This is a genomic window from Pseudomonas brassicacearum subsp. neoaurantiaca (assembly GCF_013608025.1).
Taxonomy (GTDB): Bacteria; Pseudomonadota; Gammaproteobacteria; order Pseudomonadales; family Pseudomonadaceae; genus Aquipseudomonas.
In genome coordinates, this window is the sequence record NZ_VDLV01000033.1 from 1 (window position 1) to 57,671 (window position 57,671).

The 57,671-nt window shown below is 61.5% G+C and carries 51 protein-coding genes (1 of these 51 running past the window's edge); 32 read left to right on the forward strand and 19 right to left on the reverse strand.

The genetic code is table 11. The annotated features are described in order from the left end of the window. Positions 1-150: 150 nt before the first annotated feature. From cmoB to FHK92_RS17230, 7 genes are all read right to left on the reverse strand, one after another. Positions 151-1,107 carry a tRNA 5-methoxyuridine(34)/uridine 5-oxyacetic acid(34) synthase CmoB gene (cmoB, locus tag FHK92_RS17200; RefSeq protein ID WP_181289109.1) on the reverse strand — a complete coding sequence of 319 codons (957 nt, stop codon included), beginning with the start codon at positions 1,105-1,107 and terminating at the stop codon, positions 151-153. Continuing rightward, a complete protein-coding gene (cmoA, locus tag FHK92_RS17205; RefSeq protein WP_181289110.1) occupies positions 1,104-1,847 on the reverse strand; it encodes a carboxy-S-adenosyl-L-methionine synthase CmoA in 744 nt (247 codons plus the stop codon). Before cmoA ends, cmoB begins: the two co-directional genes overlap by 4 nt. A gap of 102 nt (positions 1,848-1,949) precedes the next feature. Continuing rightward, positions 1,950-2,342, reverse strand: a complete 393-nt coding sequence (locus FHK92_RS17210; protein ID WP_181289111.1) for a protease inhibitor I42 family protein — start codon at positions 2,340-2,342, stop codon at positions 1,950-1,952. A gap of 208 nt (positions 2,343-2,550) precedes the next feature. Beyond that, positions 2,551-4,965 carry an endopeptidase La gene (lon, locus tag FHK92_RS17215; RefSeq protein WP_258232678.1) on the reverse strand — a complete coding sequence of 805 codons (2,415 nt, stop codon included), beginning with the start codon at positions 4,963-4,965 and terminating at the stop codon, positions 2,551-2,553. Between the two features lie 241 nt (positions 4,966-5,206). Beyond that, the gene (locus FHK92_RS17220) at positions 5,207-6,520 is read right to left on the reverse strand and encodes an MFS transporter (protein WP_181289112.1); all 1,314 of its coding nucleotides are present in this window, start codon (positions 6,518-6,520) and stop codon (positions 5,207-5,209) included. A gap of 444 nt (positions 6,521-6,964) precedes the next feature. Continuing rightward, positions 6,965-8,206: a CNNM domain-containing protein gene (locus FHK92_RS17225; protein WP_181289113.1), complete on the reverse strand. Its 1,242-nt coding sequence runs from the start codon at positions 8,204-8,206 to the stop codon at positions 6,965-6,967. Positions 8,207-8,218: 12 nt separating this feature from the next. Beyond that, complete coding sequence (locus tag FHK92_RS17230) at positions 8,219-9,031, reverse strand: cytochrome C assembly family protein (RefSeq protein ID WP_181289114.1); 813 nt, start codon at positions 9,029-9,031, stop codon at positions 8,219-8,221. 196 nt (positions 9,032-9,227) lie between these two features. Between FHK92_RS17230 and ffh the strand changes: the two genes are divergently transcribed. The 10 genes from ffh (at position 9,228) to FHK92_RS17280 (ending at position 18,428) form a co-directional block, all read left to right on the forward strand. Next, positions 9,228-10,604 carry a signal recognition particle protein gene (gene ffh / locus FHK92_RS17235; RefSeq protein WP_030139561.1) on the forward strand — a complete coding sequence of 459 codons (1,377 nt, stop codon included), beginning with the start codon at positions 9,228-9,230 and terminating at the stop codon, positions 10,602-10,604. A gap of 251 nt (positions 10,605-10,855) precedes the next feature. After that, the gene (gene rpsP, locus FHK92_RS17240) at positions 10,856-11,107 is read left to right on the forward strand and encodes a 30S ribosomal protein S16 (RefSeq protein WP_003198088.1); all 252 of its coding nucleotides are present in this window, start codon (positions 10,856-10,858) and stop codon (positions 11,105-11,107) included. Between the two features lie 5 nt (positions 11,108-11,112). Next, on the forward strand, positions 11,113-11,649 hold the full coding sequence (gene rimM / locus FHK92_RS17245) for a ribosome maturation factor RimM (protein WP_030139560.1): 537 nt from the start codon (positions 11,113-11,115) through the stop codon (positions 11,647-11,649). Further along, a complete protein-coding gene (trmD, locus tag FHK92_RS17250) occupies positions 11,631-12,404 on the forward strand; it encodes a tRNA (guanosine(37)-N1)-methyltransferase TrmD (RefSeq protein ID WP_181289115.1) in 774 nt (257 codons plus the stop codon). The genes rimM and trmD overlap by 19 nt, the downstream gene beginning before the upstream one ends. A 45-nt stretch (positions 12,405-12,449) precedes the next feature. Further along, positions 12,450-12,800 carry a 50S ribosomal protein L19 gene (gene rplS / locus FHK92_RS17255; protein WP_030139558.1) on the forward strand — a complete coding sequence of 117 codons (351 nt, stop codon included), beginning with the start codon at positions 12,450-12,452 and terminating at the stop codon, positions 12,798-12,800. A gap of 132 nt (positions 12,801-12,932) precedes the next feature. Continuing rightward, positions 12,933-13,829 (forward strand): site-specific tyrosine recombinase XerD, encoded by an 897-nt coding sequence (gene xerD, locus FHK92_RS17260; protein WP_181289116.1) that lies wholly within the window; start codon positions 12,933-12,935, stop codon positions 13,827-13,829. 296 nt (positions 13,830-14,125) lie between these two features. Continuing rightward, the gene (locus FHK92_RS17265; RefSeq protein WP_030139556.1) at positions 14,126-14,857 is read left to right on the forward strand and encodes a DsbC family protein; all 732 of its coding nucleotides are present in this window, start codon (positions 14,126-14,128) and stop codon (positions 14,855-14,857) included. A gap of 132 nt (positions 14,858-14,989) precedes the next feature. Next, positions 14,990-16,294, forward strand: a complete 1,305-nt coding sequence (locus tag FHK92_RS17270; RefSeq protein WP_030139555.1) for a homoserine dehydrogenase — start codon at positions 14,990-14,992, stop codon at positions 16,292-16,294. Between the two features lie 104 nt (positions 16,295-16,398). After that, on the forward strand, positions 16,399-17,808 hold the full coding sequence (gene thrC / locus FHK92_RS17275) for a threonine synthase (protein ID WP_181289117.1): 1,410 nt from the start codon (positions 16,399-16,401) through the stop codon (positions 17,806-17,808). A gap of 332 nt (positions 17,809-18,140) precedes the next feature. Continuing rightward, positions 18,141-18,428: a DUF3509 domain-containing protein gene (locus tag FHK92_RS17280; protein WP_181289118.1), complete on the forward strand. Its 288-nt coding sequence runs from the start codon at positions 18,141-18,143 to the stop codon at positions 18,426-18,428. Between the two features lie 332 nt (positions 18,429-18,760). Here the strand turns inward: FHK92_RS17280 and FHK92_RS17285 are convergent, their stop codons facing one another. Continuing rightward, positions 18,761-19,960, reverse strand: coding sequence for a CaiB/BaiF CoA transferase family protein (locus tag FHK92_RS17285; RefSeq protein ID WP_181289119.1), 1,200 nt, complete (start codon positions 19,958-19,960; stop codon positions 18,761-18,763). A 148-nt stretch (positions 19,961-20,108) separates the two neighbouring features. Here FHK92_RS17285 and FHK92_RS17290 point away from each other — a divergent pair, with 148 nt between their 5' ends. The 3 genes from FHK92_RS17290 to FHK92_RS17300 all read left to right on the forward strand — a co-directional run bounded on the left by FHK92_RS17290 (position 20,109) and on the right by FHK92_RS17300 (position 23,999). Next, positions 20,109-20,651 (forward strand): YaeQ family protein, encoded by a 543-nt coding sequence (locus tag FHK92_RS17290; RefSeq protein ID WP_181289120.1) that lies wholly within the window; start codon positions 20,109-20,111, stop codon positions 20,649-20,651. A 167-nt stretch (positions 20,652-20,818) separates the two neighbouring features. Then, the gene (gene recJ / locus FHK92_RS17295; RefSeq protein WP_181289121.1) at positions 20,819-22,528 is read left to right on the forward strand and encodes a single-stranded-DNA-specific exonuclease RecJ; all 1,710 of its coding nucleotides are present in this window, start codon (positions 20,819-20,821) and stop codon (positions 22,526-22,528) included. Positions 22,529-22,892: 364 nt separating this feature from the next. Further along, positions 22,893-23,999 carry an NADH:flavin oxidoreductase/NADH oxidase gene (locus FHK92_RS17300; RefSeq protein WP_181289122.1) on the forward strand — a complete coding sequence of 369 codons (1,107 nt, stop codon included), beginning with the start codon at positions 22,893-22,895 and terminating at the stop codon, positions 23,997-23,999. A 203-nt stretch (positions 24,000-24,202) separates the two neighbouring features. Here the strand turns inward: FHK92_RS17300 and FHK92_RS17305 are convergent, their stop codons facing one another. Beyond that, positions 24,203-25,828, reverse strand: coding sequence for a glucan biosynthesis protein D (locus tag FHK92_RS17305; RefSeq protein ID WP_181289123.1), 1,626 nt, complete (start codon positions 25,826-25,828; stop codon positions 24,203-24,205). Between the two features lie 357 nt (positions 25,829-26,185). Between FHK92_RS17305 and FHK92_RS17310 the strand changes: the two genes are divergently transcribed. Together FHK92_RS17310 and FHK92_RS17315 are read left to right on the forward strand one after the other, a co-directional pair. After that, positions 26,186-26,371, forward strand: coding sequence for a hypothetical protein (locus tag FHK92_RS17310; protein ID WP_181289124.1), 186 nt, complete (start codon positions 26,186-26,188; stop codon positions 26,369-26,371). 25 nt (positions 26,372-26,396) lie between these two features. Next, positions 26,397-26,645: an AbrB/MazE/SpoVT family DNA-binding domain-containing protein gene (locus FHK92_RS17315; RefSeq protein ID WP_181289125.1), complete on the forward strand. Its 249-nt coding sequence runs from the start codon at positions 26,397-26,399 to the stop codon at positions 26,643-26,645. A 77-nt stretch (positions 26,646-26,722) separates the two neighbouring features. Here the strand turns inward: FHK92_RS17315 and FHK92_RS17320 are convergent, their stop codons facing one another. The 7 genes from FHK92_RS17320 to FHK92_RS17350 form a co-directional block, all read right to left on the reverse strand. Further along, positions 26,723-28,147, reverse strand: a complete 1,425-nt coding sequence (locus FHK92_RS17320) for a gamma-aminobutyraldehyde dehydrogenase (RefSeq protein WP_181289126.1) — start codon at positions 28,145-28,147, stop codon at positions 26,723-26,725. A 157-nt stretch (positions 28,148-28,304) separates the two neighbouring features. Then, on the reverse strand, positions 28,305-29,117 hold the full coding sequence (locus FHK92_RS17325; protein ID WP_030139543.1) for an ABC transporter permease: 813 nt from the start codon (positions 29,115-29,117) through the stop codon (positions 28,305-28,307). Next, positions 29,107-30,054, reverse strand: a complete 948-nt coding sequence (locus tag FHK92_RS17330; RefSeq protein ID WP_181289127.1) for an ABC transporter permease — start codon at positions 30,052-30,054, stop codon at positions 29,107-29,109. Before FHK92_RS17330 ends, FHK92_RS17325 begins: the two co-directional genes overlap by 11 nt. Before the next feature lies 1 nt (position 30,055). Further along, positions 30,056-31,090 (reverse strand): ABC transporter ATP-binding protein, encoded by a 1,035-nt coding sequence (locus FHK92_RS17335; RefSeq protein ID WP_181289128.1) that lies wholly within the window; start codon positions 31,088-31,090, stop codon positions 30,056-30,058. A gap of 212 nt (positions 31,091-31,302) precedes the next feature. After that, positions 31,303-32,454 (reverse strand): putative ABC transporter substrate-binding protein YdcS, encoded by a 1,152-nt coding sequence (ydcS, locus tag FHK92_RS17340; protein ID WP_181289129.1) that lies wholly within the window; start codon positions 32,452-32,454, stop codon positions 31,303-31,305. An 88-nt stretch (positions 32,455-32,542) separates the two neighbouring features. Beyond that, positions 32,543-34,000 (reverse strand): gamma-aminobutyraldehyde dehydrogenase, encoded by a 1,458-nt coding sequence (locus tag FHK92_RS17345; protein ID WP_181289130.1) that lies wholly within the window; start codon positions 33,998-34,000, stop codon positions 32,543-32,545. A gap of 208 nt (positions 34,001-34,208) precedes the next feature. Continuing rightward, positions 34,209-35,123, reverse strand: a complete 915-nt coding sequence (locus tag FHK92_RS17350) for a LysR family transcriptional regulator (RefSeq protein WP_181289131.1) — start codon at positions 35,121-35,123, stop codon at positions 34,209-34,211. A 183-nt stretch (positions 35,124-35,306) separates the two neighbouring features. Here FHK92_RS17350 and FHK92_RS17355 point away from each other — a divergent pair, with 183 nt between their 5' ends. The 15 genes from FHK92_RS17355 to FHK92_RS17425 all read left to right on the forward strand — a co-directional run bounded on the left by FHK92_RS17355 (position 35,307) and on the right by FHK92_RS17425 (position 51,979). Then, positions 35,307-36,017, forward strand: a complete 711-nt coding sequence (locus FHK92_RS17355; protein WP_181289132.1) for a tellurite resistance TerB family protein — start codon at positions 35,307-35,309, stop codon at positions 36,015-36,017. A gap of 317 nt (positions 36,018-36,334) precedes the next feature. Further along, positions 36,335-37,957 (forward strand): methyl-accepting chemotaxis protein, encoded by a 1,623-nt coding sequence (locus FHK92_RS17360; RefSeq protein WP_181289133.1) that lies wholly within the window; start codon positions 36,335-36,337, stop codon positions 37,955-37,957. Beyond that, a complete protein-coding gene (locus FHK92_RS17365; protein WP_181289134.1) occupies positions 37,957-38,493 on the forward strand; it encodes a chemotaxis protein CheW in 537 nt (178 codons plus the stop codon). Before FHK92_RS17360 ends, FHK92_RS17365 begins: the two co-directional genes overlap by 1 nt. Next, complete coding sequence (locus FHK92_RS17370; protein ID WP_181289135.1) at positions 38,490-39,755, forward strand: CheR family methyltransferase; 1,266 nt, start codon at positions 38,490-38,492, stop codon at positions 39,753-39,755. The genes FHK92_RS17365 and FHK92_RS17370 overlap by 4 nt, the downstream gene beginning before the upstream one ends. Next, a complete protein-coding gene (locus tag FHK92_RS17375; protein WP_181289136.1) occupies positions 39,752-40,423 on the forward strand; it encodes a chemotaxis protein CheW in 672 nt (223 codons plus the stop codon). Before FHK92_RS17370 ends, FHK92_RS17375 begins: the two co-directional genes overlap by 4 nt. After that, a complete protein-coding gene (locus FHK92_RS17380; RefSeq protein ID WP_181289137.1) occupies positions 40,420-42,690 on the forward strand; it encodes a hybrid sensor histidine kinase/response regulator in 2,271 nt (756 codons plus the stop codon). Before FHK92_RS17375 ends, FHK92_RS17380 begins: the two co-directional genes overlap by 4 nt. Next, entirely contained in the window at positions 42,687-43,697 is a 1,011-nt protein-coding gene (locus FHK92_RS17385) for a chemotaxis response regulator protein-glutamate methylesterase (RefSeq protein WP_181289138.1), read from the forward strand. The genes FHK92_RS17380 and FHK92_RS17385 overlap by 4 nt, the downstream gene beginning before the upstream one ends. A gap of 45 nt (positions 43,698-43,742) precedes the next feature. Continuing rightward, positions 43,743-44,744: a response regulator gene (locus FHK92_RS17390; protein ID WP_181289139.1), complete on the forward strand. Its 1,002-nt coding sequence runs from the start codon at positions 43,743-43,745 to the stop codon at positions 44,742-44,744. Between the two features lie 274 nt (positions 44,745-45,018). Further along, positions 45,019-46,114 (forward strand): peptide chain release factor 2 gene (gene prfB, locus FHK92_RS17395; protein WP_095963568.1). Its coding sequence is split into 2 segments (ribosomal slippage): positions 45,019-45,090 and positions 45,092-46,114, totalling 1,095 coding nucleotides; the frame shifts between segments, so codons are not numbered across the junction. 107 nt (positions 46,115-46,221) lie between these two features. Next, complete coding sequence (gene lysS / locus FHK92_RS17400) at positions 46,222-47,724, forward strand: lysine--tRNA ligase (protein ID WP_181289140.1); 1,503 nt, start codon at positions 46,222-46,224, stop codon at positions 47,722-47,724. A gap of 101 nt (positions 47,725-47,825) precedes the next feature. Further along, complete coding sequence (locus tag FHK92_RS17405; RefSeq protein ID WP_181289141.1) at positions 47,826-48,542, forward strand: TetR/AcrR family transcriptional regulator; 717 nt, start codon at positions 47,826-47,828, stop codon at positions 48,540-48,542. A gap of 189 nt (positions 48,543-48,731) precedes the next feature. Beyond that, positions 48,732-49,286, forward strand: a complete 555-nt coding sequence (locus FHK92_RS17410) for a hypothetical protein (RefSeq protein WP_181289142.1) — start codon at positions 48,732-48,734, stop codon at positions 49,284-49,286. A 36-nt stretch (positions 49,287-49,322) separates the two neighbouring features. Beyond that, positions 49,323-50,600 (forward strand): flavohemoglobin expression-modulating QEGLA motif protein, encoded by a 1,278-nt coding sequence (locus FHK92_RS17415; RefSeq protein ID WP_181289143.1) that lies wholly within the window; start codon positions 49,323-49,325, stop codon positions 50,598-50,600. Positions 50,601-50,747: 147 nt separating this feature from the next. Next, a complete protein-coding gene (locus FHK92_RS17420; protein ID WP_181289144.1) occupies positions 50,748-51,653 on the forward strand; it encodes an alpha/beta hydrolase in 906 nt (301 codons plus the stop codon). Next, positions 51,650-51,979 carry a hypothetical protein gene (locus tag FHK92_RS17425; protein ID WP_030139524.1) on the forward strand — a complete coding sequence of 110 codons (330 nt, stop codon included), beginning with the start codon at positions 51,650-51,652 and terminating at the stop codon, positions 51,977-51,979. Before FHK92_RS17420 ends, FHK92_RS17425 begins: the two co-directional genes overlap by 4 nt. Positions 51,980-52,167: 188 nt before the next feature. Here FHK92_RS17425 and FHK92_RS17430 read toward each other — a convergent pair whose 3' ends face one another. The 3 genes from FHK92_RS17430 to FHK92_RS17440 form a co-directional block, all read right to left on the reverse strand. Next, the gene (locus FHK92_RS17430) at positions 52,168-52,959 is read right to left on the reverse strand and encodes an OmpA family protein (protein ID WP_181289145.1); all 792 of its coding nucleotides are present in this window, start codon (positions 52,957-52,959) and stop codon (positions 52,168-52,170) included. A 48-nt stretch (positions 52,960-53,007) separates the two neighbouring features. After that, positions 53,008-53,421, reverse strand: a complete 414-nt coding sequence (locus FHK92_RS17435; protein WP_014336761.1) for a DUF4398 domain-containing protein — start codon at positions 53,419-53,421, stop codon at positions 53,008-53,010. A gap of 316 nt (positions 53,422-53,737) precedes the next feature. Continuing rightward, the gene (locus tag FHK92_RS17440; RefSeq protein WP_181289146.1) at positions 53,738-54,082 is read right to left on the reverse strand and encodes a pilin assembly protein; all 345 of its coding nucleotides are present in this window, start codon (positions 54,080-54,082) and stop codon (positions 53,738-53,740) included. Positions 54,083-54,260: 178 nt separating this feature from the next. Here FHK92_RS17440 and ppc point away from each other — a divergent pair, with 178 nt between their 5' ends. Together ppc and adk are read left to right on the forward strand one after the other, a co-directional pair. Then, positions 54,261-56,891 (forward strand): phosphoenolpyruvate carboxylase, encoded by a 2,631-nt coding sequence (gene ppc / locus FHK92_RS17445; protein WP_181289147.1) that lies wholly within the window; start codon positions 54,261-54,263, stop codon positions 56,889-56,891. Between the two features lie 291 nt (positions 56,892-57,182). Further along, a protein-coding gene (gene adk / locus FHK92_RS17450) for an adenylate kinase (RefSeq protein WP_030139520.1) crosses the window boundary here: on the forward strand, positions 57,183-57,671 show its 5' portion. Its footprint extends 159 nt past the window's final position; 489 of the gene's 648 nt are visible here — the first part of the coding sequence; the start codon lies at positions 57,183-57,185; its stop codon lies off the right edge, out of view.

Genomic DNA, 57,671 nt, shown 5'->3' on the forward strand with positions numbered 1-57,671 from the left:
AGCGGCATAAACACCGTAATCGGTGTCCGGGATTACTTGACCAGTTCAGCTTGCTCGCGATGCCGGTCTGTCAGGCGACATCTCTGTTGAATGTCAGGTCGCCATCGCGAGCAAGCTCGCTCCCACAGGGGGTTGTGGTGCTTGGACTGGTTATTTACGCGCCACAATCACCGCCCGCATCGGCGCCGGCAGGCCTTCGATGGTTTTGCCGTGGTCGGCGGGGTCGAGGAAATCGCTCAGCGACTGATACTTCATCCACTCGGTGCTGCGCTGTTCCTCCACGGTCGTCAGGCTCACGTCCACGCAGCGCACATCGCTGAACCCGGCGCGGCGCAGCCAGCGTTCCAAGGCTGGCACCGAAGGCAGGAACCACACGTTGCGCATCTGCGCGTAGCGGTCCTCCGGCACCAGCACCTGATGTTCGTCACCCTCGATCACCAGGGTTTCCAGCACCAGTTCACCGCCCTTGACCAGGCAATCTTTCAAGGCAAGCAAATGCTCGATCGGCGAGCGGCGATGGTAGAACACGCCCATGGAGAACACCGTGTCGAAGCCTTCGAGCTCCGGCGGCAGGGCTTCGAAGGGGAACGGCAGGTGCCAGGCGTTGGGCTGGGACAGGTAGCGCTGCACCGCCTGAAACTGGCAGAAAAACAGCCAGTTGGGGTCGACGCCGATCACCGTGTCCGCGCCGGCACCGAGCATGCGCCACATGTAGTAGCCATTGCCGCAGCCGACATCGAGGATGCGCTTGCCCTTGAGATCGAGATGCGGTGCGACGCGCGACCATTTCCAGTCCGAGCGCCATTCGGTGTCGACGTGTACGCCAAACAGATCGAACGGGCCTTTGCGCCAAGGCGACAAGCCCATCAGCGCGGTACGCATCTGGGCGCGAGTTTCGTCAGAGCAATCGACATCCAATGTCAGCCCGTTCAGCAGATCCACGGTGGTGGGCTGCAAGACAGGCAGCGCATCGAGCGCGCTTTGCCAACGCTCCAGATCGCCGTGGCCCTTTTCCATCTTGGCGTCCAGCTGCGCCTGCAGCGTCGTGGCCCAATCGGCCAGGGGCGTGCCGGCCAGATGGCGGGCGAGGGGAGACAGATCAATCATGGCAAGGCAATCAACGAGGCGAAGTTAAGACACTGGAACCACGGCACGACTTTCGAGAACCCGGCCGCCAGCAGGCGCTCGCGGTGTTCTTCGAGGCTGTCGGGCTTCATGACATTTTCGATGGCACTGCGTTTCTGGGCAATTTCCAGTTCGCTGTAGCCGTTGGCGCGCTTGAACGCCACGTGCAGGTCGGTGAGCAGCGCGTGTTCCTCGGCATCGTTGAAGCGCAGCTTCTCCGAAAGGATCAGGGCGCCACCGGGCAGCAACGATTGGCGGATGCGGCTCAGCAGCGCGGTGCGCTGGTCCGGCGCGATGAATTGCAGGGTGAAGTTCAACGCCACGACCGAGGCCGGCTGGAATGCCAGGGCCAGGATGTCGCCCTCGATCACCTCTACTGGCAGCAACTCCTGGAACATCGAGTCCTGGCCGTTGAGGTATTCCCGGCAACGCTCGACCATGGCCGCCGAGTTATCCACCGCGATCACCCGGCAACCGTCGGTGCGCACATGGCGGCGCAGGGCCTGGGTCACCGCGCCGAGGGACGATCCCAGGTCATAGAGCACGCTGTTGGGCTGGGCAAATTGCGCCGCGAGCACGCCGAGGTTCTCGACGATGGTCGGGTAACCCGGCACCGAACGCTTGATCATGTCCGGAAAGACGCGCACCACATCTTCGTTGAAGGCGAAGTCAGGCACTTGGGCCAAGGGTTGGGCGAACAGGCGATCGGGTTCTTTGCTCACGGCGGTTCCAGCGGCTGGGGCGAAAAGGCCGGCATTTTAACCAGAAAATCATCGGTTCTGTGCGGCTTTCAAATGGACATTCGCCTATCAGCCAACCCCAGCTCAATTCACCGAAATGGCGCAATCAAAGGTTTCCACGGGCGGCACTTCCGGTGCCCACGGCTGTTGATAAGTCAGGCGCAAGCGCCCGGTGCCACCCGCGAACGCCTGGAAACGCCAGGTCGATACCCCTGCGGCGCCGACCACGCCAGCGTCTTCGGGGTTGCGATAGACCTCCGGGCCAAGGCCTTTCAGAACGCCGCCGGCCGAGTCCTGGATGCTCCAGCGATAGCCGGTGGTGGGGTTGCTCGGCAGGCTCAGGATCAGGTTCTGCCCGCTATTGAGTCGCACAGGGCACTGACTCTGCTTTTCCAGCGTCACGTTTTGTTTCGGCTGTGTGGCGCAGGCGCTCAGCAGGGCGAGGCTGACTGGGACGAGCAGGCGGGTGATGGACATAAGGACTCCGGCATTCACGACGAACGGCGAGCATAACCGAAGATGCTACCAGGTGTGTCAGGTGGGCATGTGTTGTTGCTGATGCCGCCATCGCGAGCAAGCTCGCTCCCACAGTGGATTAGTGGTGTTCACAGCATTTGTGATCCACACCAAACCCTGTGGGAGCGAGCTTGCTCGCGATGAGGCCGGTACAGCCGCTAGAGAAACATCAGAACAACACTTTCGCCACATCCGCAAACCGCTTGGCGAAATGCACCGTGACGCCTTCCTTCAGATAGTCCGGCAGTTCTTCGAAGTTGCCCCGGTTGGCTTCCGGCAGGATCAGTTCATTGATCTTCTGCCGACGCGCCGCGATGACCTTCTCGCGTACGCCGCCAATCGGTAGCACGTGCCCGGTCAAAGTCAATTCGCCAGTCATGGCCACGCCTTTCTTCGGTGGCTGGTTGCGCGCCAGGGACAGCAGGGCGCTGGCCATGGTAACGCCGGCACTCGGCCCGTCCTTCGGCGTGGCGCCTTCCGGTACGTGCAGGTGGACAAAGGCCTCGTCGAAGAACTTTGGATCACCGCCGAACTGCTTCAGGTGCGAGCTGACGTAGCTGTGGGCAATTTCCGCCGACTCCTTCATCACCTCGCCCAGTTGCCCGGTCAGCTTGAATCCGCGATTGAGCGTGTGGATGCGCGTTGCTTCGATCGGCAAGGTGGCGCCGCCCATGCTGGTCCAGGCCAGGCCGGTAATCACCCCGACGCCGGACAGCACCTGCTCGTTGCGGAACACCGGTTTGCCCAGGGAGGCCTCGAGGTCCTTCGGCCCAAGCTTGATCACCGCTTTTGGCTCCTCGATCAGCTTCATCACCGCCTTGCGCACCAGTTTGCCCAGTTGTTTTTCCAACTGGCGCACACCAGCTTCACGGGCGTAGCCGTCAATCAGCGCCTTGAGGGCGCTGTCGTTGATGCTCAGGCTGCCCTTGGACACGCCAGCCTTGGCCAATTGCTTGGGCCACAGATGGCGCTTGGCGATGGCGACCTTTTCTTCGGTGATATAGCCCGACAGGCGAATCACTTCCATGCGGTCCAGCAGCGGGCCGGGAATCGAGTCCAAGGTGTTGGCGGTGCACACGAAGAGCACTTTGGACAGGTCCAGGCGCATGTCCAGGTAATGGTCGAGAAATTCGACGTTCTGCTCGGGATCGAGGGTTTCCAGCAGCGCGGACGCCGGGTCGCCCTGGTAGCTCTGGCCCATCTTGTCGATTTCGTCGAGCATGATCACCGGGTTCATCACTTCGACGTCCTTGAGCGCCTGCACCAGTTTGCCCGGCTGGGCCCCGATGTAGGTGCGCCGATGGCCCTTGATCTCGGCTTCGTCGCGCATGCCGCCGACACTGAAACGATAGAAGGGACGCCCGAGGGATTCGGCGATCGATTTGCCCACGCTGGTCTTGCCCACGCCCGGCGGGCCTACCAGCAAGACGATGGAGCCGCTGATCTCGCCTTTATAGGCGCCCACGGCGAGGAATTCGAGGATGCGGTCCTTGATGTCGTCCAGGCCGGCGTGATGCTGGTCGAGTACCTTGCGGGCATGCTTGAGGTCGAGCTTGTCCTGGCCGTACACGCCCCACGGCACCGACGTCGCCCAATCCAGGTAATTGCGCGTGACGGCGTATTCCGGTGAACCGGTCTCCAGGATCGAGAGCTTGTTCATTTCCTCTTCGATGCGCTTCTGGGCCTGGGCGGGCAGGACCTTGCCTTCCAGGCGCTGCTCGAATTGTTCGAGATCGGCGCTGCGGTCGTCCTTGGTCAGTCCCAGCTCCTGCTGGATGACCTTAAGCTGTTCCTTGAGGAAGAATTGGCGCTGATGTTCGCCGATCTTGCTGTTGACCTCGGCGGAAATCTCTTTTTGCAGCCGCGCGACTTCGACTTCCTTGCGCAGCATCGGCAGGACTTTCTCCATGCGCTTGAGCATCGGCACGCAATCGAGGACTTCCTGCAATTCGCTGCCGGTGGCAGAGGTGAGTGCGGCGGCGAAATCTGTCAGGGGCGATGGGTCATTGGGGCTGAAGCGGTTGAGGTAGTTCTTCAATTCTTCGCTGTACAGCGGATTGAGCGGCAGCAATTCCTTGATCGCATTGATCAACGCCATGCCATAGGCCTTGACCTCATCGGTCGGCTCGCTGGGCTGATGCGGATACTCGACCTCCACCAGGTACGGCGGGCGATGATGCTTGAGCCAGGTGCGGATGCGTACGCGGGTCAGGCCCTGGGCGACGAACTGCAATTTGCCGGCTTCACGGCTGGCGTGGTGGACCTTAACCAGCGTGCCGTAGAGCGGCAGTTTCGAGGTGTCGAAATGACGCGGGTCTTCCTGCGGGCTGTCCATGAAGAACAGCGCGAGGGAATGATGCTCGGACTTGGCTACCAATTCCAGGGTTTCGGCCCACGGCTCTTCGTTGACGATGACCGGCAGCACCTGGGCCGGGAAGAACGGACGATTGTGGATTGGAATGATGTAGACCTTGTCCGGCAGGTTCTGGCCAGGCAAGGCCAGGCCGGTGCCGGAGGAAGTGTGTTCGATGTGCTCGGATTCAGCGTATTCGTTGGTGGCTTCAGTAGAGTGCTGGTCGCTCATGGGGCACCTGCGCAATGGGGTATGGGGTCTTAGATGGGGCAGGTGGGGGGTGGTTTCAATGGGGGGCGATTGTTAACGGCTATTTCATTGGAGGGCGTTGGCCCGTAGGAGCTGCCGAGCGAAGCGAGGCTGCGATCTTTTCCCTGACGCTTGAATTTCAAGCGGAAGATCAAAAGATCAAAAGATCAAAAGATCAAAAGATCAAAAGATCGCAGCCTGCGGCAGCTCCTACAGAGGCGCGTCAGGCGACCCGGTTCAAGTCGTTGTGACGCGTTTCCTTCAGGCACATCACCGCGATCACGCTGAGCACGGCGGCTGCGGAAACGTACCCGCCGACGTAGCTCAGGCCACCCATCGCCACCAGCTTCTGGGCGAAGAACGGCGCCGCCGAAGCGCCGACGATTCCGCCCAGGTTGTAGGCTGCCGACGCACCGGTGTAGCGCACGTGCGTAGGAAACAGCTCCGGCAGCAACGCGCCCATCGGGGCGAAGGTCACGCCCATCAGGAACAGCTCGATGCACAGGAACAGCGCCACGCTTCCCGTTGATCCTTGGGTCAGCAATGGCTCCATGAGAAAGCCCGATGCAACCGCCAGCAGTCCGCCGCCGATTAACACCGGCTTGCGCCCAAACCGGTCGCTGGCCCAGGCCGACAGTGGTGTCGCGGCGGCCATGAACAACACCGCAAAGCACAGCAGGCCAAGGAACGTCTCGCGACTGTAGCCCAGGCTCGCTACGCCATAGCTCAGGGAAAACACCGTGGAAATATAGAACAGGGCGTAACACACCACCATCGCGGCCGCGCCAAGCAATGTGGGCGCCCAGTACTGGCTGAAGAGCTCGACCAAGGGGATTTTCACCCGTTCCTGGCGGGCCATGGCACTGGCGAACACCGGCGTCTCGTGAAGCTTGAGGCGGACGTACAGGCCGACGATCACCAGTACGGCGCTGAGCAGGAACGGAATCCGCCAGCCCCAGGAACGGAATTGCTCGTCATCCAGCGTCATGGCCAAGGTCAAGAACAACCCGTTCGCCGCCAGGAAGCCGATGGAGGGGCCCAACTGGGGAAACATGCCGAACCAGGCGCGCTTGCCTTTGGGCGCGTTCTCGGTGGCCAGCAAGGCCGCGCCGCCCCATTCGCCGCCAAGCCCCAGCCCTTGGCCGAAACGCAGCAGGCACAGAAGGATGGGGGCCCAGGCGCCGATGCTGGCGTAGCCGGGAAGCACACCGATGAGGGTTGTACAGACACCCATCAGCAGCAGCGATGCCACCAGTGTCGATTTGCGCCCGATGCGGTCGCCGAAATGGCCGAACAGCGCCGAGCCCAGCGGACGGGCAAGGAAGGCGATGCCGAAGGTCAGGAAGGACGACAGCATCTGCGCCGTGCCTGATGTCTGCGGAAAGAACACCGGCCCGATCACCAGGGCGGCGGCGGTGGCGTAGACGTAAAAATCGTAGAACTCGATGGCGGTGCCGATGAAGCTCGCGGTCGCCACGCGGCTGGCCGAATTGGTCGGCTGGACAGGCACGGCGTCGTTGCAGGTGGTGGTTGTCATTCGGTTATCCCTGACAGTCATGTGCTCCGTTGGAGCGAATTATTATGGTCGAACACCCAGGGATGTGGGGTGGGCGCTGTCGCTGTTTCGGGTAGGAACAGTCGCAGGGCTGAAGCGGATAGTGCCGGTGAGCGGCCCGGAACCTTCCGGGTGCAGGGTAGGCACGGGGTTCGGGCGGGGCTGGGTAAGCGGATTGAGTATAAGAAGGAGGCTAACGAATCAACAAGTGAGTACGCACACAATATCAATGTTGACGGTGAGCTTTTTGTGGCGAGGGGATTTATCCCCGCTGGACTGCGAAGCAGTCCCAAAAAGGTAAGCGGTGTTGTATCTGATGCACCGAGATGGCAGGTTTTGGGGCCGCTGCGCGACCCAGCGGGGCGGTGCGACGTTTCGCTAAATCCCCTCGCCACAACAGTGTTTTACCTTGAGCCTGTTGGGGGATCAGGAAACAGCGGGCACCGTACTGTTATGCCACACCAGCACCTGGCTGACGCGGTTGTCGACGGTTTCGATGATTTCCAGCCGATAGCGGCCAATCTTCAGGCACACCGGGCTTTCCGGGATGGTCTCCAACGCTTCGGTCACCAAACCGTTGAGGGTCTTGGGGCCATCGCAGGGCAAATGCCAGCCGAGGGTCTTGTTCAGTTCGCGGATCGATGCCGCGCCATCGATCATCAAGCGTCCATCGGGCTGGGGATGGACATGCGGGTTGTCGAGGCTGTGCTCGCTTTCGAACTCGCCGACGATTTCCTCGAGAATGTCCTCCAGGGTCACGATGCCCAGCACCTCGCCATATTCGTCCACCACCATGCCCAGGCGCCGCTGCTGTTTGTGGAAGTTGAGCAACTGCAATTGCAGCGGTGTGCTTTCAGGCACGAAGTACGGCTCGTGGCAGGCGGCCAGCAGCGCCTCCTGGGTCAGGCTCGCATCCGCCAGCATATGACGGATCTGCCGGGTATTGAGCACCGCTTCGACCTGGTTGATGTCGCTGTGGAACACCGGCAGCCGGGTGCGCCGGTTCAGGCGCAACTGCTCAATGATCTCGCCGATGGGGTCGTCCAGGTTGATCCCGTCCACCTCGCTGCGGGGCACGAGGATGTCGTTGACGGTGATGTTGTCCAGCGCATGGATGCCGGAAATCGGGTGTACGCGACCGTTGCCCTGCTCTTGTTCCTGTTCGGCGAGGGGTGTTGGGGATGGTTCATCGTCGCTTTGCTGGACGGCGCGGGCCTTGCGGGCAAGGGGGCGTAGCAGCAATTGGCTGAGGCCATTGAGCAGCCAGGCGGCGGGGTAGAGAATTTTCAGTGGTATGCCGAGCAACGTGTTGCCCAAGCCCAATACGGCATCGGGAAAACGGCTCGCCAAGGTGCGTGGCAGGTAATCGGCAAACACCAGCAGGGCCGCACTGGTGCCGAGCCAGGCCAGCCAGGGGCCGTTTTCCAGCCAGGTGAAGAGTGCCAGCAACGTGGCGATGACTACGGCCAGGGTGCGGCAGAAGGTATTGCACAGGATCAGGCTGGCCAAGGGGAAGCTCAGGCGTGCCAGCGGTTTGTCATTGGCGCGCGAGGCCCGGCGTCGGGCCAGCAAGTATTGCTGGGCGGCTTCGATGGCCGTGAACAGGGCCGACCAGAGGATCAGTACGACCATTACTGCAAACATGGGCCCTACGGGCAGGCTCTCCATCAGACTCGTCCGTCAGATATGCAGGATATATTCGCGGACCAACTTGCTGCCGAAGTACGCCAGCATCAGCAGGCAGAACCCCGCCAGTGTCCAGCGAATCGCCTTGTGGCCACGCCAGCCGAGACGGTTGCGGCCCCACAACAGCACGCTGAACACCACCCACGCCAGGCACGCCAGCAGAGTCTTGTGCACCAGGTGCTGGGCGAACAGGTTCTCGACGAACAGCCAGCCGGAGATCAGCGACAGCGACAGCAGGGTCCAGCCGGCCCAGAGGAAACCGAACAACAGGCTTTCCATGGTTTGCAGCGGCGGGAAGTTGCGAATCAGTCCGGACGGATGCTTGTTTTTGAGCTGGTGGTCCTGCACCAGCAGCAACAGCGCCTGGAACACGGCGATGGTGAACAGGCCGTAGGCGAGGATCGACAGCAGGATGTGGGCGAGGATGCCCGGCTCTTCGTCGATGATCTGCACCGTGCCCGACGGCGCGAACTGCGCCAGCAACACCGTCGCCAGTCCCAGCGGGAACAACAGCACCAGCAGGTTTTCCACTGGGATGCGCGAGCAGGCCAGCAGCGTCAGGGCAATCACCGCGACGGCAATCAGGCTGGCGGCGTTGAAGAAGTCCAGGCCCAGGCCGATCGGCGTCATCAAGTGGGTAAAAAGGCTGGCCGCATGGCCGAGCACCGCCAGCACGCCAAGCGTGACCAGCAGGCGTTTGTTCGCCTTGGCGCCGGAGGCCAGGCGGGTGCCTTGATAGAGGGTCGCAGCGGCGTACAGGCAGGCGGCGGCGAGGGAAGCAAGCAAACTGGGTGACAAGGGGAGCATAAGTCCTGTTAGGCAAGCCCGAAAGGCGCTGAGTTTGGCATAGAACCCCCTCCACACGAAAGACCACTGCAAGGTGTACGCCGCACGCTTCTTCGCTATAATCCGCGACCTGCCCACGCCGCAGGCTCGCCGAGCACATATTTCACGGTCTGGGCCGCCATTATCCCGGTCTCATCTGGGCCTGAAAGGATCGCGCATGTTTGAAAACCTAACCGACCGTCTCTCGCAGACGCTGCGCCATGTCACCGGCAAGGCGAAACTGACCGAGGACAACATCAAAGACACCCTGCGCGAAGTGCGCATGGCGTTGCTCGAAGCCGACGTCGCCCTGCCGGTGGTCAAGGACTTCGTCAATTCGGTGAAGGAACGCGCCGTCGGCACTGAAGTGTCGCGCAGCCTGACGCCGGGCCAGGCCTTCGTGAAGATCGTCCAGGCCGAGCTCGAAAGCCTGATGGGCGCCGCCAACGAAGACCTAAACCTGAGCGCCGTACCGCCAGCGGTCGTGCTGATGGCCGGTCTCCAGGGCGCGGGCAAGACCACCACTGCCGGCAAGCTGGCGCGCTTCCTTAAAGAGCGCAAGAAAAAGTCGGTGATGGTGGTGTCTGCGGACATCTACCGTCCGGCGGCGATCAAGCAGCTGGAAACCCTGGCCAACGACATCGGCGTGACATTCTTTCCGTCCGACCTGAGCCAGAAGCCGGTGGACATCGCCCAGGCGGCTATAAAGGAAGCGAAGCTGAAGTTCATCGACGTGGTTATCGTCGATACCGCCGGTCGCCTGCACATCGATGAAGAGATGATGGGCGAGATCAAGGCGCTGCATGCCGCGATCAATCCAGTGGAAACCCTGTTCGTCGTCGATGCCATGACCGGCCAGGACGCCGCCAACACCGCCAAGGCGTTCGGTGATGCGCTGCCGCTCACCGGCGTGATCCTGACCAAGGTCGACGGCGACGCCCGTGGCGGTGCTGCGCTGTCGGTCCGCGCCATCACCGGCAAGCCGATCAAATTCATCGGCATGGGCGAGAAGAGCGAAGCGCTCGAACCGTTCCACCCCGAGCGTATCGCTTCGCGCATCCTCGGCATGGGCGACGTGCTCAGCCTGATCGAACAGGCGGAAGCGACCCTCGACAAGGACAAGGCCGACAAACTGGCCAAGAAACTGAAGAAGGGCAAGGGCTTCGACCTCGAGGACTTCCGCGATCAGTTGCAACAAATGAAGAACATGGGCGGCCTTGGCGGCCTCATGGACAAACTGCCGAACATCGGTGGCGTGAACCTGGCGCAGATGGGCAATGCCCAGGGCGCGGCTGAAAAACAGTTCAAGCAGATGGAAGCCATCATCAACTCCATGACCCCGGCCGAGCGCCGCGACCCTGAGCTGATCAGCGGTTCGCGCAAGCGCCGTATCGCCATGGGTTCCGGTACCCAGGTGCAGGACATCGGTCGCTTGATCAAGCAACACAAGCAGATGCAGAAGATGATGAAGAAATTCTCCGCCAAGGGCGGAATGGCCAAGATGATGCGCGGCATGGGCGGTATGTTGCCCGGCGGCGGCATGCCGAAAATGTAAAGAATCTGCGCCGGCTGTCATGTCGGCGTTGCCCCGCACGGAAGCGGGGATCTCCAGCAAACCCGCACTATGCGGGAGCTGACCAGCCGGTTTTCATGACGGCTTCATGGCAGATCTTGATTGCACGGCGCCAGGCGCCGGAAAAAGTCATTTGCAAAAGTCCGGATATTCCTTAGAATATGCGGCCTTTCGGGCACCTATGCCCGCTGTGCATTTAGATTTGCAGCACCGACTACAGGAACGATGTTCACATGCTAACAATCCGTCTTGCCCTTGGCGGCTCCAAAAAGCGCCCGTTTTACCACCTGACCGTAACCGACAGCCGCAACCCGCGTGACGGTTCCCACAAGGAACAGGTTGGTTTCTTCAACCCAGTTGCCCGTGGTCAGGAAGTTCGTCTGTCCGTGAACCAAGAGCGCGTAGCCTACTGGCTGAGCGTTGGTGCACAACCTTCTGAGCGCGTTGCTCAGTTGTTGAAGGAATCGGCTAAGGCCGCGGCCTGAGCAATATGAACGCGACGCCAAAAGATGCCGGTGATTTGATCGTTGTCGGCAAGATCTACTCTGTACATGGCGTTCGCGGCGAAGTGAAGGTGTATTCCTTTACTGATCCGATCAAGAACCTGTTGGACTACAAAACCTGGACGCTCAAGCGCGAAGGTAGCGTGAAACAGGTGGAGCTGGTCAGCGGACGCGGGAACGACAAGTTCCTGGTCGCAAAGCTCAAGGATCTCGATGATCGTGAAGAAGCACGTCTTCTGGCCGGTTATGAGATCTGCGTGCCGCGCAACCTGTTCCCTGAACTGACCGACGGCGAGTACTACTGGTACCAGCTGGTGGGTCTGAAGGTCATCGACCACCTCGGGCAATTGCTCGGGAAGATCGATCACCTGCTCGAGACCGGTTCGAACGATGTCATGGTGGTCAAGCCTTGCGTCGGCAGCCTGGATGATCGCGAACGCCTGTTGCCCTATACCGAGCAATGCGTGTTGGCAGTCGACCTTGAAGCAGGCGAGATGAAGGTGGAATGGGATGCGGATTTCTAAACGTGGCTAATTTGCGCGTTGAAGTCATCACGCTGTTTCCCGAGATGTTTTCCGCCATCAGCGAATACGGCATAACCAGCCGCGCGGTGAAACAGGAGCTGTTGCAGCTCACCTGTTGGAATCCGCGAGACTACACCACGGATCGGCATCACACTGTGGACGATCGCCCGTTTGGCGGTGGTCCGGGCATGGTGATGAAGATCAAGCCCCTGGAAGATGCACTGGTTCAGGCCAGGGCGGCAGCCGGGGAGGGTGCGAAGGTAATCTACCTGTCGCCCCAAGGCCGTCAGCTGACTCAGTCGGCGGTACGCGAGCTGGCGAATTCGGATGCATTGATCCTGATTGCCGGCCGTTATGAAGGCATTGACGAGCGTTTCATTGAAGCTCATGTCGATGAAGAGTGGTCGATTGGCGACTATGTACTGTCTGGTGGCGAGCTGCCGGCGATGGTCCTGATCGATGCGGTTACACGACTGCTGCCTGGAGCTTTAGGGCATGCGGATTCCGCCGAGGAAGATTCCTTTACGGATGGTCTGCTGGATTGCCCGCACTACACCCGACCGGAGGTGTATGCGGATCAGCGTGTTCCCGACGTGTTGCTAAGTGGCAACCACGCGCATATCCGGCGTTGGCGTTTACAGCAGTCCCTTGGTCGGACCTATGAACGACGCGCCGATCTTCTGGAAAGCCGCTCGCTTTCTGGAGAAGAGAAGAAGCTGCTCGAGGAATACATCCGCGAGCGGGACGATAGTTAACAACGTATCGATGGTAAGTCCGTTGACTTGCCTTAGGAGCACAGCATGACTAACAAAATCATCCTTGCACTCGAAGCAGAGCAGATGACCAAAGAGATCCCTACCTTTGCCCCGGGCGACACCATTGTCGTTCAGGTGAAAGTGAAGGAAGGCGACCGTGCGCGTCTGCAAGCGTTCGAAGGCGTTGTCATCGCCAAGCGTAACCGCGGCGTAAACAGTGCATTCACCGTTCGCAAAATCTCCAACGGTGTTGGCGTAGAGCGTACTTTCCAGACCTACAGCCCGCAAATCGACAGCATGGCTGTGAAGCGTCGCGGTGACGTGCGTAAAGCCAAGCTGTACTACCTGCGCGACCTGTCGGGTAAAGCAGCTCGCATCAAGGAAAAACTGGCTTAAGTCCAGCTTCCGATGCAAAAAAAGCAGCCTGCGGGCTGCTTTTTTGTTGCCTGCGATTTGCGCTTTGAGCACCCTGCATAGCTTCATGTTCCCTTTCGACGCCGTGTGTGCTCGTATCCTTCAAGAGTTTTTATGCCCGCCATCGATCATCCGCTCATAGACCAGTTTCTCGACGCCCTGTGGCTGGAAAAGGGGCTGTCCGATAACACACGCGGCGCCTACCGCAGCGACCTCGCCCTGTTCAACGGCTGGTTGCAGGAAAAAAACCTGGAACTGGCCAACGCCGGCCGGGAGTTGATCCTTGATCATTTGGCGTGGCGCCTGGAGCAGAATTACAAACCGCGCTCCACCGCACGATTCCTCTCCGGGTTGCGTGGGTTTTATCGCTATTTGCTAAGGGAAAAGATGATCGCGGTGGACCCGACCTTGCGCGTGGAAATGCCGCAACTGGGACGTCCGCTGCCCAAATCCTTGTCGGAGGCGGACGTAGAGGCATTGCTGGCGGCCCCGGACCTCAGCGACCCCATCGGCCAGCGTGATCGGGCCATGCTGGAAGTTCTCTATGCCTGTGGCCTGCGTGTTACCGAGTTGATCAGCCTGACGCTGGAGCAGGTCAACCTGCGCCAGGGTGTGCTGCGGGTGATGGGCAAGGGCAGCAAGGAGCGCCTGGTGCCGATGGGCGAGGAAGCGATCGTCTGGGTTGAGCGTTACATGCGCGACGCCCGTCATGATCTGCTGGGTGGGCGTCCCAGCGATGTGCTGTTTCCCAGCCTGCGCGGCGAGCAGATGACCCGCCAGACCTTCTGGCACCGCATCAAGCACCAGGCCAAGGTGGCCGGTATCAACAAATCGCTTTCCCCGCACACCTTGCGGCATGCCTTCGCCACGCACCTGCTCAATCACGGCGCCGATTTGCGGGTGGTGCAGATGCTGCTGGGGCACAGCGATTTATCCACAACTCAGATCTACACCCATGTGGCCCGGGCGCGGTTGCAGGACTTGCACGCCAAGCACCATCCCCGCGGCTGAGCCTGCCGCGATGTTATCAATGCTGACGCTATCGCGAGCAAGCTCGCTCCCACAGGGATCCGTATTGGGCGCGCGATCCCGGCTGGCACCGATCAAAGTTCGGGAGCGAGCTTGCTCGCGATAGCTGTGTGTCAGCCGCCATCAATTCTGTATGTGATACAAAACGTCGTGTGTCACCGGCATTCGGCCACGCCACCCTTATGTGGTAGGCTTTCCCGGTTTGCACGGTGGGCGGCTGGAACCCGAATCTGCGGGTCGGCGTTTCCTCGTCCCATTTGTTCGCCTCAGGAGTCCCCATGCGTTTGATCCAGATGTTCACCGCCGCCGCCATTGCGCTGGCCAGTACCTTTGCCATCGCCGATGACGCGGCCGACCAGGCTATCCGCAAGAGCCTGGCCAACCTTGAGCTCGAAGTGCCGATCGAAGCCATTACCGCCAGCCCGATGTCCGGCCTGTATGAAGTCAAGCTAAAGGGCAGCCGCGTGCTGTATGCCAGCGCCGACGGCCAGTACATCGTCCAAGGCAACCTGTTCGCGCTCAAGGACGGCAAGCCGGTCAATCTGACCGAGATCACCGAGCGCCAGGGCATCTCCAAGCTGATCAACGGCATCCCGGTTGCCGAGACCGTGGTCTACCCGGCAATCGGCGAGACCAAATCGCACATCACCGTATTCACCGACACCACCTGCCCGTATTGCCACAAGCTGCACGCCGAAGTGCCGGAACTGAACAAGCGCGGCATCGAAGTGCGCTACGTGGCGTTCCCGCGCCAAGGCCTGGGTTCGCCGGGCGACGAGCAGTTGCAGGCGGTCTGGTGCTCCAAGGACAAGAAGGCGGCCATGGACAAGATGGTCGACGGCAAGGAAATCAAGGCCGCCAAGTGCGAGAACCCGGTTTCCAAGCAGTTCGCCCTCGGCCAGTCCATCGGCGTCAACGGCACGCCGGCTATCGTTCTGGCGGACGGCCAGGTGATTCCGGGCTATCAGCCGGCGCCGCAAGTCGCCAAACTGGCCCTGAGCGCAAAATGACCAGGGTCGATCCGCTTTTGAAGATCACGGCTCGGCGAAAACCTTCGTCGGGCCGTTAAACACAAAGTCGCGTTGCTGCGCGGCTGTATTTCACGGCCGACCTTGCGTCGGCCGTTTCATGGGGAGTCAAGAGTGAATCCGGTCAAAGTAGGCATCTGTGGGTTAGGTACCGTCGGTGGCGGCACCTTCAACGTACTTCAGCGCAACGCCGAGGAAATTGCTCGTCGTGCCGGGCGTGGAATCGAAGTGGCACAAATTGCCATGCGCACGCCAAAGCCTCAGTTCCAGACGACCGGTATTGCGATTACCAACGATGTCTTCGAAGTGGCCACGAACCCTGAGATCGACATCGTGATAGAGCTGATGGGCGGCTATACCGTTGCCCGAGAGCTGGTACTCAAGGCCATCGAGAATGGCAAGCATGTGGTCACCGCGAACAAGGCGCTCATCGCCGTTCACGGTAATGAGATTTTCGCCAAGGCACGCGAGAAAGGCGTGATCGTGGCGTTCGAAGCCGCCGTGGCCGGGGGTATCCCGGTGATCAAGGCGATTCGCGAAGGCCTCTCGGCCAACCGCATCAACTGGGTTGCGGGGATCATCAACGGCACCGGCAACTTCATCCTCACCGAGATGCGCGAAAAAGGTCGCACCTTCGAGGATGTACTCACCGAAGCCCAGGCCCTGGGGTACGCCGAGGCCGATCCGACCTTCGACGTGGAAGGCATCGACGCGGCGCACAAGCTGACGATCCTGGCTTCCATCGCCTTTGGTATTCCGCTGCAGTTCGACAAGGCCTACACCGAAGGCATCACCAAGCTGACGACGGCCGACGTGAACTATGCTGAAGCCCTGGGCTACCGCATCAAGCACCTGGGCGTGGCGCGCAGCACTGCCAGTGGCATCGAATTGCGCGTACACCCGACGCTGATCCCAGCGGATCGCCTGATCGCCAACGTCAACGGCGTGATGAACGCGGTGATGGTCAATGGCGATGCTTCCGGCTCGACGCTGTTCTATGGCGCCGGTGCTGGCATGGAGCCAACGGCGTCCTCGGTGATTGCCGACCTGGTGGATGTGGTTCGCGCCATGACCTCGGATCCGGAAAACCGTGTGCCGCATCTGGCCTTCCAGCCGGACTCGTTGTCGGCCCATCCGATTCTTCCGATCGACGCCTGCGAAAGTGCCTACTACTTGCGCATTCAGGCCAAGGACCATCCGGGTGTATTGGCCCAGGTGGCGAGCATTCTTTCGGAGCGTGGCATCAACATCGAGTCGATCATGCAGAAGGAAGTCGAGGAACACGACGGCCTGGTGCCGATGATCCTGCTGACCCACCGTGTGGTCGAGCAGCGTATCAACGATGCGATTGCCGCGTTGGAAGCGCTGCAGGGCGTCGTTGGCCCAGTGGTCCGTATCCGTGTCGAACATTTGAACTAATAAAGCGGCAAGCCATAAGCTGCCAGCCGCAAGTAAAAGCCGAGCCGCTTTTTACTTGCCGCTTGTAGCTTGAGGCTTGAAGCTCAAACCGAAGGTTTGCCCCTATGCGCTATATCAGCACCCGCGGCCAGGCACCGGCCCTGAATTTCGAAGATGTCCTGCTGGCCGGCCTGGCCACGGATGGCGGTCTCTACGTGCCGGAGAACCTGCCGCGTTTCACCCAGGAAGAAATCGCCTCCTGGGCCGGCCTGCCGTACCACGAGCTGGCCTTCCGCGTGATGCGCCCGTTTGTTGCCGGCAGCATTCCGGACGCCGATTTCAAGAAGATCCTCGAAGAGACCTATGGCATCTTTTCCCACAATGCCATCGCCCCGTTGCGTCAGCTCAACGGTAACGAATGGGTCATGGAGTTGTTCCACGGTCCGACCCTGGCGTTCAAGGACTTCGCCTTGCAACTGCTCGGCCGCCTGCTGGACTATGTGCTGCAGAAACGTGGCGAGCGCGTGGTGATTGTCGGTGCGACTTCCGGCGACACCGGTTCGGCCGCCATCGAAGGCTGTAAGCATTGCGAGAACGTCGATATCTTCATCCTGCACCCGCACAACCGCGTCTCGGAAGTGCAGCGCCGGCAGATGACGACTATCTTCGGCGAAAACATCCACAACATTGCCATCGAAGGCAACTTCGATGACTGCCAGGAAATGGTCAAGGCGAGCTTCGCCGACCAGAGTTTCCTCAAGGGCACGCGGCTGGTGGCGGTGAACTCGATCAACTGGGCGCGGATCATGGCCCAGATCGTCTATTACTTCCACGCAGCCCTGCAATTGGGTGGCCCGGCCCGTTCGGTATCGTTCTCGGTGCCTACCGGCAACTTCGGCGATATCTTCGCCGGCTACCTGGCGCGCAACATGGGCCTGCCGATCAATCAACTGATCGTCGCGACCAACCGCAACGATATCCTGCACCGCTTCATGAGCGGCAACCAGTACGTGAAGGAAACCCTGCACGCCACGCTGTCGCCGTCGATGGACATCATGGTGTCGTCGAACTTCGAACGCTTGTTGTTCGATCTGCATGGTCGCAACGGCGCGGCGATCGCCAGCCTGATGGACAGCTTCCGTCAGGGCGGCGGTTTCAGCGTCGAGGCCGAGCGCTGGACCGAGGCCCGCAAGCTGTTCGATTCCCTGGCCGTGGATGACGCGCAGACCTGCGAGACCATCGCCGAGGTGTTCGAGCAGAGCGGTGAGTTGCTCGACCCGCACACCGCCATCGGTGTGAGGGCTGCGCGGGAGTGCCGTCGCAGCCTGGACATCCCGATGGTCATCCTGGGCACCGCCCACCCGGTCAAGTTTCCGGAAGCCGTGGAGAAGGCGGGCGTAGGAAAAGCGCTCGAACTGCCTGCACATCTTTCTGATTTATTTGAGCGAAACGAGCGTTGCACCGTTTTGCCAAACGACCTGAAAGCCGTGCAGGCCTTTGTCAGCCAGCATGGCAATCGCGGCAAGCCCCTCTGACCACCGTCATCTGCTACATTTGAAGCCCGTCTCCTGACGGGCTTTCTTGTTTCTGCATGCCAGATTGGTCGGGTTTTCAATCACCCTGGCGATGGATGACGGTCGAGCTGCGCACGGTCAAGACCTGCGGGGAGGCGAGGGCACTTGGAGAGGCGGGAAGCCCACGCCACCGTCGAGAATGAAAACGGTGTGCATCTGCCTGTCACATTGGACGCGCATGCTCGTTTGAACAGGCCACGGGTGTGGCGCTTCGTTGCGCTGGCGAACTTTCTGCCAGGCCCAGCGGTCACTTACTGTGCAGTTGTTTTTTCGGACTAATGAAGGGTGATCGAATGGAAAGTATCAGCCTGTTGCTGAATGAAGCCTTGAGCCCGTATCAGGTCACGCTCACTCCCTCCGGTACCAAGGGCGAGTGCCTGGTGACGCTGAAGAACCGCTCGGGCGCCATCATGGTCGAGCGAGCGTTCAATCAAGCCCAATTGGCTGACAAGCGCCAACTGACCGACGTGGTCGATGGCCTGCATCGCGATGTGATGATCGCCGAAGGCCGCTTGGAGCCTTGCGTGATCGCGGCATTGCGCAATCTGGCGCGCGACAAGGTCATGAGCGTCCCGAATTGAGCGACATTTCCTAGGGAACCTTCCTACATCCTAGTGAGTCAGACCTTTTACCAACAAGAGCAAGCATTGTGCTCCGGTGCTTGTCGCTTGTTGTACGGACCTGAATGGTCACGTTTAACCCCGAGTTGTCTCCCCACTTCTCGGGGTTTCTTTTTGCCTGGGATTTATGGTCCGGCTCGTTATATCTCGCTAAGCAGCATCGAACCTTTGTGGGAGCGAGCCTGCTGGCGAATGCAATGTTTCAATCAATACATCATTGACTGACCCTACGCATTCGCGAGCAGGCTCGCTCCCACAGTTGATCTTCTAATTGATTTCTTTCGCTGTGGATCTCAAATAGCGCCATCGGCCCGTAGTTTGGCGATCCGCTGCGCATCGTAGCCGAGCTCGTCGAGTACCTGATCCGTATGCTCGCCCAACGCCGGCCCGACCCATTCGGACGTGCCAGGTGTTTGCGAGAGCTTCGGGATGATCCCAGGCATCTTGAACGCCTTGCCGTCCGGCAGCTTGGCCTGCAGGAACATTTCCCGGGCGAGAAATTGCGGGTCGCTGAACATGTCTTCGGCGCTGAAGATCCGACTGGCCGGGACTCCAGCCTGGTTCAACTGTTCGATGACAGCCTCCAACGGCAGTGAGTTGACCCAACGGTCGATCACGCCATAGAGCTCGTCGCGGCGACTGTCACGTCCATCATTGCTGGCCAGTTGCGGGTCGTCGGCCAGGTCGTCACGGCCGATGATTTGCATGAAGCGCTTGAAGATCGCGTCACCGTTGGCGCCGATCTGTACATGCTTGCCGTCGGCGCTGGTATGGATGGACGACGGGGTGATACCGGGCATGATGTTGCCGGTGCGCTCGCGGATGAAACCGAAAACATCGAATTCCGGCACCATGCTTTCCATCATGGCGAATATCGCTTCATACAGCGCCACGTCCACCACTTGTCCGGTTCCGCCATTCACCTCGCGATGACGCAAGGCCATCAGCGCGCCGATCACGCCCCAGAGCGCGGCAATCGAGTCGCCGATGGAGATTCCCGTGCGGACCGGCGGACGATCCTCGAAACCGGTGATGTAGCGCAGGCCGCCCATGGATTCGCCAACGGCGCCAAACCCCGGTTGATCCTTCATCGGCCCGGTCTGGCCGAAACCCGAAAGCCGGACCATTACCAGCTTTGGATTCAGTGCGTGCAACACGTCCCAGCCCAGGCCGAGTTTTTCCAACACGCCGGGGCGAAAGTTTTCGATCAGGATATCTGCTTCGCCGATCAGCTGTTTGAGGATCGCCAAGCCTTCGGGGTGCTTGAGGTTCAACGTCAGGGACTTTTTGTTGCGCGCCTGGACAAACCACCACAAGGACGTGCCTTCATACAGCTTGCGCCACTTGCGCAGTGGATCGCCGCCATCGGGCGATTCGACCTTGATCACCTCGGCGCCGAATTCACCGCAGATGCGCGAGGCGAATGGGCCGGCGATAAGGGTGCCGAGTTCGATGACCTTGACGCCGGCAAGGGGTTTGGCAGTAAGCGACATAACGAATCCTTGTAGGACAAAGGCGGAACGAGAACAGCGTTTTATCATAGGCCAAGGTCAGTCGCCGCAGGTTGATGGTCGGCAATTCGTGGATTGTCCGTGTCATCGGTTAGACTTGCCGCCTTTCCTCGTATCAAGAAGCCCGTTCATGGCCCAGCCGTCCACGACCTACAAGTTTGAACTGAACCTCACCGACCTCGACCGCAGCGTGTATGAGAGCGTAAAGCAGACCATCGCCCGCCATCCTTCGGAAACCGAGGAGCGCATGACCGTGCGCCTGTTGGCCTACGCGTTCTGGTACAACGAGCTGCTGTCGTTCGGTCGTGGTCTGTCAGACGTCGATGAGCCTGCGTTGTGGGAAAAAAGCCTGGACGACCGCGTGCTGCATTGGATCGAAGTCGGCCAGCCGGACGCCGATCGCCTGACGTGGTGCTCGCGCCGCACCGAGCGCACCAGCCTGCTGGCCTATGGCAGCCTGCGTGTCTGGGAAGGCAAGGTCATTCCCGCCGTGAAGACGCTGAAAAACGTGAACATCGCCGCCGTGCCCCAGGAAGTCCTCGAAACCCTGGCCCAGGACATGCCCCGGGTCATCAAGTGGGACGTGATGATCAGCGAAGGCACGATTTTCGTGACCGACGACCGTGGCCAGCACGAAGTGCAACTGCAGTGGTTGCTCGGCGAGCGTGGTTGAAGGGTCATATTGCATAGATTCACCGTGGCGAGGGAGCTTGCTCCCGCTTGGGTGCGCAGCGCCCACAATAGGAGGGCCGCTGCGCGCTGGAGCGCCGGCCCGGCCTAGCGGGGCAAGCTCCCTCGCCACAAGGATTCCCACTTTAAAGAGAAGTTTTTGTCTCCCCCATGCGCATAGAACCCCGCCAGTTACCCGACACCCTGCCATTGCTCGGTGACCTGCCGCCGCTGTTGACCCGCCTGTATGCCGCCCGAGGCGTGCAATCGGTGGCTGAGTTGGATAAAAGCCTTGCGCGCTTGATTCCCTATCAACAGCTCAAGGGCATTGATGCCGCAGTGGACCTCTTGGTGACGGCGCTGGAGCAACGTCAACGCATCCTGATCGTTGGCGATTTCGACGCCGACGGTGCGACTGCCAGTACGGTAGGGGTATTGGGCCTGCGCCTGCTCGGTGCGGCCCATGTCGATTACCTGGTGCCCAACCGCTTCGAATATGGCTACGGACTGACTCCGGAGATCGTTGAAGTCGCTTTGGAGCGTGAGCCGCAGCTGCTGATCACCGTGGATAACGGCATCTCCAGCGTCGAAGGCGTGGCGGCGGCGAAAGCGGCGGGTCTCAAAGTGCTGGTTACCGATCACCACTTGCCCGGTCTCGAGTTGCCGGCGGCCGACGCAATCGTCAACCCGAACCAACCGGGTTGTGAATTCCCCAGTAAGGCACTGGCAGGCGTCGGCGTGATTTTCTACGTGCTGATGGCGCTGCGGGCGCGTTTGCGCAGCCTGGGCTGGTATGCCACCAAGCCCCAGCCGAACATCGGCGAACTGCTGGACCTGGTGGCGCTGGGCAGTGTCGCCGACGTGGTGCCCCTGGACGCCAATAACCGGATCCTGGTGCACCAGGGCCTGGAGCGTATTCGCGCCGGCCGCGCCCGTCCCGGGATCAAGGCGATCCTGGAAGTGGCCAAGCGCGACCCATCGCGTATCACGTCCACTGACCTCGGTTTCATTCTCGGCCCGCGACTGAATGCGGCGGGGCGCCTGGACGACATGAGCCTGGGCATCGAATGCCTGCTCACCGATGACCCGGCGCTGGCGCGGGAAATGGCGGCGCAACTGGACGGCATGAACCAGGATCGCAAATCCATCGAGCAGGGCATGCAGCGCGAAGCGCTGGCCCAGCTCAAGGACTTGCCGGTGGAGTCGATGCCGTTCGGTTTGTGCCTGTTCGATCCGCAGTGGCACCAAGGGGTCATCGGCATCCTCGCCTCGCGGATGAAAGAGCGGTATTTCCGTCCGACCATTGCCTTTGCCGATGCCGGGGACGGTTTGCTCAAAGGCTCTGGCCGCTCGGTAGCGGGCTTTCATATTCGCGATGCGCTGAGTGTCGTCGCGGCACAGCATCCGACGTTGATCAGCAAATACGGCGGTCATGCCATGGCGGCGGGATTGACGTTGCCCGAGGCAAATTTTCCGTTGTTCGCCGAGGCGTTTGACGCGGAAGTGCGCAGGCAATTGCGCGAAGAAGACCTGACCGGACGACTCTTGTCGGACGGCACCCTGGCGGTGGAGGAGTTTCATCTGGAACTGGCCCGGGCGCTGCGTCACGCCGGCCCTTGGGGCCAGCATTTCCCCGAGCCGATGTTCCATGGCGTATTCCAGTTGGTCGAGCAGCGCGTGGTGGGCGAGCGGCACCTGAAGGTCGTGCTCAAGAGCGAGTGCGGCTCGGTGAAGCTCGATGGCATTGCCTTTGGCATCGACCGTGAGATCTGGCCAAACCCTACCGTGCGCTGGGTAGAACTCGCCTACAAGCTCGACCTCAACGAGTTTCGCGGCCAGGAAACGGTGCAGTTGATGATTGCCCATATCGAACCGCGATAGACACCCCCAATATCCTGTGTCTGACTCTGTGGCGAGGGAGCTTGCTCCCGTTGGACGCGCTAGCGTCCCCTTGCGATGTGATGACTGGAATTCAGGGGGCCGCTTCGCGACCCAGCGGGAGCAAGCTCCCTCGCCACAGAATGCAAGCAGGCCTCCAGCGAGTGGCGTTGCGTCACACCGTCAGTTTTTCAGGTCTGAACCCTGCTTCCTCCCAGGTTGTCGACTAGTCTCTAAGCACTGCTTGATAGCCCTTGTGACGTCTTGTCTGTTTCTTTGCCCGCGGGGGCGGGTGTTGCGCCTTTTGTCACTCGTCGACTTTTCAAACAGAACCCTGGAGCCTGCCCACTGATTCGAGAGGTGCCCCATGAGTCTGCTGCTGGAACCCTATACCCTTCGTCAATTGACCCTGCCCAATCGCATCGCCGTCTCGCCGATGTGCCAGTATTCGAGCGCCGATGGCCTGGCCAACGACTGGCACCTGGTGCACCTCGGCAGCCGCGCCGTGGGGGGCGCCGGGCTGGTGTTCACCGAAGCCACCGCCGTCACCGCCGATGGTCGCATTACCGCCCAGGACCTGGGCTTGTGGAACGACGAACAGATCGAGCCGCTACAGCGCATCACCCGCTTCATCACCGCACAAGGGGCGGTGCCGGGCATTCAACTCGCCCACGCCGGTCGCAAGGCCAGCACCTGGCGGCCATGGCTGGGCAAGCATGGCAGCGTTAAGCCGGAGGACGGTGGCTGGGTGCCGGTCGGCCCGTCGCCAATCGCCTTCGATCCGCAGCACACCCAACCGGTTCAGCTGGACGAGGCGCAGATCGCCGACGTCATCCAGGCATTCGTGGACGCGGCCAAGCGCGCCTTGACCGCCGGCTTCAAGGTCGTCGAGGTCCATGCGGCCCATGGCTACCTGCTGCATCAATTCCTCTCGCCGTTGAGCAATCAGCGCCGCGATCAATATGGCGGCTCGTTCGAAAATCGCATCCGGCTGGTGTTGCAAGTGACCGAGGCGGTCAGGGCTGTCTGGCCTGAAGAGCTTCCGGTATTCGTGCGGGTCTCCGCCACCGACTGGGTCGAAGACGGTTGGAACCCGGATGAAACCGTGGAGTTGGCGCGCCGCTTCAGGATGCTGGGGGTGGACTTGATTGACGTGTCGTCGGGCGGCACCGCCGCGAATGCGGAAATTCCCACCGGCCCGGGCTATCAGACGCGCTTCGCCGAACGGGTACGCAAGGAGTCGGAAATCGCCACCGGCACCGTGGGCATGATCACCGAACCGGCCCAGGCCGAGCACATTTTGCGTACCTGCCAGGCCGATATCATCTTCCTGGCTCGGGAGCTGTTGCGCGATCCGTATTGGGCACTGCATGCCGATGATGACCTGGGCGGACGCAAGGCCACCTGGCCCGCGCAGTACCAGCGGGCGACGCATCGGGACCAGCCGATCCATGAGTCGGATTTGCGGGACTAAGGGCCTGATAAAAGCAAAAAGCCCCGGTCGTCATTGGCTGGGGCTTTTTGTTATTGGGCTGGATTATTCGGCGGCTGTACCGGCCTCATCGTCGGATCGCCGCCCGGAGCAAGCTCGCTCCCACAGGAAATGTGTGAACAACACAAATCTCCTGTGGGAGCGAGCTTGCTCGCGATAGCGTTAGCCCAGACACCTGACCGCTATCACGGATACTTGCGCTTATCCGGCGCCGGCGGAAAGTACTGATACAACCAGGTTTCGCTCAAGGTCCGGTCCTTGGAGCGAATGAACAGCCGCATTTCCACCGGGGCCACGCGATCATCAGTTGGGTACCAGTCGAAGGTAATGCGATAACCCTTGATCGAATCCAGCACCAATACGTTGAAATCCTTCACTTCGCCGTGGGAGCACGTCACCACCGGTTCGATGCCGGTGCCCGGTGGCAACTGGTCGAGGCCGCCGCCGCTGAAGTCCACGGCAAAACGCCGCGCCCAGACGGTCGGGTAATGCTCGCCGGGTGCCCAACCTTCGATAAAACCGCCCATGCCGGAACGGGTCGCATCGACATGCGCCAGGTCGGTGCTGACCGGAGGCAAGGCGCTCCAGTAGAGCTTGTAGCCGTAGTTCAGCGAATCACCGGCGGCGACGGGTTTTTTCGGTGTCCAGAACGCGACGATGTTGTCGAGGGTTTCGCCGGTGGTAGGGATTTCCAGCAGATCGACGGAGCCTTCGCCCCATGCGGTCGTAGGTTCTACCCACAAGCTTGGACGTTTGCTGTACCAGTCCACGGTGTCCTGGTAACTGTCGAAGTCATGGTCGGTCTGCACCAGGCCGAAGCCTTTCGGGTTCTTGTCGGCGAAGGCGTTGAATTGCAGGGTGGCGGGGTTGTTCAGCGGGCGGCAGACCCACTCGCCGTTGCCGCGCCACATGGCCAGCCGGTCGGAATCATGAATTTGCGGGTGGATGGTGTCGCACATGCGTCGTTCGACCGTGCCACAGCTGAACATGCTGGTCATTGGCGCAATGCCCAATTGCTCGATGGCGGTACGGGCGTTGATGTGTGCATCGATCTCCATGACGACCCGGGTCGGTTGGCAGTCGATGTCAAACCGATAGGCGCCAGTGGCGCTAGGCGAGTCGAGCAAGGCATAGACCACGAAACGGGTGCTGTTCTTGTCCGGGGTTTCGAACCAGAACTTGGTGAAATCGGGAAATTCCTCGCGCTTCTTGGCATAGGTGTCGATGGCCAGGCCGCGGGCTGACAAGCCGTACTGCCCGCTGGCGTCGACGGCGCGGAAGTAACTGGCGCCAAGGAAGGAAACGATATCGTGGCGGTCCAGCTCCGGTGCCTTGAATACCCGGAACCCGGCGAAGCCCAGGTCACCGGTCAGTTGCGAGGTGTTGACGGTGGTCTTCTCATAATTGAACAGCTCTGGACGGAAATGCACCTCCCGGGCCATGCGCGTCTTCGCATCGACGCTGTACATGCGCACCGGTTGCTTGAAGCCCATGCCGACGTGGAAGAACTGAACGTCCAGCTGGCCGTCTACGGCGTTCCACAGCGAATGGTTGGCGTCGTACTTGATGGCGTTGAATTGCAGGGGCGACATCTGCGCCAGAGTGGGCGGCAGGACTTGCTTGGTGTCGGTGTAGGTGCTCTTGGCCAACTGCCGGGCCTGGTCTTTAAGCGCATCGAAATCGAACGGCCGGGCTTCGCCATCGGCTGTCTGATCGGCCGCCCAGGCACGTGCGGCCATGAGCCCGGAAGCTGAGAGCCCGGTGTAGGCGGCAAAGGCCATGGAGGCCTTGAGCAGATTCCTGCGGTGCATAAATACAACCTTTTCTCGAAACAATCCCGCGCCGATCCTGGGAACAGGGATTGGTATTAGGGTTCGGACATGCCTTTGGCCAAACGCGACGGACGTTAGAACAGATACCTGAGAGCTGGATCGGTTCACCGAGGCGCAAAATCATAGGGGAAATGATGGGTTTGAGAGATGGAAAAGCGGGCTTCGGTCAAATTTTCTTACAGACTTTTCCTTTTTTTACGGCGTTTCGGCGTTTTTTGACTAATTACTCTAAAAAACCCTTTTCACGTTTGGAATCCTCCTTATTCTTTAGCGAGATAGCCGACGTAACCGTTCACCGGGCGCTATAGGCCAACACGACGCAACGAAGGACAAGTCATGATGAAATTACAGGGCATCACCGAAATGCTGGGCGTTTTCCCCGGCCTGGGCACCAAGCGTCGGTCGCGGCGGCTTAGCCTGGAAGAATTGAGATTGGTCGAGCGCTATCGAGAGTTGTCGGAAAACGACCGGATCGCCATGCGTTACCTGGTAGACGCGATGCGGCGCGTTTCGAGGTTTTGAGCATTTGATTTCCAAGGAGAACGTTATGTCGTCAACGGTAGCAAGTAACGGACGGGTGACCATTCCCAAGGCTATTCGCGAGGCTCTGCAATTGGTTCCGGGGTGTGCTGTCGAATTCAGCATCAATGCGCTTGGCGAAGTGGTGTTACGTGCCGTGAGACACCCTGAGGCAAGGGATTGGGCCCAGGATTGCTTCGAAGTCACCCATAGCAGGGCGAAGATGAAGCGGCGTACAGGTGAGTTGATGGCGCGATTGCCTGCCAGGTATAAATGAAGTGGGTGTGTCGTCATGGCCGTTCAGAAAACACGACCAGACATTGCCGTCCGGTCGTGAGTCAATTGTATTTCGGCTCAGTGCTTGAACATCACATGCCGCACCACCGTGTAATCCTCCAGCCCATACATGGACATGTCCTTGCCATAGCCGGAACGTTTCTGACCGCCGTGGGGCATTTCGCTGACGAGCATGAAGTGAGTGTTCACCCAGGTGCAGCCGTATTGCAGTCGCGCTGACAGGCGATGGGCACGGCCGACGTCGGTGGTCCATACCGATGAGGCCAATCCATAGTCCGAATCGTTGGCCCATGCCAATACTTGCGCTTCATCGAGGAACGGGGTGACGGACACCACCGGGCCGAAGACCTCGCGGCGGACGATTTCGTCGTCCTGCTGGGCGTCGGCCAGCACCGTGGGTTCAAAAAAGAAGCCGTTGCCGTCCACGGCCTTGCCACCGGTGATCAGGCGGATATGCGGCTGGGCGATGGCCCGCTCGACGAAAGCGGCCACGCGGTCGCGATGCTGGGCGGTGATCAGCGGGCCCATTTCGGTGTCGGGCTCGTTCTGCAAACCGTACTTGATGCTGCTGACCGCAGCGCCGAGTTTCTCGACGAACCGGTCATAGATGCCTTGCTGGGCGTAGATGCGACAAGCGGCGGTGCAATCCTGGCCGGCGTTGTAGAAGCCGAAGGTGCGGATGCCTTCCACGGCTGCGTCGATGTCGGCGTCATCGAAAATGATCACCGGGGCTTTTCCGCCCAGCTCCATGTGCATGCGCTTGACGCTGTCGGCAGTGCTGGAAATGATGTTCGAACCGGTGGCGATGGAACCGGTCAGCGACACCATCCGCACTTTCGGGTGGGTGACCAGCGGATTGCCGACGGTTGGCCCGCGACCGAAGACCACGTTGAGCACGCCGGCGGGGAAAATCTGCGCGGCCAGTTCCGCCAGGCGCAATGCGGTCAGCGGGGTCTGCTCCGACGGCTTGAGCACCACGGTGTTGCCGGCGGCCAGGGCTGGAGCGATTTTCCAGGCGACCATCATCAACGGGTAATTCCACGGCGCGATGGACGCGATGACGCCCACCGGATCACGCCGGATCATCGACGTGTGTCCCGGCAGGTATTCGCCGCCCGCCGAACCGCTCATGCAGCGGCTGGCGCCGGCAAAGAAACGGAACACGTCGGCAATCGCTGGGATCTCGTCGTTCAACGCGGCGCTGAAGGGCTTGCCGCAGTTGTCCGATTCCAGCTTCGCCAGTTCCTCACCGTTGGCTTCGATGGCGTCGGCCAGCTTGAGCAGCAACAGTGAGCGGTCCTTGGGTGGCACCTGCGACCAGGATTCGAAGGCGCCATCGGCGGCACGCACGGCGGCATCGACCTGGGCCTCGCTGGCTTCATTGATTTCCACCAGGACCCGACCCAGGGCCGGATTGAATACCGCCTGGCCGGGGCCTTCGCCGTTCACCAGATGGCCGTTGATCAGCAGTTTGGTTTGCATGTCCTTGTCCTCTTGAATGGTTTCCAAGTCCCCTGTGGGAGCGAGCTTGCTCGCGATAGCGGTGGGTCATTCACCTTTGCAGCGACTGACACGACGCCTTCGCGAGCAAGCTCGCTCCCACAGGGTTACGGTTCCTGCGATGAGCGAGCTTCGTTGGTTACTTCCCGCCGCTACCGGCCACGCTTTCACCCCCGCGCGTCAGGTAATACGCACCGAGGATCGGCAACATCGTCACCATCATCACCAGCATCGCCACCACGTTGGTCACTGGCACGTCGCGAGGGCGGCTGAGCTGGTTGAGCAGCCAGAGCGGCAAGGTGCGCTCGTGGCCGGCGGTGAACGTGGTGACGATGATTTCATCGAACGACAAGGCAAACGCCAGCATCCCGCCAGCCAGCAGCGCCGACCCCAGGTTAGGCAAGACGATGTAGCGAAAGGTCTGCCAGCCGTCGGCCCCCAGGTCCATCGACGCCTCGATCAGGCTGTGGGAGGTGCGGCGCAGGCGGGCGATGACGTTGTTGTAGACGATCACCACGCAAAAGGTTGCGTGCCCGACAATGATCGTGAACATCCCGGGCTCGATCCCCAGGGTCTTGAATGTAGCCAACAGCGCGATGCCGGTGATGATCCCCGGCAAGGCGATCGGCAGGATCAGCATCAGCGAAATGCCCTGTTTGCCGAAGAAATCACGGCGGTACAACGCCGCCGAGGCCAATGTGCCGAGCACCATGGCAATCAGCGTCGCGACGGCGGCGACCTGCAAGGACAGCTTGATCGCCTCCAGCACGTCGGGGCGCGAGAAGGCGACGCTGAACCACTTCAACGTCAGCCCTTTGGGCGGAAAGCTGAACGCAGCATCTTCGGTGTTGAAGGCATAGAGGAAGATGATCAGGATCGGGAAGTGCAGGAACACCAGTCCGCCCCATGCCGCGATCCGCAAGCCCCACGACGCTTGAGAGTCAGAGTGCATCGAAAGCCCCCAGTCGCTTGACGATGGAAAGGTAGATGGCGATCAGCACGATGGGCACCAGCGTGAATGCCGCGGCCATGGGCATGTTGCCGATGGCGCCTTGCTGGGCGTAGACCATGCTGCCGACGAAATACCCTGGCGGGCCCACCAGTTGCGGCACGATGAAATCCCCCAGGGTTAGCGAAAACGTGAAGATCGAGCCGGCGGCAATCCCCGGGATCGACAACGGCAGGATCACTTGCATGAATGTCTGGCGTGGCTTGGCGCCAAGGTCCGCCGAGGCTTGCAGCAGCGACGGCGGCAGACGCTCCAGGGACGCCTGGATCGGCAGGATCATGAACGGCAGCCAGATGTAGACGAACACCAGGAAGCGCCCCAGGTGTGAGGTGGACAAGGTGCTGCCGCCCACACCGGGAATCCCCAGCACGAACTGCAACACAGGGCCCAGGCCCAGGTGCTGGACGAACCACTGCGCCACGCCGCCCTTGGCCAGCAGCAGCGTCCAGGCATAGGCCTTGACGATGTAGCTGGCCCACATCGGCAGCATTACCGCGATGTAGAAAAACGCCTTGGTCTTGCCGCTGGTGTAGCGCGCCATGTAGTAGGCGATCGGAAAGGCCACGATGGCGCTGGCGATGGACACCACGATTGCCATGGCCAGGGTGCGCACGATGATGTCGAAATTCGACGGCTGGAATAGCGCCGCGAAATTCGCCAGGGTCAGGTCCGGCGTGACCGCCATGGTGAAATCGTCGAACGTGTAGAAACCCTGCCACAGCAAGGTCAGCAGCGAACCCAGGTAGATGGCGCCGAACCAGATCAGCGGCGGCACCAGTAACATCGACAGGTACAGGTTGGGGCGTCGGTACAGCAGGTTGGAAAAACGTCGCAGCGGTGAGCCGGGAGCGGGCGTTCGCGTGAGAGCCAAGGTATTCATTTCAGACCTCGGCCCCGGTGTCGTGCAGAGCGATCATCGCCTCGCGGGCCCAGCGCACAGTGAGCTGCTGACCGGCCTGGTATTGGGTCGCGGTGTCCGCCCATTGCGTATTGGCCTGGCTGAGGTTCAGGGTCTGGCCGTTGTCGAGTTTCAGCTCGTAACGCGTGGCGCTGCCCTGGTACTGGATGTCATGGAGCAGGCCCTGGATTTCGATCTCATGGCCAGCCAGCGGGCCGTCGGCGAAACGCACATGCTCCGGGCGGATCGAAAACGGCTGTGGATGACCGCTCAATTGCCGGGCCAGTTCGCCACGGATGACGTTGGAGGTGCCGACGAACTCGGCAACGAAGGTGGTCGCCGGTTTCATATAGAGGTTGCGTGGGGTATCGACTTGTTCGATCCGACCTTTGTTGAACACCGCGACGCGATCCGACATCGACAGCGCTTCGGTCTGGTCGTGGGTGACGAAAATGAAGGTGATGCCCAGCTGGCGTTGCAGCTTCTTCAACTCGCCCTGCATCTGTTCGCGCAACTTAAGGTCGAGGGCGCCCAGGGGTTCATCCAGCAGCAACACCCGAGGACGATTGACCAGCGCGCGGGCCAGGGCGACGCGTTGGCGCTGGCCGCCCGAAAGCTGCACCGGCTTGCGCTCGCCGTAGCCGCCCAGAGCGACCATCTCCAGCACTTCGTCGGCGCGCTTGATTCGTTCTGCCTTGGCGACGCCTTTGACTTTCAAACCGTAGGCCACATTGTCGCGTACGTTCATGTGGGGGAAGAGGGCGTAATCCTGGAAAACCGTGTTCACGTCGCGCTGATAAGGCGCGAGCCCGGTGGCTTCCTCACCGTGGATGCGGATCGAACCGGCGCTGGGTTGCTCGAACCCGGCGATCAGCCGCAGGCAAGTGGTCTTGCCCGAGCCGGAAGGGCCCAGCATGGAAAAGAACTCGCCGTCCTGGATATCGATGGAGACCCGGTCAACGGCCTTCACCTCGCCGAACTGACGGGAAACGTGGGTGAACTGGACTGCAAGCGTCATGGTGCGGGGCTCCGGAAAAACGGGCTATCGTTAAATCATTACCAGGGGGCAGGCACGGACTCGTGGCGAGGGGATTTATCCCCGCTGGGCTGCGAAGCAGCCCCAAAGCAGGCGACTCAATCTGCCTGTTACCCACAGGTGTCAGGTTCTGGGGGGCTTCGCCCCCAGCGGGGATAAATCCCCTCGCCACAAAAGCAGTGTTTCGGCTGCGGTTAACGTCCGCCCATGATCGCAATGTAATCCTGCGTCCAGCGGCTGTACGGCACGAACTTGCCGCCCTCGGCCTGCGGGGTTTTCCAGAAGGCGATCTTGTCGAACTGATCGAAGCCGTTGGTCTTGCAACCTTCGGCGCCCAGCAACTCGCTGGCCTTGCACGCCGCCGGCACTGCGGGCAAGGAGCCGAACCACGCGGCGACGTCACCCTGGACTTTCGGTTGCAGCGACCAATCCATCCATTTGTACGCGCAGTTCGGGTGCTTGGCCTCGGCGTGCAGCATCGTGGTGTCGGCCCATCCGGTGGCGCCTTCTTTCGGAATGGTCGAGGCGATCGGCTGTTTCTCGTTCATCAAGCCGTTGACCTGATACGGCCAGGCACCGGACGCCACCACGCCTTCGTTCTTGAAATCGCTCATCTGCACGGTGGTGTCATGCCAGTAGCGGTGGATCAACGGCTGCTGGGCCCGCAGCAATTCGAGCACCGCCTTGTATTGGGCTTCGTCGAGCTGGTACGGGTCCTTGATACCCAGCTCAGGCTTGGCGGTCTTGAGGTACAGCGCTGCGTCGGCCATGTAGATTGGGCCATCGTAGGCTTGCACACGGCCCTTGTTCGGCTTGCCGTCGGGCAAGTCCTGAGCGTTGAACAGCACGCTCCAACTGGTCGGTGCCTGCTTGAACACGCTGGTGTTGTACATCAACACGTTGGGGCCCCACTGGTACGGAGTGCCATAGGTTTGCTGATTGACCACGTACCACGGCGCATCCTTGAGGCGCGGGTCGAGATTCTTCCAGTTGGCGATCAACGCAGTGTTGATCGGTTGCACGCGCTTGCCGGCAATCAGCCGCAACGATGCATCGCCCGAGGCGGTCACCAGATCATAGCCGCCCTTGGTCATCAGGCTGACCATTTCGTCGGACGTCGCGGCGGTCTTCACGTTGACCTTGCAGCCGGTTTCCTTCTCGAAGCCAGTGACCCAGTCGTAGGCCTTGTCGCTTTCACCGCGTTCGATGTAGCCCGGCCAGGCGACAATATCCAGTTGGCCTTCGCCAGCACCAACGGCCTTGAGCGGTTCGGCGGCCTGCAGGCTGACGCTGGTCAGCAGCGCCATGGTGATTGCACTGAGCAATACGGTCTTGTGCGCGTACATGGAAATCCCTCTTGCTTTAATTATGGTCGGGGCAGTTTTGAACCGGTGAAGCGCCACGAATGGCTTGTTATTAGAGTAGTGCTGTTATCTAGAGATGCTGGCCATGCCGGGCCATGATGTGTCGCACCACGCTGTAGTCCTGGAGCGAATCGCTGGACAGGTCTTTCCCATAGCCCGAGCGTTTCAATCCGCCATGGGGCATTTCGCTGACCAGCATGAAATGGCTATTGATCCAGGTGCAGCCGTATTGCAGCCGCGCCGCCACCTGCATCGCCTTGTCGAGGTTCTGGGTCCACACCGAGGACGCCAGGCCGTATTCCGAATCGTTGGCCCAGTCCACCGCCTGGCTGAGTTCGTCGAAGCGGGTCACGGTGACGACCGGGCCAAACACCTCGCGCTGGACGATCTCATCGCTGTGCTTGCAGCCGGCCAGCAGTGTCGGCTGGTAATAGAAACCGGCACCGGAATGCACCGCCGCACCTGTGATGCGCTCGATGTGTGGCTGGCCGAGGGCTCGCTCGACAAAACTGGCGACCCGGTCGCGTTGGCGGACACTGATCAGCGGGCCGATTTCATTGTCGGCATCGCGCTTGCCGGCAAAGCGCAGGCTGCTGACCGCCGCACCGAGTTCGGCCACCAGTTGGTCATGAATCCCGGCCTGGGCGTAGACCCGGCAGGCCGCGGTGCAATCCTGGCCGGCGTTGTAATAGCCATAGGTGCGCACGCCATCGACCACGGCTTGGATGTCGGCGTCGTCACAGACAATCACCGGGGCCTTGCCGCCCAGCTCAAGGTGCGTGCGCTTTAGGGTTTTCGCTGCGGCCTGGAGGATCTTCTGCCCGGTGACGATATCCCCCGTCAACGAGACCATGCGCACCTTCGGATGGCTGACCAGATGGCTGCCGACGCCTTCACCGCCACCGCAGATGATATTGATGACGCCGCGCGGCAGGATCTGCGCCAGCGTCGGCGCCAGGGCCAGGATCGACAGCGGCGTGTGCTCCGAAGGCTTGAACACCAAGGTGTTGCCGGCGGCCAGGGCCGGGGCGATTTTCCAGGCCGCCATCATGATCGGGTAGTTCCACGGTGCAATCGACGCCACCACGCCCAGCGGGTCGCGGCGCACCATGCTGGTGTAGCCAGGCAGGTATTCACCGCTGAGCTGGCCGGTCTGGCAGCGCACGGCGCCGGCAAAAAAACGGAACACATCCACCGTGGCGCTCAAATCATCCTGGCGGGCCAGGTGCAACGGCTTGCCGCAGTTCAGGGATTCGAGGCGGGCCAATTCGTCGGCGTTTTTTTCGATGGCGCTGGCGATTTCCAGCAGCAGGTTCGAGCGGTGTTGCGGCGTGGTGCGTGACCAGTCATGGAAGGCGTGGTGGGCGGCGAGGATCGCGGTCTCCACCTGTTCGAGGCTGGCCTCGGCGATGTGGACGAGTACTTCAGCGGTGGCGGGGTTGAGGATCGGCTCGACAAAGCCTTCGCCGGGGACCAAAGCTCCGTCGATCAGCAACGCGGTACAGAAGGGGGATTGCGTGCCAGCCATGCCCGGTTTCTCTTCTTATATGTCGGTTGAAACACTGAACCTGTGGGAGCGAGCTTGCTCGCGATAGCGATCTATCGGTCGACTCAGGGGTGCCTGTCACACCTCTATCGCGAGCAAGATCGCTCCCACAATGGATCGTGGTGGTTCAGGCAAGACTAGTGCTCAGCCGCAAGGCCGACAAATTCGAAATACTCAAGGCAGCGTTCGATTAAATAGATGGCTTGCGTCCGCCAGGGCGTTGTTCCCGAGCGACGGTCAGGAATGGATCGACCGAGGCCGGTCGGGCCGTGCCCCGGCGCCAGGCCAAACCGACGTCGAGCGTCTGGTTGAGGTCGGCAATCGGGCGTGCCTCGATGATGTCGCCCTCCAGCGACCACGGACGATAAGTCATGTCCGGTTGGATCGACACGCCCAGCCCGGCGGCCACCAGGCTGCGCACCGCTTCGGTCGAGGCGGTGCGCAGCGTGACCTGCGGTTGCAAGCCGGCACCGCGCCACAGGCGTTGCGCGTTGCGATCCATCTCGTCGACGTTCAACTGGATCAGCGGCTCCCGGGCCACGTCCGCCAGGTTGATGCTGTCGTGTTCCAGCAGTGGGTGCTGGGCCGGCAGCCACAAGCGATACGGTGAGTGAGTCAGCACTTCGGTCTGCAGGGCATGGCGGTCTTCGAGGTTGGAGAGGATCAATACGCCGACATCGATTTCGCCGCTGACCAGCAAATGCTCGATATAGGGTCGCTCATCCTCCATGACGCGGATCGCCACGTTGGGGTAGGCGCGCTGGAAACGGGTCAAGAGGTCCGCCAGGTAATAACCGGCGACGAGGCTGGTCACGCCGATGGTGACTTGGCCGGCTACCTGGTCGGTGCTTTGTTGCAGGCTGCGCTTGGCATTGTCGACGGTGGCCAGAATCAGGTGGGCCTGGCGCAGGAATTGATGTCCTTGGTGCGTCAATGTCATGCCCTTGGCGTGCCGGCTGAACAGGCTGACGCCGATGTCCTCTTCCAGTTGCTGGATGGCCAGGGTCAGGGTGGATTGGGAAATGAACGCAGTCTGCGCGGCGGCGGAGATCGAGCCGGTTTCGGCCACGGCGATGAAATGGCGGATCTGGCGCAGCGTCATCATGGCGGGATATCCACAGGGCGAATTTATCGATGCCTTGGAGTGTATATCGTTTTTTTCGAAGGGATGGCAGGCGCCCGCGCTAAAAGCGTCAGGCAACATCTCGAAGCAATCTCGCCAAGGGCGACCGGGCACTTTCGATCTAGGCTGGGGGCCTCAAGTTGACCCAAAACGTGGAGGCAACAGATGAATACCCGTGGATTGCTCGATCAGCTTCTCAAGTCCGGCCAGCAACTGCTGCAGAACAAGGCGGGCGGTCCGCAGGGCAAGCCGTCTGGCGGTTTGGGCGGGTTGCTCGGCGGCTCTGGCAACTTGGGCGGAATGCTTTCCGGCGCGGGCGGCGGAGCGTTGGCCGCCGGGGCCATGGGGTTGCTACTGGGCAACAAAAAGGCTCGCAACTTCGGTGGCAAGGCCTTGGCTTATGGCGGCTTGGCTGCGTTGGGGGTGATTGCCTACAAGGCTTATGGCAACTGGCAGGCCCAGCAGGGCAACGCGGCAAAAACCGAGCCGCAGACCCTGGACCGCGTCCCGGCGGGGCAAGTCGAGCAACACAGCCAGGCGATCCTCAAGGCCCTGGTCGCGGCGGCCAAGGCTGACGGCCATGTGGACGAGCGCGAGCGGCAATTGATCGAAGGCGAATTTACCAAGCTCGACAACGATCAGGAACTGCAACACTGGTTGCACGCCGAACTCAACAAACCCCTTGACCCTGGCGATGTTGCCCGAGCGGCCAGCACGCCGGAAATTGCCGCGGAAATGTACATCGCCAGCGTGATGCTGGTGGACGAGGAAAATTTCATGGAGAAATCCTACCTCGAAGAACTGGCGCGGCAACTCAAGCTGGAGCCGGGGCTGAAGGCCGAACTGGAGAAGCAGGTGCGCCAGGCTTGCGCCTGATCTCCCTCAATGGTGTTGTGTTGGCCGATCCTTGTTGAATTCACCGCACCGTGGCGAGGGAGCTTGCTCCCCCTCGGTCGTAGGAGCTGGCGAAGCCTGCGATCTTTTGATCTTCGTTTGAAATTCGAGCGTCAGGAAAAGATCGCAGCCTCGCTTCGCTCGGCAGCTCCTACAGCCCAGCGGGAGCAAGCTCCCTCGCCACGGTGCGTGTTTCACGCTTGAGCAAACGGTTTCAAAAATCTCCCTCATCCGCCATGCAGGCGCACCGCCTCCCTCGGCTATACTCCCGGCAATTCAAAGCGTCCCGAGGTTTTACTGTGAAGAATTGGACATTGCGCCAACGCATCCTGGCGAGTTTTGCGGTGATCATCGCCATCATGCTGCTGATGGTGGTTGTCTCGTTTTCACGGTTGTGGAAGATCCAAGAGAGTGAAGAAAAAGTCCGGGTCGACGCAGTGCCGGGGGTTTACTACAGCTCCATGATTCGTGGCGGCTGGGTAGACAGCTATGTCTTGACCCAGCAGATCGTCGGCCTTTCGGGTAACCGGGAAATCACCGCCGAAGACAAGGCCCGCTACCAAGGCTTCGAGCAGCACCTGCGTGAAGAAATCCAGAACTATAAGAACCTGATACAGAACCCTGCCGACCAGGCCTCATTCGATGAATTCGAGGGCTATCACCAAGCCTTCAACCAGGCCGTGACCAAGGTGCTGGATCTTTACCAGCGCAAGGATTACGAAGGCGCGCGGCTGGCATTGGACAAGGAGCTGACACCTGCATGGATGGGTGGCCGCGGGCATTTGAATCAGATTATCGACCGCAACCGTGACCTGGCTGAAACGGCCACGCAAACCATTGACGATGCGGTGACGGCCGCCAAGGTCGCCATGGGCCTGTCGTTCCTGGTTGCGCTGGTCATCGCCTTGCTGTGTGGCCTGTTGTTGATGCGCGCGATCATGGCGCCGATGAGCCGCATCGTCGAGATCCTCGAAGTGATGCGCAGCGGTGACCTGAGCGGACGCCTGAACCTGGCGCGCAAGGACGAATTCGGCGCGGTGGAGACCGGTTTCAACGATATGATGGCCGAGCTGACTGCCTTGGTGTCCCAGGCCCAGCGCTCGTCTGTCCAGGTCACCACCTCGGTGACCGAGATCGCCGCGACATCCCGACAGCAACAGGCCACCGCCACTGAAACCGCGGCGACCACCACCGAGATCGGTGCGACTTCCCGAGAAATCGCCGCCACATCCCGCGATCTGGTGCGCACCATGACCGAAGTGTCCACCGCCGCCGACCAGGCCTCGGTGGCGGCTGGCTCCGGCCAGCAAGGCCTGGCGCGCATGGAAGACACCATGCATTCGGTGATGGGCGCCGCCGACCTGGTCAACGCGAAGCTGGCGATCCTCAACGAGAAGGCCGGCAACATCAACCAAGTGGTCGTCACTATCGTCAAGGTGGCCGACCAGACCAACCTGTTGTCCCTCAACGCCGCCATCGAGGCTGAGAAGGCGGGCGAATATGGTCGTGGGTTTGCCGTGGTCGCCACCGAAGTGCGCCGCCTGGCCGACCAGACTGCCGTTGCCACCTACGACATCGAGCAGATGGTCCGCGAGATCCAGTCCGCTGTTTCGGCTGGCGTGATGGGCATGGACAAATTCTCCGAGGAAGTGCGCCGAGGCATGGCCGAAGTGCAGCAGGTGGGCGAACAGCTGTCGCAGATCATCCATCAAGTCCAGGCCCTGGCGCCGCGGGTGCTGATGGTCAACGAGGGCATGCAGGCCCAGGCCACCGGTGCCGAGCAGATCAACCACGCGCTGGTGCAATTGGGCGATGCCAGCAGCCAGACCGTGGAGTCCCTGCGCCAGGCCAGTTCCGCCATCGACGAACTCAGTCAGGTGGCCGTGGGACTGCGCAGCGGCGTCTCGCGTTTCAAAGTCTGATGAGCGAGCCAGAAGCCCGCCGCGGCGCCGTTTCGGCGGCCCGGCAGACGTTGTTCCTGATGTTTTGCATCGGCAACGAGCGCTACGCGCTGCAAGCCACCGATGTGGTGGAAGTGCTGCCGCGCCTGCCGCTCAAGCCGATTGCCCGGACGCCGTCCTGGGTCGCGGGCGTGTTCGCCTGGCGCGGCGTGGTGGTGCCGGTGATCGATGTGTGCGCGTTGACCTTCGGCCAGAACGCCGAGGCCCGCACCAGCACCCGGCTGGTACTGGTGCAATATCGACCAGAGGCGCAGCAAACCGGGCAGGTGCTGGGCTTGATATTGGAACAGGCCACCGACACCTTGCGCTGTGATCCGGCGGACTTCAAACCCTATGGCCTGGACAATCGCCAGACGCCTTACCTCGGTCCGGTACGCGAAGACGCGCAAGGGATGATGCAATGGGTGCGGGTCAACGACTTGCTCGACGAGTCCGTTCGCGCGGTGCTGTTTCCCTCGCCGCCGCTGAGTCCCGATGATCTCGAGGGACGGACATGAACAGCGATCAGCGATTTTTCGATTTCCTCAAGGAACGCATCGGCCTGGACGTGACCTCCGTCGGCCCCGCCATTATCGAACGGGCCGTGCGCCAGCGCGTCCTTGCCGTGCCCGGCCGAACCACCGATGACTATTGGCAAAGCCTGCAACATTCTGCCCAGGAGCAGCAGGCACTGATCGAAGCGGTGATCGTTCCGGAGACCTGGTTCTTCCGCTACCCCGAGTCCTTCGCGACACTGGGCCGGCTGGCAACCCAGCGCCTGGCCGACATCAAGCACCTGCGGGCCTTGCGTATCCTCAGCCTGCCGTGCTCCACCGGCGAGGAACCGTACTCGATCGCCATGGCCTTGTTCGACGCAGGCCTGGGGCCGCATCAGTTCAAGGTCGATGGCATGGACATCAGCCCCTTGTCCGTGGACAAGGCCAGGCAAGCGCGTTACGGCAGGAACTCCTTTCGCGGCGCGGACCTCGGTTTTCGTGAACGATATTTCAACGCCGAAGACGACGGCTATCGCCTCGACGAGCGCGTGCGCGAACAGGTTCGCCTGCAAACGGGGAACGTGCTGGATCCGGCGTTGCTGGTAAACGAGGCCCCCTACGACTTCGTGTTCTGTCGCAATCTGCTGATCTATTTCGACCAGCCGACCCAGCAGCAGGTGTTCGAGGTGCTCAAGCGCCTGACCCATCAGGACGGCGTTTTGTTCATCGGTCCTGCCGAGGGCAGTTTGCTCGGACGGCTGGGCATGCGTTCGATCGGCATTGCCCAGTCGTTCGCCTTCAGCCGCCAGGGCGCACCGGAGCCGCAACCAGTGCCCACGTTGATGCCGACGCCGCTGCCGATTCGCCAGGCGCCATCGCGCCTCGTAACGCCTGTGAGTCGGCCGCGACCGTTCGCCGCGAGCGTGACGCCGATCGCCGAACCGAAAAGCAGCGACGCCGCGACGCTGCTGGCCAACATCGCCGCCCTGGCCAATGGGGGCAAGAGCGCCGAGGCGCGTGCGGTGTGCGAAGAATATCTGCGCAGCCACGCGCCAAACGCCCAGGTTTTCTATTGGCTGGGCCTGCTCAGCGACATGGCCGGCAATGCGCTGGAGGCCCAGGGTTTTTATCGCAAGGCGCTCTATCTTGAGCCGCAACACGCCGAGGCCCTGGTGCATCTGGCGGCGCTGCTGGCTTCCCAGGGAGACGCGGTCGGCGCCCGTCGATTGCAGGAACGCGCGGCCCGCAGCGGTCGCGCGGCAGACAGTGAGCACAAACGATGAGCGGTTCGGCTTCCTATAACGTGACCCATGACGACGCCCAGGCCATCGATGACTGCTGGAATCGCATCGGCGTGCATGGCGACAAATCCTGTCCCTTGTTGGCCGAGCATATCCATTGCCGCAATTGCTCGGTGTACTCGGCGGCCGCCACCCGTTTGCTCGACCGCTATGCGCTGCGCCAGGATGATCGAGAGCTGGTTTATGCCCCAATTGACAGCGATGTTGTTACGCGTTCGCTGCTGATGTTCCGCCTGGGTGAAGAATGGCTTGGCCTGAGCACCCGCAGCCTCGTGGAAGTCGCGCCGTTGCAGGCGATCCATTCGTTGCCCCACCAGCGCTCGCGAGCCCTGCTGGGCGTGGCGAACGTACGGGGTGCCCTGGTGGCCTGCCTGTCGTTGGTCGAACTGCTGGGGTTGGAGCCCGGTTCGCCGGCGCCCTCCGGTGGACGGATCATGCCACGCATGCTGATCGTCGCCGCGCAAGGCGGGCCGGTGCTGATGCCGGTCGATGAGGTGGACGGTATCCATGCCATCGACGAACGCATCCTGGCGAACGCTTCGCCATCGGCGGGCAAATACACCCGTGGCGTGTTGCAGTACAAAGGACGCAGCCTGCGTTGGCTGGATGAAGAGCAACTGCTGTCCGCCGTGTCCCGGAGCCTGTCATGACCCCCGACCAGATGCGCGATGCCTCGTTGCTGGAGCTGTTCAGCCTGGAAGCCGAAGCCCAGACCCAAGTGCTGAGCGCCGGTTTGCTGGCCTTGGAGCGCGATCCGACCCAGGCCGATCACCTGGAGTCGTGCATGCGTGCGGCCCATTCGCTCAAGGGCGCGGCGCGAATCGTCGGGGTCGATGCCGGCGTCAGCGTGGCCCATGTGATGGAAGATTGCCTGGTCAGCGCCCAGGAGCGGCGGCTGGTCTTGCGCGCCGAGCATATCGACGCGCTGCTGCAGGGCACGGACTTGCTGACGCGTATTGCGACCCCCGGCAACAGCGTCACCGGCGAGGACATCGAGGCCTATGTCGCGCTGTTGGGGCGTTTGCTGGACCCGTCCGCAGCACCGGCGCCAGCCCCGACCGTCACAGCGCCTGCGGTCGAGATGCCCGCCGAACCCCTGCGTATCGAAGAGCCCGAGCCTACGCCTGTGGAGCCCTTTGAACCGACCGCCAAGAAAAAACGCACCACCGAAGGTGGCGAGCGCGTCTTGCGCGTCACGGCCGGACGCCTCAACAGCCTGCTGGATCTGTCGAGCAAATCCCTCGTTGAAACCCAGCGCCTCAAGCCCTGGCTGGCGACGATGCAGCGGATCAGACGCCAGCAGAGCAATGGCCTGCGCGCCCTCGAAGACCTGAACGTGCATCTCAAGGATCACGCGCTGAGCCTGCAGGCCCAGGAAGCCCTCAACGATGCGCGGCGGCTGCTGGCCGAGACCCAGCAGATGCTCGCGCAGAAGACCGCTGAGCTGGATGAGTTCGCCTGGCAGGCCAGCCAGCGGGCGCAAGTCCTTTACGACACGGCACTGGCCTGTCGCATGCGACCGTTTGCCGATGTGCTTGCGGGGCAGGCGCGGATGGTCCGGGACTTGGGTCGCAGCCTGGGTAAACAGGTGCGCCTGGAAATCGAAGGCGAGAAAACCCAGGTCGATCGCGACGTCCTGGAAAAACTCGAGGCGCCGCTGACCCACCTGCTGCGCAACGCCGTCGACCACGGCATCGAGATGCCCGAGCAACGGGTGCTGGCAGGCAAGCCCGCCGAAGGCTTGATTCGCCTGCGCGCCTCCCATCAGGCCGGCCTGTTGGTGCTGGAGCTGGCGGATGATGGCGCTGGCGTGGACCTGGAGCGGGTGCGACGCACGATTGTCGAGCGCGGGCTTTCGCCCGAGCAGACCGCCGCCAGCCTGAGTGAAGAGGAACTGTTGACCTTCCTCTTTCTGCCGGGCTTCAGCCTGCGGGACAAGGTCACCGAAGTGTCCGGGCGCGGTGTCGGCCTGGATGCGGTCCAGCATATGGTCCGTCAGTTACGCGGAGCGGTGGTGTTGGAGCAGACGGCGGGCGCCGGCAGTCGTTTTCACCTGGAAGTGCCGCTGACGCTGTCGGTGGTGCGCAGCCTGGTGGTAGAAGTCGGCGGAGAAGCCTATGCGTTTCCCTTGGCCCATATCGAGCGCATGTGCGACCTCGCACCGCAAGACATCGTCCAGGTCGAAGGCCGCCAGCACTTCTGGCATGAAGGTCGCCATGTTGGGCTGGTGGCCGCCACGCAATTGCTCAATCGCCCGGTGACGCCCAACAACGGCCAGGTCCTCAAGGTCGTGGTGATCCGCGAGCGTGAGGTCATTTATGGCGTGGCAGTGGAGCGGTTCATCGGCGAGCGGACGCTGGTGGTCTTGCCATTGGACGAGCGCCTGGGCAAGGTCCAGGACATTTCCGCCGGCGCCTTGCTCGACGACGGCTCGGTGGTACTGATTGTCGATGTCGAAGACCTGCTGCGCTCGGTGGACAAGCTGCTCGATACCGGGCGACTGGAGCGCATCGCCCGGCAGAACGAAGCCCAGGCCCCACGCAAGCGGATCCTGGTGGTCGATGACTCCCTCACGGTGCGAGAGCTGGAGCGCAAGCTGCTGCTCAATCGCGGCTATGACGTGGCAGTGGCCGTGGACGGCATGGACGGCTGGAACGCGTTGCGCTCGGAGGATTTCGACTTGCTGATAACCGACATCGACATGCCGCGCATGGACGGAATCGAACTCGTGTCGTTGCTGCGGCGCGACAATCGTCTGCAATCGCTGCCGGTGATGGTGGTTTCCTACAAGGATCGCGAGGAAGACCGCCGCCGTGGCCTGGACGCCGGGGCCGACTATTATCTAGCCAAGGCGAGTTTCCATGACGACGCCTTGCTCGACGCCGTGGTCGAATTGATCGGAGGAGCACGCGCTTGAAGATCGCCATCGTCAATGACATGCCCCTGGCGGTCGAGGCCCTGCGTCGTGCGCTGGCGTTCGAGCCCGCGCATCAGTTGGTCTGGGTTGCCGCCAACGGCGCCGAGGCCGTGCAGCGTTGCCACGAATACACGCCGGACCTGATCCTGATGGACCTGTTCATGCCGATCATGGATGGCATCGAGGCGACCCGGCGGATCATGGCCGACACGCCATGCGCCATTGTGATCGTCACCGGCGACAGCCAGCAGAACGTCCATCGCGTGTTCGAGGCCATGGGGCACGGCGCTCTGGACGTGGTCGATACCCCGGCCCTGGGCGTCGGCAGGCCCGAGGAGGCCGCGGCACCGCTGCTGCGCAAGATCGCCAACATCGGCTGGCTGATCGGCGAGCGCGGCAATCGCGAGCGCGCCGCGCCGGCCGCGCAACGGGCGTCGGTGTCACGCAAGAGCCTGGTGGCGATCGGCTCGTCGGCCGGCGGTCCGGCTGCGCTGGAAATACTTCTCAAGGGGTTGCCACGCGACTTCGCGCCGGCGATCGTGCTGGTCCAGCATGTGGACGAAGTGTTCGCCGCCGGCATGGCCGAATGGCTCAGCGGTGTGTCGGGGCTCAACGTCCGCCTGGCTCGCCAGGGCGAGACGCCGCAAGGCGGCACGGTGTTGTTGGCCGGGACCAATCATCATTTGCGCCTGTTGAAAAATGGCACGCTGGCCTACACCGCCGAGCCAGTCAATGAGATATATCGGCCTTCCATCGATGTGTTTTTCGAGAGTGTCGCCAACTTCTGGAGCGGTGATGCGGTGGGCGTCTTGCTCACCGGTATGGGCCGCGACGGTGCGCAAGGGCTTAAACTCATGCGTCAGCAGGGCTGCGTGACCATCGCCCAGGATCAGCAGAGCAGCGCAGTATATGGCATGCCCAAGGCAGCGGCGGCGATCGACGCGGCTGCGCAGATCCTGGCGCTGGATAAAATAGCGCCACGCTTGGTGGAGATTTTCACCCAATGACCAACCCCCGCTACCTAGGCCCAGGCAGTATTCAGGTGAGCTCCCATGAATGATTTACAGCTCGACGATTTCAAGCGCGATGAGAATGCCGCCATGGTTCTGCTCGTCGACGACCAGGCGATGATCGGCGAGGCGGTGCGGCGCGGGCTGTCGAACGAACAGAACATCGATTTCCACTTCTGCTCCGACCCGCACCAGGCCATCGCCCAGGCCGTGCGCATCAAGCCGACGGTGATTCTCCAGGACCTGGTGATGCCAGGCCTCGACGGCCTGAGCCTGGTGCGCGAGTACCGCAGCCATCCGGCGACCCGTGACATTCCGATCATCGTCCTGTCCACCAAGGAGGACCCGTTGATCAAGAGCGCGGCGTTCGCCGCCGGGGCCAATGATTACCTGGTCAAGTTGCCGGACAACATCGAACTGGTGGCGCGCATTCGCTATCACTCGCGCTCCTACAGGATGCTGTTGCAGCGCGACGCGGCCTTTCGCGCGCTGCGGGTCAGCCAGCAGCAGCTGCTCGACGCCAACCTGGTGCTGCAACGGCTGATGAACTCCGATGGCTTGACCGGACTGTCGAACCGCCGGCACTTCGATGAATACCTGGAGCTGGAGTGGAGAAGGGCACTGCGGGACCAGTCTCAACTGTCGTTGTTGATGATCGACGTGGATTACTTCAAGTCCTACAACGACAACTTCGGCCACCTCGACGGTGATGAAGCCCTGCGCAAGGTCGCCACGGCGATCCGCGATTCGTGCAGCCGGCCTTCCGACCTGCCGGCCCGCTATGGCGGCGAGGAATTCGCGCTGGTCTTGCCCGGCACCTCGCCTGGCGGTGCCCGGCTGATGGCCGAAAAGCTGCGCCAGAGCGTCGTCGCCCTGAAGATCCCCCACAGCACGCCTGACGGAGGCGAGAACCTGACCATCAGCATCGGCGTCTCGACCTTCACCCCGCAGCAGGGCAGTGATTGCCGCGAGTTGATCTCCGCGGCGGACAAGGGGCTGTACATGGCCAAGCACAACGGGCGCAATCAGGTTGGAGTCGAATAAGCCTCTGCGAAATGGCTTTTGTGGCGAGGGAGCTTGCTCCCGCTGGGGCGCGCAGCGGCCCTGAAACCAGTTGGCTCGGTGTGTCAGGTTGATTGAGGGAGCCGTTTTGGGCTGCTGCGCAACCCAGCGGGAGCAAGCTCCCTCGCCACAGTGGCAGTGTTGAACCATGCCACTGGGTTTCATTCCCCCTAAAGCCGCCAGGCGGGCTGCCGCTGGCGCTTGATTACGTTATACTCGCCGGCTTTCAAAAGTTCGCCAACGAGTGCTGCCCGCCATGGAAATCAACCCGATCCTGAACACCATCAAGGACCTGTCCGAGCGCTCCGAAACTATTCGGGGGTATCTTTGACTACGATCAAAAGCATGAGCGCCTGACCGAAGTCAATCGCGAGCTTGAAGATCCGAATGTCTGGAACAACCCTTCGTACGCCCAGGAGCTGGGCCGCGAGCGTTCTGCGCTGGCGCAGATCGTCGAGACCCTGGACGAATTGTCCAGTGGCCTGGCCGATTGCCGCGACCTGCTGGACATGGCCGTCGAAGAGAACGACGAAGGCGCGGTCGGCGATGTCGTCGCCGAGCTGACGCGCCTGGACGAGAACCTCGCCAAGCTGGAATTCCGTCGCATGTTCAGCGGCGAGATGGACATGAACAACGCCTACCTGGACATCCAGGCCGGTTCCGGCGGCACCGAGGCCCAGGACTGGGCCAACATCCTGCTGCGCATGTACCTGCGCTGGGCCGACAAACGCGGTTTCGACGCGACCATCATGGAGCTGTCGGCCGGCGAAGTCGCCGGGATCAAGGGCGCCACCGTGCACATCAAGGGTGAATACGCCTTTGGCTGGCTGCGGACCGAGATCGGCGTGCACCGCCTGGTGCGCAAGAGCCCGTTCGACTCCGGCAACCGTCGTCACACCTCGTTCTCGGCGGTATTCGTCTCGCCGGAAATCGATGACAACATCGAGATCGAGATCAACCCGGCCGACCTGCGCATCGACACCTACCGTTCCTCCGGGGCCGGTGGCCAGCACGTCAACACCACCGACTCGGCCGTGCGGATTACCCACGTACCGACCAACACCGTGGTGAGTTGCCAGAACGAACGTTCCCAGCACGCGAACAAAGACACCGCGATGAAGATGCTGCGGGCCCGCTTGTACGAGCAGGAAGTGCAGAAGCGCAACGCCGCGTCCCAGGCCCTGGAAGACACCAAGTCCGACATCGGCTGGGGTCACCAGATCCGCTCGTACGTGCTCGACGCCTCGCGGATCAAGGACCTGCGTACCAGCATCGAACGCAGCGACTGCGACAAAGTGCTCGACGGCGACATCGATGAATACCTGATCGCCAGCCTCAAGCAAGGGCTGTAACGCGACACCCACGCGGTGGGCAGGCACGCTTGCACGCAAGCGAGGCCTGCCCGCAAACTCCGGCCCGGGGCCGGGGGCAACGAACCTGTGATGGAAACCTTAAAGACATGAGCGACCTAGAACTCGACCCGCAAGCCCTGCAACAGGAAGAAAACTCCCTGATCGCCCTGCGCAAGGAAAAGCTTGCTGCCGAGCGCGAAAAGGGCCAGGCCTTCCCCAACGACTTCCGCCGCGACGCGTATTGCGACGTCCTGCAGAAGAAGTACGCGGACAAGACCAAGGAAGAGCTGGCCGAGGCGGCGATTCCGGTCAAGGTTGCCGGTCGCATCATGCTCAACCGTGGTTCGTTCATGGTGATCCAGGACATGACCGGGCGCATCCAGGTCTACGTCAACCGCAAGACGTTGCCGGAAGAAACCCTGGCCGCCGTCAAGACCTGGGACCTGGGCGACATCATTGCCGCCGAAGGCACCCTGGCCCGCTCCGGCAAGGGCGACCTGTACGTCGAGATGACCAGCGTGCGCCTGCTGACCAAGTCCCTGCGCCCGCTGCCGGACAAGCACCACGGCCTGACCGACACCGAGCAGCGCTATCGCCAGCGCTACGTCGACCTGATCGTCAACGAAGAAGTGCGCCAGACTTTCCGCGTGCGTTCGCAAGTCATCGCCCACATCCGCAGTTTCCTGATGAAGCGTGACTTCCTCGAAGTCGAGACGCCGATGCTGCAGACCATTCCTGGCGGCGCGGCGGCCAAGCCGTTCGAAACCCACCACAACGCCCTGGACATGGAAATGTTCCTGCGCATCGCGCCGGAGCTGTACCTCAAGCGGCTGGTTGTCGGTGGGTTTGAAAAGGTGTTCGAGATCAACCGCAACTTCCGTAACGAAGGCGTTTCGACCCGGCACAACCCCGAATTCACCATGCTCGAGTTCTACCAGGCCTACGCCGACTACGAAGACAACATGGACCTCACCGAAGAACTGTTCCGCGAACTGGCGCAGTTGGTCCTGGGCAGCACCGACGTGCCGTACGGCGACAAAGTGTTCCACTTTGGCGAGCCGTTCGTGCGCCTGTCGGTGTTCGATTCGATCCTCAAGTACAACGCTGAGATCACCGCCGCCGACCTGCAGGACATCGACAAGGCCCGCGCCATCGCCAAGAAGGCCGGCGCCAAGGTGCTCGGCTTCGAAGGCCTGGGCAAGCTGCAAGTGATGATTTTCGAAGAGCTGGTCGAGCACAAGCTGGAGCAACCGCACTTCATCACCCAATACCCGTTCGAAGTGTCGCCGCTGGCCCGTCGTAACGACGAGAACCCAAGCGTGACCGACCGCTTCGAGCTGTTCATCGGCGGTCGTGAAATCGCCAACGCCTACTCCGAGCTCAATGACGCGGAAGACCAGGCCGAGCGCTTCATGGCCCAGGTGGCCGACAAGGACGCCGGCGACGACGAAGCCATGCACTACGACGCCGACTTCGTTCGGGCCCTGGAATACGGCATGCCGCCAACGGCCGGCGAAGGCATCGGTATCGATCGCCTGGTGATGTTGCTGACCAACTCACCGTCGATCCGCGATGTCATCCTCTTCCCGCACATGCGGCCCCAAGCGTAAGTGTTTCAAATAAAAAGCCGCCTCGATGGGCGGCTTTTTATTGCCTGTCTGGTACAAACGTATCAATTGGTTACTTCTGAAATAGCGAGGAAAGACCTGTCGTGAATCGTGCAATGGCTCAAGAAGGTGCAGCGGGCGTCGCCACTGCTGTGGCTGAAAGTGTTCAGTACCAAGGTCGCAAGGCCAGCCGACAGGGCAGTGAACAGCGCCGCCAGAAGATTCTCGACGCGGCCATGCGCATTGTCGTGCGCGATGGCGTGCGGGCGGTGCGACACCGCGCGGTGGCCGCCGAAGCGGGTGTGCCGCTGTCGGCCACCACGTATTACTTCAAGGATATCGACGACCTGCTCACCGATACCTTCGCCCAATACGTGGAGCGTAGCGCGGCCTTCATGGCCAAGTTGTGGGCCAATAACGAGGGCTTGCTGCGCGAGATGGTGGCTTATGGGGACGGCAGCGCCGCGTCGCGCTCGCAACTGGCCGACGATATCGCGCGGATGACCGCTGATTACGTGCAGCATCAACTGCAGAGCCGTCGCGACTACCTGATGGCCGAACAAGCGTTCCGCCAGGAAGCCTTGCTCAACCCGCGATTGGCGCTGCTGGTACGCTCCCATCAGCAAATTCTCTTGCATGGCACGTGTCAGTTTTTCCAGGTTCTGGGCTCGCGCGAGCCGCAACAGGATGCCAAAGTGTTGACGGCGATTATCGGACGGATGGAATATCAGGGCTTGCTCAATGGCGCCGAGCCGGTAGCCGAAGATGACATGCTCGGCATCCTGACCCGCTACATGCACTTGGTATTGGCGTCGGTGTAGCCTCGATGGGTTCACCGCAGCCGTTGTGGCGAGGGGATTTATCCCCGCTGGGCTACGAAGCAGCCCCAAAACCAGCCAACTCGGTACATCTGGCTAACTGAGCTGACTGCAAAGGGGGCTGCTCCGCAGCCTAGCGGGGCGGTGCGACGTTTCGCTAAATCCCCTCGCCACAAACCATAGGGAGTTCCAATGAAAGCCTGGCGTGCCGTTGTCCTGGCCGTGTCGTTGCTGCTGCTCAGCGGTTGCCTGGTGTCGTTCAAGGCGCCATTGCCCGACAGCGAAGCCGCGCCCAAGGGCCTGCTCGGCCACTGGACCAGCACCAACGCCTGGGGCGAACCGTTGAACCTGGAACTGACGAAGGTCGGCAAGCACCGCTACCAGGCCATCAGTTACTTCAGGGCCAGGCCCCAGGAGCGCGAAGCCATTCCCCTGACGGTCTCTCGCCACGGTAGCCGCTGGTACCTGTCGGCGAAGGTGCCGGCCCGGTTTGGCGGGCATTTCGTCATCGCCGGTTTCGAACTGACCGACAAGCAGGAACTGGTGGTCTACAACCTGGACATGGAACAGATCAACCAGGCCATCGGCCAGAAGCTCCTCAGCGGCCAGCCGAACCCGAGCGAAGAGGGCGATGGCGTGCTGGTGGACAGCGAAATGAGCAAGGTTTTCAGCTACCTCGATGACCCGGCCAATTCCGACGTGTTCTCGGAAGCCGTGCGCTACCAGCGACTGGCCAAATCCCAATAACGGTTACAAGCGGACGTTTTTTCACAGGAGTTCCGGGTGGACGATTACCAGCAGACGATACGCACCTTGTCCGATCGCATTGTGCTGGCGCAGACGCCGATTCGCATTCTCGACGCGGTGAAATGGGACGAGAACATCCGCAAGGGGTTTCTCAAGGCCAAGGGCAAGGAACTGCCGGCTGTGGACCGCGATTATTACCTCAACCGACCCCTGTCGTTCGACTCCAGCAAAGTGAAGCTGGAGTTCCAGAACATCGAGCGCGACATCACTCGCCAGCTTGGGCAGTTCAACCCGGTTGGCCAGATCATGCGCCGCATGTGCAAGGAATACCGCATGGTGGTGCGCATGCTCGAAGCGCGCGGCACCGAGGATTTCGGGCTGATCTCCCAGGAACTCTATGGCGCGGCGTCCGACGCCTTCCACGCTGGCGACCCAACCCTGGCCGACCTGGGCCTGATGCTGTCCGATTACCTGAACAACATCGATGGCCGTGGCGACCTCAAGGACGAGCCCAAGGTCCTCAGCGCCAAGGAAGCCGTCGGCCTGCTGCAACATCGCCTCAACCGGGTGTTTGGCGAGGCTGAGGAAACCATCCGGGTGTTCGAGTCCGACGGCATCGTCGCCGATGCGGCGGCGGGCGCCGACTACATCAAGATCCGCACCGACGCGATGTTCAACGAGCGCGACGTCCGGGCGCTGGAAGTCCACGAAGGGCTGGTGCACGTCGGCACCACCCTCAATGGCTTGAACCAGCCGATCTGCACCTTCCTGTCCAAGGGCCCGCCCTCGTCGACGGTGACCCAGGAGGGCCTGGCGATCCTCATGGAAATCATCACCTTCGCCTCCTACCCGAGTCGCCTGCGCAAGCTCACCAACCGTACCCGGGCCATTCATATGGTGGAGGAGGGCGCCGATTTCCTGCAGGTGTTCGAGTTCTTCCGCGAGCAGGGTTTTGAAATGGCCGAAAGCTACGGCAACGCCAGCCGGGTGTTCCGTGGCTCGGTGCCGACCGGTCTGCCATTCACCAAAGACTTGTCCTACCTCAAGGGCTTCATCATGGTTTACAACTACATTCAGCTCGCCGTGCGCAAAGGCAAGCTGGAGCAGGTGCCGCTGCTGTTCTGCGGCAAGACCACCCTGGAGGACATGCGTACATTGCGTCAGTTGGTGGATGAAGGGTTGGTCGTACCGCCCAAGTACCTGCCCGAGCAATTCCGCGACATGAACGCCCTGTCGGCCTGGATGTGCTTCTCCAACTTCTTGAACCACTTGAGCCTGGATCGGATCGAAGCGGATTATTCGAACATCCTCTAATCGCACCACCAATCCCTGTGGGAGCGAGCTTGCTCGCGATAGCGACAGGACAGTCAATACAGCTGTGACTGACATACCGCTATCGCGAGCAAGCTCGCTCCCACAGGGGACCGTGTTTCAACCTGAGTTTTAGCGAGGCTTCACCGGATGCGAACCCTCGGCATCGTTTGCCTGCTGCTGGCCCTGAGCGGTTGTAGCTCGCTGCTGTTCTACCCTGAACGCGGCCTGCCGTTTACCCCGGAGCGGGCCAAACTCGACTACCGCGACGTCACCCTGACCACCGCTGACGGGCTGAAGCTGCATGGCTGGTGGCTGCCGGTGAAACCGGGTGTCGAGGTCAAGGGCACGGTGCTGCATCTGCACGGCAATGGCGGCAACCTGGCCTGGCACCTCGGCGGCAGTTGGTGGTTGCCGGAGCAGGGCTATCAGGTGTTGATGGTCGATTACCGCGGCTATGGCGTTTCCGAAGGTGAGGCGAGCCTGCCGGCGATCTACCAGGACATCGACGCGGCATTCAGATGGCTCGACGATGCGCCCGAGGTCCAGGGCAAGCCGTTGGTGCTGCTCGGCCAGAGCCTGGGCGGCGCGCTGGCGGTGCATTACCTGGTCGAGCACCCGCAGCGCCAGCAGCAGCTCAAGGCTTTGGTGCTGGACGGGGTTCCTGCCAGCTACCGCGATGTAGGGCGTTTCGCCCTTGGCACGTCATGGCTGACCTGGGCGTTCCAAGTGCCGCTGTCGTGGCTGGTGCCGGACGGTGACAGCGCCATCGGCTCGATCGCGCAATTGAACGGCGTGCCAAAACTGATCTACCACAGCCTGGACGATCCGATCGTGCCCCTTTCCAACGGCATCCGCTTGTATCAAGCTGCGCCGCCGCCCCGGGTGTTGCAACTGACCCGCGGCGGCCACGTGCAGACCTTCGCCGACCCGACCTGGCGAACGGTAATGCTGCGCTACCTTGACGACCCCCAGCATTTCGATGGCCTGCGCCGCCTGGGCGAAATTCCGAACTACCCGAAATCCCCTGTTGAATCATCCGAGAACCCGCAATGAGCGAAGAACGTAACGCCATCCCCCTGATCATCACCGGTATTTGCAGCATCCTCGGCACTGTCGCGGTGCTGTGGTACTACGGCTACCTGCATTTCGCCAAGCCCGAGGATGCGTTGCTGCTCAACCAATTCACCATGCTCAAGACCGTTCCGGGCGAGGATTACAAAGTCTCCCTGGAGCCGGCTCCGCAGGTCGCTCAGTGCATCGATGGCGTGCTGGTGCTGTTCGACACCGAACAGAAAGGCCTGACCGGCGTGCTGATCAACGAGAAGAAGCGCGCGGTGCGCTGCATGGGGCAGGAAACCCCGCAAAAGCTTCAGCCTTAAGCGAGACTCCTGTGGGAGCGAGCTTGCTCGCGATAGCGGTGGTTCAGCAGCATTGATAGTGCCTGACACTCCGCTATCGCGAGCAAGCTCGCTCCCACAAGGATCGTGTGCAGCCAAATAAATTTGGCCAACAAAAAAAGCCCCGCCTGATTGAAGCCAGGCGGGGCTTTTTCGTTGCACTCAACCGATCAGTTGGCGCTCATGGTCGAACGCGGGGCGACGGGCTGGTTGTCGTTGGAGATGGTCACTTCCACGCGACGGTTCATGGCGCGGCCCGAGACGCTGGTGTTGTCGGCGACCGGGAATTCCTTGCCGTAGCCCTGGGTCACGATGCGGGCTGGATCGACGCCCATTTTCACCAGGGCCGTGCGCACGGAGCTGGCGCGGCGCTCGGACAGCGACTGGTTGTAGGAGTCCGAGCCGGTGCTGTCGGTGTAGCCTTCGATGATCACTTTGCGATCCGGGTTTTCCTGGAGGAACTGCGCGAGTTTGCTGACGTTGGTCATGCCGCTGGCGCGCAGGTCGGATTTGTTGGTGGCAAACAGCACGTCGCCGAAGGTCACCAGCGTACCGCGCTCGGTCTGCTTGGCGTTGAGGCTGTCCTGCAACTGCTTGATCTGCGCGTTGCGGGCTTCCAGTAATGCACGGGCGCGTTCGTCACCGGCGTTTTTCAGCTCGGCTTCGGCGTTGCGCAGGGCGATGGTCTGCTTGGCCACTTCGACACGCTGGTTGGTCAGGTAGGCCAACTGGTCTACCTTGGCTTCGTCTTCGTTATCCATGTAGGCCTTGTCGGCCTTGGCCAGGAAATCGGCGGCGTCCTTGGTTTCCAGCGCAGCCACTTTAGTCGCCGCCGGATCGGCCTGCAGCCCGTTGTAATTGGTGCGCGCCTGTTCCAGGTTCGCGTTCGGGTCGTGGGAGCAAGCGGCCAGGGCTACGCAGGCAGCAAGCAGGGCGGGCATCATGAAATGTTTGTGCGTCATAGTCTGTCGTCCTTTTATCGATGAGAAACACGTCGTGGCATAAACGGTTTACTGAACCTTGTTCATGCCTTCCTGACGCAATTCCTGAACCCCTTTCTGGGAGTCCTTGAGAGCCTGTTCGGCCTTGGCGGCCTGGGCCTTGCGCTCAGCGACGCGGGCATCCCATTCGGCCTGTTCGGCCAGACGCTTGGCCTCTTCGTAGTTTTCATCGTGCATGGCGATTTCGGCTTGCTTGAGTTTGTCCTGGGCCGATTTCATTTCCACCGCGGCAAACTCGGTGCCGCCTGCGCTGACGGCACTGTTCACCGCCGATTGCGTGACCGCGTATTGCTCCGAAGGTGGATTGCCGGCACAACCGGCCAGGATGAAGCTGCTACCGATCGCCAGGGCAGCCAACTTCAGGCCGCGCAGGCCAGTGGATGAGGGTTTGGCAGTGCAGGTATTCATAGGCTTCAACTCCATTGGAAAACTCCTGAAAAAACACCAATCCATGCTGGGACCGAAGCCGTGACGTCTGTTTTGGCGCTGGCGCCAGGGCGCGTTTATTTAAACGGCCGTTCCAGTATGGTTACTCGGTGTGACCCGAGGCGTTTTTCAAAAGTTCAGGCAAGGATGGCCATTCGCCAAAAGAATTGCTGACTGATCGGTCAGGGGTAAAAAAGCTGAACTTTCAAGGCGTGCAGGGGTATTCCGGGCGTAGGGAAGTCTGCATTTTTTGGCTGGATGCGCGCGTAGGAGCTGCCTCGCTTCGCTCGTCAGCTCCTACAGGAGTCAGGAATCAGTGCTTGGATTTGTCGCTCTGCGAGGACAGTTCGTGCAGATGGCGTCGGGACAATGCGAGGAAGCGCGGGGTCGGGCCCACGTCTTCGTACAGCGGATCGCCTTCTTCATCGGTGGCCACTACCTGCGGTCCCTTGACGTAGGGGAAGCTGGCTTCCAACTCTTCCAGCGCCGCGCCGATGAGTTCGCCGAGCAGTTCTTCCGGGTGGCGCTTGGGGTACATGTCGCAGATGGCCGCCAGGCGTGCTGCGGCCTCGACGTCGAGATGAATCGTGTAGCCGGTCTGGGTCAGGCGACCCTTGGCGTTTTCTTCCCAATGCTGGGCAAGCTCACGGATTTTCATGATGACCTCAATAGCCCTGCTTTTGGCGGGCGCGATAGTGACAAGCCGTCGTGTGGCTTACCCATGAGACTAGCTTTGCCTGACAAGGTTTAAAGTCCCTTCGTCGCTTGTCATTAACGACTGGCATCGGCACTCTCTCCTACAAAGCTGTCCGGACCTTTTTGCTGGAGAACTGCTGATGACCGATATCGATGCCCGCTTGCGCGAGGACGTCCACCTGCTCGGCGAGCTGCTGGGCAACACCATTCGCGACCAGTACGGAGACACCTTTCTCGACAAGATCGAGCAGATCCGCAAGGGCGCCAAGGCCGACCGCCGTGGTTCCATGGACGCCGAACTGAGCGCCAGCCTCAACCAGTTGAGCGAGGATGAACTGCTGCCGGTGGCGCGGGCGTTCAACCAGTTCCTCAACCTGGCCAACATCGCCGAGCAATACCAATTGATTCATCGGCGCGAAGAATCCAAGCCCGCACCGTTCGAAGCCCGGGTGCTGCCCGAGCTGCTGGCACGCTTGCGCGCCGAAGGCCACAGCGCCGAATCGCTGGCCCGGCAACTGGGGCGGCTGGATATTGAATTGGTCCTCACAGCGCACCCCACCGAAGTCGCCCGGCGCACGCTGATCCAGAAATACGATGCCATCGCCGCGCAACTCGCCGCCCAGGATCACCGCGACCTCACCAGCGCCGAGCGCGCGCAAATCCACCAGCGCTTGCAGCGGTTGATCGCCGAAGCCTGGCACACCGAAGAAATCCGCCGCACCCGACCCACGCCGGTGGACGAGGCCAAGTGGGGTTTCGCGGTGATCGAGCATTCGCTGTGGCACGCCATCCCCAATTACCTGCGCAAAGCCGATCAGGCCTTGCACGCCGCTACCGGGCTGCGCTTGCCCCTGGAAGCCGCACCGATCCGCTTTGCCTCGTGGATGGGCGGCGACCGCGACGGCAACCCGAACGTCACCGCCGCGGTCACGCGCGAAGTGCTGTTGCTGGCGCGTTGGATGGCGGCGGACCTTTATCTGCGCGATGTCGATCACCTGGCGGCCGACCTGTCCATGCAAAACGCCAGTGCGGCCTTGCGCGCCCAGGCCGGCGACAGTGCCGAACCCTATCGCGCGGTGCTCAAGCAATTGCGTGAGCGCCTGCGGGCGACCCGCAACTGGGCCCAGGCCTCGCTGAAAGCCACGACGCCGGCCTCCGCCGAGGTATTGCAGAACAACCGCGAACTGCTCGATCCGCTGGAGCTGTGCTACCAGTCCCTGCACGAATGCGGCATGGGTGTGATTGCCGACGGGCCGCTGCTCGATTGCCTGCGCCGCGCGGTGACGTTCGGGCTGTTCCTGGTGCGCCTCGATGTGCGCCAGGATTCGACGCGCCACTCGATGGCCATGACCGAAATCACCGATTACCTCGGGCTTGGGCGTTACGAAGACTGGGATGAAGAGCAGCGCATTCGCTTCCTGCTGGATGAGCTGAATAACCGTCGACCCTTGTTGCCGCCACATTTCAAGCCGTCGGCCGATACCGCAGAAGTCCTGGCGACCTGCCGGGAAGTCGCGGCGGCACCTGCGGCGTCCCTGGGTTCCTACGTGATCTCCATGGCCGGTGCGGCCTCCGATGTGCTGGCGGTGCAGCTGTTGCTCAAGGAAGCCGGCGTGCTGCGGCCGATGCGGGTGGTGCCGCTGTTCGAAACCCTTGCCGACCTGGATAACGCCGGTCCGGTGATGGAGCGTCTTCTGTCGCTGCCCGGCTACCGTGCACGCCTGCAAGGGCCTCAGGAAGTGATGATCGGCTATTCCGATTCGGCCAAGGACGCCGGCACCACGGCGGCGGCCTGGGCGCAATACCGGGCGCAGGAACGACTGGTGGATATCTGCCGTGAGCAGCAAGTCGAACTGCTGCTGTTCCATGGTCGCGGCGGCACGGTCGGTCGTGGCGGTGGTCCGGCGCACGCGGCGATCCTGTCCCAGCCGCCGGGTTCGGTGGCGGGTCGGTTCCGTACGACTGAGCAAGGCGAAATGATTCGTTTCAAATTTGGCCTGCCGGACATCGCCGAACAGAACCTCAACCTTTACCTCGCTGCGGTGCTGGAAGCGACCTTGCTGCCACCGCCGCCGCCCACGCCAGAGTGGCGTCATTTGATGGACGAGCTGGCCGCCGACGGCGTCAGTGCCTACCGCGCCGTGGTGCGGGAAAATCCGCAATTCGTCGAGTATTTCCGCCAGTCCACGCCGGAACAGGAATTGGGCCGGCTGCCCCTGGGCAGTCGCCCGGCCAAGCGCCGCGCCGGAGGTATCGAAAGCCTGCGGGCGATTCCGTGGATCTTCGGCTGGACCCAGACTCGCCTGATGCTGCCCGCCTGGCTCGGTTGGGAAACCGCCCTGGGCAAGGCGCTGGAGCGGGGTGAGGGTGAATTGCTCGGGCAGATGCGCGAGCAGTGGCCGTTCTTCCGTACCCGCATCGACATGCTGGAGATGGTGCTGGCCAAGGCCGACGCCGATATTGCCCGGTCCTACGATGAGCGTCTGGTGGAGCCGGCATTGCTGCCGTTGGGTGAGCATTTACGCGACCTATTGTCGCAGGCGTGCTCGGTGGTCCTGGGGTTGACCGGCCAGTCGCAGCTACTGGCACATAGCCCAGACACGCTGGAATTCATTCGCCTGCGCAACACCTACCTTGACCCGCTACACCTGCTGCAGGCCGAACTGTTGGCGCGTTCGCGGCAGCAGGACGTTGCCCAGGGCAGCCCCGTGGAACAGGCGTTGCTGGTGTCTGTGGCAGGGATCGCCGCCGGTTTGCGCAACACCGGCTGACGTCGGGTCGTCGCCTGAAACAGCTCGCCCGGTTCGTCCGGGCGTAACCGTTTGTGGAGAAGGGCAGGTCGACCAGGCGACAGTTTGTTGCCCGGTTGCGACTCTCGCCACCTTATACAAAGGTCGCGTCGGGCGCGGGTTCCTCCGACTTTCGGCGGCTTGTGTGGCTCGGGCCTGCTGTGTATCTTGAGCAGCCTTTGACCGTTTGGGCGGTCACGATCCTGTTTTTCGAAGATTGGCCCCACGAGGCGAATCCGAGCGTTTTACATAAAAAAATTGAGGAGCACATCGATGCGCGTCATTCTGCTGGGAGCTCCCGGGGCCGGTAAAGGTACTCAGGCAAAGTTCATCACCGAGAAATTCGGTATCCCGCAAATCTCCACCGGCGACATGCTGCGTGCCGCGGTCAAGGCTGGCACCCCATTGGGCGTTCAAGCCAAGAGCATCATGGATGCCGGCGGCCTGGTGTCGGATGACCTGATCATCGCCCTGGTCAAGGATCGCATCGCTCAACCGGACTGCGCCAATGGCTTCCTGTTCGACGGTTTCCCGCGCACTATTCCCCAGGCCGAAGCCCTGGTGACTGCCGGTGTGGAACTCGATCACGTGGTCGAAATCGCGGTAGACGACGAAGAAATCGTCCAGCGCATTGCCGGCCGTCGTGTCCACGAAGCATCCGGTCGTGTCTATCACACCGTCTACAACCCGCCAAAGGTCGCCGGCAAGGACGACGTGACTGGCGACGAGCTGGTGCAACGCAAGGACGACACTGAAGAAACC

Bases quoted from the DNA above. Each gene is read 5' to 3' on its own strand.
- FHK92_RS17210 (WP_181289111.1), bottom strand. From the start codon at position 2,342: ATGTCCATCACCCGCCTGCTCGTCCCAGTCAGCCTCGCCCTGCTGAGC.
- xerD (WP_181289116.1), top strand. From the start codon at position 12,933: ATGCCCGCCATCGATCATCCGCTCATAGACCAGTTTCTCGACGCCCTG.
- FHK92_RS17330 (WP_181289127.1), bottom strand. From the start codon at position 30,054: ATGAATACCTTGGCTCTCACGCGAACGCCCGCTCCCGGCTCACCGCTG.
- thrC (WP_181289117.1), top strand. From the start codon at position 16,399: ATGCGCTATATCAGCACCCGCGGCCAGGCACCGGCCCTGAATTTCGAA.
- FHK92_RS17410 (WP_181289142.1), top strand. From the start codon at position 48,732: ATGAAAGCCTGGCGTGCCGTTGTCCTGGCCGTGTCGTTGCTGCTGCTC.
- lysS (WP_181289140.1), top strand. From the start codon at position 46,222: ATGAGCGACCTAGAACTCGACCCGCAAGCCCTGCAACAGGAAGAAAAC.
- FHK92_RS17335 (WP_181289128.1), bottom strand. From the start codon at position 31,090: ATGACGCTTGCAGTCCAGTTCACCCACGTTTCCCGTCAGTTCGGCGAG.
- FHK92_RS17315 (WP_181289125.1), top strand. From the start codon at position 26,397: ATGTCGTCAACGGTAGCAAGTAACGGACGGGTGACCATTCCCAAGGCT.
- FHK92_RS17420 (WP_181289144.1), top strand. From the start codon at position 50,748: ATGCGAACCCTCGGCATCGTTTGCCTGCTGCTGGCCCTGAGCGGTTGT.
- ppc (WP_181289147.1), top strand. From the start codon at position 54,261: ATGACCGATATCGATGCCCGCTTGCGCGAGGACGTCCACCTGCTCGGC.
- lon (WP_258232678.1), bottom strand. From the start codon at position 4,965: ATGAGCGACCAGCACTCTACTGAAGCCACCAACGAATACGCTGAATCC.
- rplS (WP_030139558.1), top strand. From the start codon at position 12,450: ATGACTAACAAAATCATCCTTGCACTCGAAGCAGAGCAGATGACCAAA.
- FHK92_RS17370 (WP_181289135.1), top strand. From the start codon at position 38,490: ATGAACAGCGATCAGCGATTTTTCGATTTCCTCAAGGAACGCATCGGC.
- FHK92_RS17345 (WP_181289130.1), bottom strand. From the start codon at position 34,000: ATGGCTGGCACGCAATCCCCCTTCTGTACCGCGTTGCTGATCGACGGA.
- FHK92_RS17320 (WP_181289126.1), bottom strand. From the start codon at position 28,147: ATGCAAACCAAACTGCTGATCAACGGCCATCTGGTGAACGGCGAAGGC.
- FHK92_RS17310 (WP_181289124.1), top strand. From the start codon at position 26,186: ATGATGAAATTACAGGGCATCACCGAAATGCTGGGCGTTTTCCCCGGC.
- rpsP (WP_003198088.1), top strand. From the start codon at position 10,856: ATGCTAACAATCCGTCTTGCCCTTGGCGGCTCCAAAAAGCGCCCGTTT.
- FHK92_RS17230 (WP_181289114.1), bottom strand. From the start codon at position 9,031: ATGCTCCCCTTGTCACCCAGTTTGCTTGCTTCCCTCGCCGCCGCCTGC.
- FHK92_RS17350 (WP_181289131.1), bottom strand. From the start codon at position 35,123: ATGATGACGCTGCGCCAGATCCGCCATTTCATCGCCGTGGCCGAAACC.
- FHK92_RS17305 (WP_181289123.1), bottom strand. From the start codon at position 25,828: ATGCACCGCAGGAATCTGCTCAAGGCCTCCATGGCCTTTGCCGCCTAC.
- FHK92_RS17225 (WP_181289113.1), bottom strand. From the start codon at position 8,206: ATGGAGAGCCTGCCCGTAGGGCCCATGTTTGCAGTAATGGTCGTACTG.
- FHK92_RS17425 (WP_030139524.1), top strand. From the start codon at position 51,650: ATGAGCGAAGAACGTAACGCCATCCCCCTGATCATCACCGGTATTTGC.
- FHK92_RS17375 (WP_181289136.1), top strand. From the start codon at position 39,752: ATGAGCGGTTCGGCTTCCTATAACGTGACCCATGACGACGCCCAGGCC.
- FHK92_RS17220 (WP_181289112.1), bottom strand. From the start codon at position 6,520: ATGACAACCACCACCTGCAACGACGCCGTGCCTGTCCAGCCGACCAAT.
- ffh (WP_030139561.1), top strand. From the start codon at position 9,228: ATGTTTGAAAACCTAACCGACCGTCTCTCGCAGACGCTGCGCCATGTC.
- recJ (WP_181289121.1), top strand. From the start codon at position 20,819: ATGCGCATAGAACCCCGCCAGTTACCCGACACCCTGCCATTGCTCGGT.
- FHK92_RS17300 (WP_181289122.1), top strand. From the start codon at position 22,893: ATGAGTCTGCTGCTGGAACCCTATACCCTTCGTCAATTGACCCTGCCC.
- FHK92_RS17390 (WP_181289139.1), top strand. From the start codon at position 43,743: ATGAATGATTTACAGCTCGACGATTTCAAGCGCGATGAGAATGCCGCC.
- FHK92_RS17440 (WP_181289146.1), bottom strand. From the start codon at position 54,082: ATGAAAATCCGTGAGCTTGCCCAGCATTGGGAAGAAAACGCCAAGGGT.
- trmD (WP_181289115.1), top strand. From the start codon at position 11,631: ATGGGATGCGGATTTCTAAACGTGGCTAATTTGCGCGTTGAAGTCATC.
- rimM (WP_030139560.1), top strand. From the start codon at position 11,113: ATGAACGCGACGCCAAAAGATGCCGGTGATTTGATCGTTGTCGGCAAG.
- FHK92_RS17265 (WP_030139556.1), top strand. From the start codon at position 14,126: ATGCGTTTGATCCAGATGTTCACCGCCGCCGCCATTGCGCTGGCCAGT.
- FHK92_RS17365 (WP_181289134.1), top strand. From the start codon at position 37,957: ATGAGCGAGCCAGAAGCCCGCCGCGGCGCCGTTTCGGCGGCCCGGCAG.
- FHK92_RS17290 (WP_181289120.1), top strand. From the start codon at position 20,109: ATGGCCCAGCCGTCCACGACCTACAAGTTTGAACTGAACCTCACCGAC.
- FHK92_RS17280 (WP_181289118.1), top strand. From the start codon at position 18,141: ATGGAAAGTATCAGCCTGTTGCTGAATGAAGCCTTGAGCCCGTATCAG.
- cmoB (WP_181289109.1), bottom strand. From the start codon at position 1,107: ATGATTGATCTGTCTCCCCTCGCCCGCCATCTGGCCGGCACGCCCCTG.
- ydcS (WP_181289129.1), bottom strand. From the start codon at position 32,454: ATGTACGCGCACAAGACCGTATTGCTCAGTGCAATCACCATGGCGCTG.
- FHK92_RS17285 (WP_181289119.1), bottom strand. From the start codon at position 19,960: ATGTCGCTTACTGCCAAACCCCTTGCCGGCGTCAAGGTCATCGAACTC.
- FHK92_RS17355 (WP_181289132.1), top strand. From the start codon at position 35,307: ATGAATACCCGTGGATTGCTCGATCAGCTTCTCAAGTCCGGCCAGCAA.
- FHK92_RS17435 (WP_014336761.1), bottom strand. From the start codon at position 53,421: ATGGAGTTGAAGCCTATGAATACCTGCACTGCCAAACCCTCATCCACT.
- FHK92_RS17430 (WP_181289145.1), bottom strand. From the start codon at position 52,959: ATGACGCACAAACATTTCATGATGCCCGCCCTGCTTGCTGCCTGCGTA.
- FHK92_RS17380 (WP_181289137.1), top strand. From the start codon at position 40,420: ATGACCCCCGACCAGATGCGCGATGCCTCGTTGCTGGAGCTGTTCAGC.
- FHK92_RS17325 (WP_030139543.1), bottom strand. From the start codon at position 29,117: ATGCACTCTGACTCTCAAGCGTCGTGGGGCTTGCGGATCGCGGCATGG.